We start from the raw sequence: 57,671 nt of genomic DNA, 5'->3' as shown, positions 1-57,671 counted from the left end.
GGCAATATTGGGATGCAGGTCGGGCACGTCTGTGGGCGCCACTGCCAGACGCGCCGTGATCTCAGCCTTCTGCCGCTCCAGGTCTTCCATCCTTGCTTTCATCGAAGGTTGGTAAAGGCCATCCTCGATCGCGGCCATGATGCCGGCGATAGCGCGCTCGACCTTGTCGAGCGCTTTGCGGTCCTGTTCCCCTTGCGCGCGACGCTCCTGGTTCAGGCGGTTGGTCTCCTGGGCAAAGGCTCTGATCGCCTCGGCCACCGCATCGGCCGACACCAGCCTTTCCTTTAGACCGGCGAGGACTCGCTGTTCGATCTTTTCGCGGGTGATGGTGCGGCCGTTGGCGCAGATGCCCCGGCGCTGGTGGTTGAGACAGGCATAGCGGTCGCGCGTGAACAGGCCGTAGCGCCCGCCGCAGCAGCCACAGATGAGCAGGCCGGAAAGGAGGGAGACCGGCCGCTTCATGGTGTGCAGCTTCCTGGCCCGGGCCTTGCGCGTGGCGATCGCCACCGCCTCGAACTGGTTGGCGATGGATTTCTGTCTCTCCTTCACGGCCTGCCACAGTTCGTCCTCGACGACCCTGAGATGCGGCACCTCGGTGCGAATCCATTTGATTGGCGGATTGGCCCGGGAGACGCGTTTGCCGGTAGCAGGATCCTTGACGAAATGCAGGCGGTTCCAGACCAGCACACCGGTATAGAGTTCATTGTTGATGACGCCGGTGCCCCGGATGAGATGCCCGCGCACGCTGGTGTCGCCCCAATGCCGGCCGAGCGGGCCAGGAACGCCCTCCTTGTTGAGATCGACTGCGATCGCCTTCGGGCTCTTCCCGGCGGCAAATTCGCGGAAGATGCGGCGCACGATGGTCGCTTCCTCCGGCACGATTTCTCGGTCGCCGCGAACAGGCTCACCTTCGGAATCGAGTTTCTTCACCACCCGGTAGCCGTAGCACAGTCCGCCTCCGGCCTTGCCCTTCTCCACCCTCCCGCGCAGGCCGCGATGGGTCTTGAGGGCAAGGTCCTTGAGGAAGAGCGCATTCATCGTGCCCTTGAGACCGACATGCAATTCGCTGATCTCGCCCTCGGCCAAAGTGACGATGGCAACGCCGGCGAATTTGAGATGTTTGAAAAGGGTTGCGACATCCGCCTGGTCGCGGCTGATGCGATCGAGCGCCTCGGCCAGCACCACCTCGAAGCAGCCGCGTTGGGCATCGCGGACCAAATGCTGGATGCCCGGCCGTAGCACGGTGCTGGCGCCGGAGATCGCCGCATCCTCAAAGGTTCCCGCCACGCTCCAGCCCTCGCGCGCCGCCTGCTCACGGCACAGCCTCAACTGGTCCTCGATGGAGGCATCCCTCTGGCTGTCGGAGGAATAGCGGGCATAGAGTGCGACACGGGTCATGGCGGCGGATCCTCTCTCTTGTTCCCAAGGGGTTTCCCATCCGGCCCCCTGCCCTCTCCCTCTTGGCGGCCTGGACGATTGTCGTTGGCCGCCAGAACCACCTCGAACGCCTCCCGTGCCAGTTGCCGGCCGATCAGCCGGGCGATGTCCAACACCACCCGATCCACCTTCGCCGCCGCCGTGAGTTCGGGGCGATCTTCCGGGCTGACGAGGTCGCCGTTGTCATTCGCCGGAACCAACGCCTGCGGCCCAGTCATGGTTTCCTCTGCCATCGCGGTCGCTCTCCCAATGGTGGATCGACCTGCCATCAGAGGCCTCCAGATGGCGAAGGAAAGTACGAAGTTCACGTCGTAGGGCCGCAGCGTGCAATAACTTGCGCCGTGCGGTTTCGTCTCCCAGCTAGTCGCTAAGACAGGCGATAGCGCTCAATCAAAGGGACACCGGTTGGCCGGCACTATTGTGCGTTCCAACTGTTTCGGTGAGAGCACTTGCAGACACTCGAACATAACCAGGGGATTCCCTTTGTCGTCTCCGCAATGGGCAGCCAGAGCACACCCACGCGATCGTCGTCATGGAGAAATCCCTGATCAGCCAGCGCTTCCTTTGCACTCCTGATGCCTTTCTCGCGCGCAGGAAGCGATGATGGTTGTCGGATCAATGTGATGGTAGCGGGCAAGGTCATCGAGCACCGACCGGATATGACGCCGGGGGAATTCGTCTGGATCCTCCCAATGTTCACCGTAGCGCAGGATTACCAAGAGCTTAGCCAATACACCTTCAACGGAGCATGCCGGAGTCAGCGGTAGGTCATCCAAAAGCGCCTGTTCCGCCGCTTCCGATCTCTGTATTAGTTCGTCAGTTCTCGAAAACCCGATCTCGGCATCGGTAGCGTCCCAGCGCGCCCGATGTGCAGCTAGATCCGCTAGCGCCCTATCCCATGCCACTTCGTTTTCGGGAGAATAGAGTTCCTCGAGACTCTCGACGGAATGGATCGTCTTTTCCCCGCCGCCGGGAAGCTGCATCTTGGCACAGGGAAAGCCAATCGCTTCGACAAGATATGTCTCCAATCGCTGCTGTTGCCGGCATAGAGCCGAGGTCGAGCGATGAACCTCGTGCCAGCTCTCACACAATCGAAGAGCTGGATCGTCCTGACGGCCCTTGATCGACATATTCTCTCGCGCCCGCGCGCCAAAAGGCCACAGTCCAGCCACCGCAACAAGCTGCGTCATCAGCAGCCGCCGAGTGACGAAAGACAAAGGCGTGGTATTGTCGGAATCAGCCATGATCCGAGCTCCTAGCAGCTAGGGTTGTGGTCAGGCCGGATCGGTGTTGCGTCACCGTTCCGGCCGTTTAGTGCACTCATGAATACAGTTAGAGCAGCATATGAGCAACAAAAATCACCATATTATGGTGATCTTATGACGCCGGTCCAATGTCGGATGGCCCGGGCCGCGCTGGATTGGGGTGTCCTCGATCTTGCTAGAGAAGCGGGTGTTTCAACACAGACGATTGTGCGCCTGGAACGAGGCGAGGCGCTTAAACAGCCTACGCTCGATCGAATACGCGAGGCCTTCGAAGCTGCCGGAGTGGAATTCATTGCAGAGAACGGCGGCGGCCTCGGTGTCCGCATAGCCAAGCGGTCTTAGCGACACCTCAATCGCGCATGCCATGTTTCGAAGCCAGCTAAGTTCGAAGGCATCCTTGGTCGCTTTGCTGACAATTCAGTCTGCAATGGTGCCGCTAGCCGTCGGTCCGGTTTGGCATGCTAAAGGCCCGTAGGCCGACATTCGCCTGGATTGCGCGGGCTGCTCGAGTTTGATCCATTCCGGACGTTCGGTCCCCTTTGTTCGACACCAGGCTCGAGCTTCGAATGGTATCTCATCATGAGTCTTGGTACGATGGCTTCCGAGCGATCGGTCGCAGCGACTTCGGCGCTAGAGCAAGGTCGGAACTAGGAGTCGATGGACATCAAGTTGCATGGCCCACACCATGTCAACAGGCATGCCGCTCAGTGAGACGGTCCGCAATTCGTCCGTCTTAGCCAAGCAATTGGGGAACGCGCTATGCGCGACGTCGCCAAATGGCTGGAGAAACAAGGTCTTGGCGAGTACGTGGAAGCGTTTGCCAAAAACAAGATCGATGGCGATGTGCTGCATAGCCTGACGGGCGATGATCTTAAAGAAATGGGGGTTGCCGCGGTAGGTGATCGGCGCAGACTTCTGAGGGCGATAGCCGGCCTTTCAGTACCTGACACCGGACGGAGCAACGAAGGAGCCACGGAACCGGTCACGTCGGCTGAGCCCTCGCAAGATTTGTCGCCCGAACGTCGGCAGCTTACGGTGATGTTCTGTGACCTGGTGGACTCGACGCGCCTCTCGGTCGAGTTCGATCCCGAGGATGTGGCCAACGCAATACGTGCTTATCACTTAAGTTGCACAAAGATCGTGGCGGGATGGGATGGGCATATCGCCAAGTTCATGGGCGATGGGGTGCTGGCCTATTTCGGCTGGCCGCGCGCCCACGAGGACGATGCTGAGCGCGCCGTCGAGGCGGGCCTTGAACTGACATTCGCAGTCTCAACGTTGGACACCGCGATCGGACGAGCTATCGCGGCTCGCGTCGGTATCGCGACAGGTCTTGTAATGGTCGGTGAAACGACCGGCACTGGAACGGCGCGAGAGCGCGCTGTGGTCGGCGAAACTCCGAATCTGGCTGCGCGGCTGCAGGGCATCGCGGAGTCCGGAACTGTCGTGGTCTCGGCCAGCACGCGGCAGCTTCTCGGCAATCTCTATGAGACTGCCGATCTTGGCGAACATCTCTTGAAGGGATTTCCGGAGCCCGTGCGCGCTTCGCGTATCTTGGGTAAGGCGGCCAGAGAGACACGCTTTGAAGCTCTGCACGGCCGGCTCCACACGCCGCTGATCGGGCGCGACGATGAAGTGGAACTGCTGACAAAGCGATTCCGGCAAGCAGAGGCGGGCGAAGGCCAAGTCGTTCTCGTTTCGGGCGAGCCAGGTATCGGCAAGTCACGCCTCTGTGAAGCTGTGCGAGCAAAGCTACTGGATCGGCCTCATGCGCGCCTGACCTATCAATGCTCGCCCTCACATGCGGACCGAGCGTTTTACCCTCTGGTCATGCAGCTAGAGCAAGCAGCCGACATTCACCCGGAGCTCAATCCGGGCGAAAAGTTGCGAAGGTTGGCGGCGATACTCCCCAAATCTGCCGAGGGAGACGACGCTTTGTTGGTTCTCGCAGCTTTTCTCTCGCTTCCAATGAACCGAGGAGAAGGCGGCTGGCCAAGCCTAGATGCGGTTCAACAGAAGGAACGCACTTTTGATGTGCTTGCGGGCCTTATAGAAGATATCTGCGCCAAAGGTCCATTGATTATCATCTTCGAGGATCTGCACTGGTGTGACCTGTCGACACGCGAGTTTCTCAACCGGCTCGTCGACGGGGTAGAGGCTCTGCCGGTCTTGCTAATCGTCACCTCGCGTCCCGGGATCAGCGTCGCATGGTCCGATCAGCCTCATGTCACGACGCTTGTGTTGAATCGCATAGCCAAGCGCGAGTGCGAGAAAATGATCGGTTCGCTGGCGGACTCTGACTTGCTGCCAGAAAGCATCGTTGAAGAGATTGTGAAGCGGAGCGATGGGATACCTCTCTTTCTCGAAGAGATGGCCAGGACCCTGATTGAGGCACAGAGTCAACCGAGCTCCGCCGGGGCTCTCGAGCGGGGCGTGCCCGCATCACTTCAAGACATGCTGATGGCGCGGCTCGATCGGCTCGCCAGTGGAAAGCGGGTCTATCAGACCGCGGCAGCAATAGGCCGGGAGTTCACGATCGAGCTTCTCGAGCGCGTATGCGATCCCGATGGAGCTGCCCTACAAACTGCTTTGGATGCCTTGGTCGACGCTGGGCTGCTGGTCTTCCGGCAAGCCGCTTCGGGAGCGACCTATGTCTTCAGGCACGCTCTGCTTCAGGATGCGGCCTATGGCAGCTTGCTACGTGACACGCGGAAAGAACTGCACAAGCGTATTGCCGGTGCGCTTACGCAGGCGCGGACCGACGATCCGGCATTGCTTGCGCACCACTACGAGAGAGCAAATGCCTGGGAAGAGGTCCTGAATTGCCGGCTCTTGGCTGCGGCGAAAGCCCAGAGTCGAGGGGCTCGCTGGGAGGCGGCCGAGCATTACCGGCGCGCCATCCACGCCCTCGAACACCTTCCGGACACGGCGGCACACCAAAAAACATACGTAGAGACGGTCCTGGCGCGGGTCAGGTGTGGCAGGCCATACGCGACCAAAGAGGAGCGTGGCGAAGCGCTTCACCAAGTCGACAGGGCAATCGCGTGTGCTGAGGGAGACATCGCGGCCTTGGCGGGGCTGCAGTCCTTCAAAGGCATGGATTGGTTGGAAGAGTCCTTGTTGGTCAGCGCAGAACTACATGCCAGTTTCACGGATACGGCGTGCCAGGCCGAAGTCGCGATGCGCTACGCCATCTTGCTCGGCAATACCGGACGGCTTGAGGAATCACTCGAGAAGATCGAACGGGCTGCGAATCTGTTGAAGGAAGTCGGGGATCTGGAAGAACTTGGGTCCTTCGCCGCAGGTCCCGGCCGCTGCTACAACGCCCGCGCCGGGAGGTTGAAGCGCTCCCTCCAATTTGCGCAGATGGTTCGAGAGATAGCAGCGTCAACCCAAGACGTCGAGGTGCGCTCGTGGGTGGTGATGGAAGCAGAATCTTGGTTTTACAAAGGATTGTGGCAGCGCACGGTGCAGGTCGTCGAGCAGAACCTTTCGACCGCGTGGGAAAACGGGAGATGGAGCGTTGTGTTGTGGTCGTCAGGCTGGGCAGCCATCGCCTGCCTGAAGCTGAACCGGATTTCCGACGCAAGGGCTTTCCTGGATCCGGTGATGAAGACAGTGGCACGGCGGCTGGATGACGATTTCTGCAAGATCTATCCGCACATCGCTTTGAGCCAATTGCACTTGGCAGAAGGGGACGCTGCAGCCGGGCTGCAAGCAGCGGAACGCGCATTGGAGCTCGCGGAGCGCGTAACGGCAAGGCTTGAGATTGGCGCTGCCCGTCGCGCGCTCGGCCAAGCCTACGAGGCCAGTGGCGACCGCCAATCGGCGGACGCGCAGTTCCGCAGAAGTGTCGATCTTCTCCAAACAATCCAGTCTCGTCCTGAACTCGCCCAAAGCCTGCTTGCCTTTGGCAGATTTGAACTTGCCACGAACAGAGGTAACGCGAAGAAATTGCTACACGGCGCACTTGAGCTTTTCAAAGAAATTCAAGCAGACGGATGGATGGCGGAAACCCAAAACGCGCTTCGTCATCGATCTTCTTCAAACTGAACCCAGCACACCACGTCCGCGAAATGATGACAAAGGTGCGACTGTTGACTTTAGAGAAGCGCGAGATACGGCTGCTCATCCGGGTCGAGGCCAGGGAGGTCGGCTTTTGGGGTTCAGCTTGAACGTGCGTACCGACCGAGATTGGGCGCAAAGTGGTCATTTCTGAACCGTCGCGAGCACGACTGGTATGGGTCAGGCCGGCCCTTTCGCACTGGCTTGAGGGCAGCAAGTAGCGCAGGTTAGACATAGGTTACATTAATATCAGGCGCTCATTTTTTTCGTCTACAGCTTTGCCGGAATGACTTCTAGGCTCGGGCGAGGGCAAAGATGGCCGCTGAGGCTGCCTGACGTCCGGCCTCAATGAGAAAACACTCATGGATTTCGCTTCTCCGCTTTCCAGCCGACATACTGCTGTTCCGCCCCCCTCAAGTCGAAGCAACCCCATCGGGGTGGTACCTGACAGGGTCCGGATCTCCTGCTAGTGCCGCTGAAGGGCAACGTCGATTGCGATTGCCTAGTGGTAGGCGGTGGCTGGATGCTGCACGCCGTTCGCCGCTATGCGGATTTAAATCCTGATGCTGCGATGGTTCTCGTTTACGCCGGCCGTGTCGGAAACAACGCCGCCGGACGTTGCATGGGCTTTGCCATCGACCTAGCCCACAATCCGCGCAAGTGCAATTTCGTGGACGACGTCAAACGCAATCTGGATGAACTGACCACTAATATAGACGGTAATGCCTATCTCCGCTCAGCAGTAGAGCAACTGGGCGTCGATTGCTTATTTTTGGAGGTGCCGCAGTGAAGATCAAGGAAATCCACATCTATTCGCACAGTCTGCCCGTCAAGAACGGCCCCTACAGGATTGCAAGCAGTACCGTCCAGGCGCTCGAGACGACCCTGGTGAAAATCGTCACCGACAACGGTCTCTTCGGCTGGGGCGAAACCTGTCCCATCGGCGCCACCTACCAGCCCCAGCACGCGAAAGGTGCCGTCGCCGCGTTGGAGGAAATGGTTCCGGGACTCATCGGTGTCGATCCGCTTCAGCCGCTGGTGTTTCGCCGCAGGATGGACGGCCTTCTCAACGGCCACCACTACGCCAAGGCAGCGTTGGATATCGCCGCATATGACATTCTGGGGAAACAGGTGAACATGCGGGTCGCCGACCTGCTAGGCGGCGTGATGACCGAACGCGTTCCGTCCTTCTACGCATCCGGTCTCGGAGAGCCTGACGAGGTCGCCCACATCGCCGAAGAACGCGCGAACGAAGGCTATCGACGCATGCAGATCAAGATCGGTGGCGCTCGCCCGATCGAAGCCAATATCGAGGTGGTCAGGAAGGTATGGGAGCGCGTAGGCACCCGCATGCGGCTTGCCGTCGACGGCAACCGGTCGTTGACAACGCGGGACACGCTGTGTCTCAGCCGGGAGTGCCTGGACATTCCTTTCATTATCGAACAGCCCTGCAACACGATCGAGGAACTTAAGTCGATCCGCAGTCAGCTTCACCACGCTCTTTACCTCGACGAGAACTGCGAGGATCTGAACACCGTGCTCCGCGCTGTCGGCGATGGCATCTGCGATGGCTTCGGTATGAAGATCACCCGTATCGGCGGCCTGCACGCGATGGCAACGTTCCGCGACATTTGCGAGACCCGTTCAATGCCGCATACCTGCGACGATGCGTGGGGCGGCGACATCATCGCCGCGGCCTGCACCCATATCGGCGCGACCGTACAGCCCAGGCTCCTTGAGGGTGTATGGATCGCCCAGCCTTACGTGGAAGGCAACTACGATCCGGAAAACGGGGTCAAGATCGAGGGCGGCCACATCAAGCTGCCCACCGGGCCGGGCCTCGGGGTGATCCCGGATGAGAGCCTGTTTGGAAAACCCGTGGCGTCTTTCGGCTGATATGATCTCTGACACCACGACCGGCCGCGGGGAGACGATGCCGCATGTCGTCGAGAAAGCGGCGGAAAAGGAAGAAGGTCGTTATCGCCGAAGCCGGGCCGGCGGAGGCTAGAGGCCACGCGAGTCGCCGGCTCTCACAGGCATAACTCAACCGATTGCCATCAAACTTCGCATTGCCTCCCGCGGCGGGGGATCGTCGCACGCTTCACTAGCCGGCCGATGTAAAGCGGCCCGCCCACATTGGGACCGGTGGCCGAAAGGCCCCTTCCGCCGAACGGCTGAATGCCAACCATGGCTCAATGATGATCCGGTCGATGTAAAGGTTAGAGGCAGACGCCGGTGCCTTCCTCCCAGAAAATCAGCTTGATCCGGTCCGTTCGTTTCGCCCGAAAGACATAGACTGCGCCGCTGAACCGATCGGCGCCCACCGTCTCGCGCACCAATGCGGCCAGCCGCTGAGTCAGTCTGCAGCGTCGAGAAATTCCGACATTAATGCGCGTTTCAGTTCATCGATCGAACGTCGCATCTTGTGCGAACCTGCTGCCAGTCCAGAAATTACCTTGCCGTGTCGGTCGAATATCGAAGTGTCGGACCGTCGAGGGGCCGAAAGAGACGGTCCAACCGAAGCCCTCCAACAACTGAGCGACCGCTTCGGGCCGAAGAGGAAGGTCGGTTATCCGAGTATGGTTGCGGCAGGTTATTTCCGCTTAGGTACCGTAGCCGATGATGCCCTTGATCTCCAGGAAATCGTGAATTGCCCAGTCGGCATACTCGCGGCCGTTGCCCGACTGCTTGTAGCCGCCGAAGGGCGCGAACGTGTCCCACTCGGGATAGTTGATGGAAACTTGGCCGGCGCGCAGCTTGGCAGCCACTCTCCGCGCGTGCTCTATGTCCCGTGATTGCACATAGGCGGCAAGGCCATAGACGGTGTCGTTGGCAATTTCCACCGCGTCCTCATCGTCGTTATAGGAAATGACCGAGAGCACCGGCCCGAAAATTTCTTCCTTCTCGATGGTCATGCCAGGCTTCACATGACCGAACACGGTCGGGCGAACATAGTAGCCGCGGCTAAGGTGCTCAGGGCGGCCAAGGCCGCCGGTGACCAGCGTTGCGCCTTCCTTAATGCCGATTTCGATTAGCCGCTGGATCTTATCGTACTGAATGTTGGAGACTACAGGGCCAAGTGTAGTCTTGGCCGAACGTGGATCGCCGACATTGTGCGCCTCGGCCGCTTCCTTGGCGATCGCCAGCGCCTCGTCATGGCGCGAGCCCGGGACAAGCATCCGGGTCGGCGCATCGCACGACTGGCCGCTATTTCCGAAGCAGCCTTCGACGCCCTTCTTCACCGCGGTTTCGAAATCCGCGTCGGGCAGCACGATGTTTGCCGATTTGCCGCCGAGCTCCTGCGCTACACGCTTTACCGTCTGCGCTGCCGTCTGCGCGACGATGATGCCGGCACGGGTCGAGCCGGTGAAGGAGACCATGTCGACGTCGGGGTGGCCGGCCATGATTTGGCCGACGTCCGGCCCGGTGCCGTTGATCATATTGTAGACACCCTTCGGCGTACCGGCAGCCTCCATCACCTCGGAGAATACGATCCCACTGATCGGCGCGATTTCCGAGGGCTTCAACACTACACTGCAGCCGGCGGCGATGGCAGGAGCAACTTTGCAGACGATCTGGTTGAGCGGCCAGTTCCACGGGGTGATCAGGGCGCAGACGCCGATCGGCTCTTTGACCACCATGGTCGAGCCACGTTTCTCGGAAAACTCATAATCTTGCAGTGCCTTGATAGTGGCTTCCATGTGAGTGCGGCCGGCCCAGGCCTGCGCCTCGCGCGCCCAAGTAATCGGCGCGCCCATCTCCTGGCTGATTGCTTGCGCGATGACCTCATAGCGCTCATTGTAGATCTCGAGGATGCGCTTCAGCAGCGTCAAGCGCTCGGCCTTGGTCGTCCGGGAGAAAGACGGAAACGCGGCCTTGGCGGCGGCGACCGCCTTGTCGACGTCGGCCTTCGAGCCGATCGATATCTTCGTATAGGCCTCCTCGGTAGACGGATCGATGACATGCAGCGTCGCCGGCACCACTGGCGCGACCCATTTGCCGTCGATGAAAAACTTCAGATGATTGCTCACTAAATTTCTACTCCGAGTTAGTCCAATGAAGCGGTCTGAAGGCAAAGCGTACCGGGAACGAGATCAGCCACGATAGGCCCGTGGATTGATGCCAAAGGCTTGACGAAAGCATTTCGAAAAATGCGAGGCGGATGCGAAACCGCAGGCGATCGCGATCTCCACCACTGGCAATTCCGTCTGTTCGATAAGACGTCTGGCGCGCCCGAGCCGCAAATCCAAGTAGTAGCGCATCGGTGAGGACGAAGCGGAACGCCTAAAAAGCCTTTCGATCTGGCGTTGGGACCGGCCAACGCATTTGGCTATGTCGCGCAGCGGCAACGGGTCCTCTATGTGCTCTTCCATGATGCGGATGACTTCGGCGAGCGGCTTACAAATGCCACCCTCATTGCCGTTCGCCGTGCATTGCGTCTCCGAGGCGGCGCGCCAATGGCCGGCGGTCGTATGCCTGCAGACGGCAAGCGCGGCCTCCCGTCCAAGGTGTTCGGTGATCAAATCCATGACCAGGTCAAAGGACGCAAACTCTCCCGCACAGGTAACGAAACTGGACTCGCGAACGAATAGTTGGTCGGTCACTCGGAGTCGGCCGAACATTTCAGAGAGAGCTGCCCGCTTATCCCAATGGATCGTGCATCTAGTATCATCAAGGATTCCGCTCTCTGCCAGCAGCCACGTTGCTGTGCCCAATGCGGCGATGGATACCCCATGCCTCCGGCATAGACGAAGAATATTGATGAGCGAGGCCGAGGAGCGCTTCTCGACCCTCTCGCCGGCGCAGACGACAACCATGTCTGGCCGATAGCTAGCTATGACGCGCCTTCCGGCACTCGCGAAGTCGCTGCTCGCAGACAAAGTGAAACCGCTGGCGCACTCGACGGGCTTCCCGTCCTCGCTCGTAATCGTCCATTGAAAAAAGGACCTACCGTAAACCAAGTTCGCATAGCGCAGAGGATCGACAAAGGCAGAGAGGCTGAGCTGCGAAAAACCGGGAAGTATTAGAATGACGAACCGGCATACGTCTTGATCTGATTCGATGACCTGCCTTTTCGGGTCCCAGGCTACGACCCGGGAGCGATTCTCCGCTGAAAATGGCGCGTTCATACGTTAATTCCTTTTTGGAGCCCCTATCGGGCCGTGTGCGGCATTTTGCTGAGCGGTTTCGTGCCGAGCATTCTAGCGTAGATGTGTCCTCAGCTGCGCGTATTGTGCTTGCGCTTCATGAAGTCCTTGGCGGTCTCCACGGCCACCGCCGCGTCGCGGCAATAGGCGTCGGCCCCGACGGCCTTGCCGAATTCCTCGTTGAGCGGTGCGCCACCAACCAGCACGACATAATCGTCGCGGATGCCCTTTTCCTTCATCGTATCGATGACGACCTTCATATAGGGCATGGTGGTGGTGAGCAGCGCCGACATGCCGATGATGTCGGGCTGGTGCTGCTCGATCGCATCCAGATATTTCTCGACCGCGTTGTTGATGCCGAGGTCGATGACGTCGAAGCCAGCACCCTCCATCATCATGCCGACGAGGTTCTTGCCGATGTCGTGGATGTCGCCTTTGACGGTGCCGATCACCATCTTGCCCTGCTTCGGCGCGCCGGTGGCGGCGAGCAGCGGACGCAGGATGGCCATGCCGGCCTTCATGGCGTTGGCCGAAAGCAGCACTTCCGGCACGAACAGGATGCCATCGCGAAAATCTTCGCCGACGATGCGCATGCCCTCGACCAGCGCTTCGGTCAGCACCTTGTAAGGCGCCCAATTGCGCTCGAGAAGGATATGCGTGCCTTCCTCGATTTCTTCCTTCAGCCCGTCATAGAGGTCGTCATGCATCTGCTGCACAAGTTCCTCGTCGGAAAGCTCGGAAAGGATGATATCACCTTCATCGGACATGATGCATTTCCGCTATTGCAGTTGGATTTTTTAGGCTGGCGAATCAGGCAGCTGGACGTATTTACCACCCGACGTCAGGTTGCAATTTCGCGCTTGCGGCGCTCGACAAAAGCGTCAAGCTCCTCGCGTGCCGCTTCATCAAGGGGGGGCTGTTCGTACTCCGCAAGGATCTGTCGCGCCCTTTCCCGGGCTCGCCGAGCCAAGTCCTTTTCGCCGTTCGCCTTCCATTGCGGATAAGAGTCATAGTCGAACAGTTGAGGCATCATGAAGCTGTCTTCGAACACCTCAAGCGTGAACGGATCGGCGAGATAGTGGCCTTGCGGTTCGGTTCGTCTAACTGCTTCCATGGCAGCATCGAGCCGATCCAGGGACACTCCCCGGGCCAGGCGGTGGTAGAGCATAGATTGTTCGGCCTCGACGACGAGTTTGCCGTAACACGTCACAAGTCCGCCTTCATCCCAGCCGCCCGCATGAAGCATGAGATTGGCGCCAGCTGTGATGCCCGTGAACATGGCCATAGCGCTTTCATATCCTGACTGCCCATCAAAAACTTTGGAACTGGCCTGCGCAGCGGTGGTGCGCCAGGGAAGGCCGTAGTGGCGGGCAATTTGACCGATGCCGTACTGGATCAGCGAAATCTCCGGTGTACCCGCCATTGGCGCACCGGATTTCATCGACGTCGAGACGGTGAACTGTCCGAGGACGCATTTGGTGCCCGGCTTGTAAATCTGCATGTAGGCAATACCAGCCAGAGCTTCTGCCGACATTTGTGCAAGTGTAGCGGCGATGTCAGCAGGCGCATTGGCGGCAGCGAGGACAAAGGGGGACATCAGGCAGACCTGCCCGGCATCGGCATAGTTGCGCGCACATTGCAGCAGCACGTCGTCCCACATACGCGGAGACACGCAATTAATGTGATTGATCGTGACCGCGTTGTTGGCAACGAACTCACGGCCGTGAACGATCCGTGTCATCTCAAGAGAGTCGAGAACATAGTCAGGAATGTTCGGTACGCCGAAGAACGGCATGTCGGTGTAGATCAGCGTGCTCCGTACCCATTCAAGATGCCGATGGGGAACGGCGATATCCATAGCTTCCGCATGGAAGCCGCTACTGATTTGATAACAGGGCGACATCTGCACGATCTTGTTCAATTCGTGAACGTCTGCGAGTGTCGAGCTCCGACGCACGCCATCGAGGTCGCGCACATAAGGCGCCCCCTGGGCCGGGCAGAACACAACGTCGCGTCCGCCGAATTTAACGCGACGCTCCGGATTGCGAGATGCAAATTCCCAGCGCTTTGGCGCCTTGGCGATTAGGTCTGCGATCATGTGTCGGTCTGGGAACACCAGATTGCCGCGCACTTTGGCTCCAGCGCGTTTCCAGTCTTCGATGGCTCGATCGCACCGGAACGCTATGCCGATTTCCTCGAGAACAGTCATCGCCGCGTTGTGAACGCGCGTGAAGTTCTTCTCGTCCAGGACTTCCGTAAATGGCAACGTGTTGGTCACATGCGGCAGGCGAATGGATGAGCGCTTCTCAATCCTGTCCGCCTTTCGCTTGTCGCGCCCTTGCCGACGCCGCACCGCTTCAGACATAGCTCACACTCTTTCCCCTTTCCTCCGAAACGGAGACCAACTGATCAAGGCTGGTGGCCGTTCCTATCACTCGGAGCACTCTCGGTATCGCCCAAAAGGCTCATCAGGGCTTGAGTTTCCGGCCGGGGCATTTGCGAGCCGCTGCGCTTTGCTCCCGCCCCAAGCGAGAGAAGAGGCCGATGATCGGGCCTGTTCGCGGACCCAGGCTTTAAGGGTTGCCGCGGCGTTCGAGAGCCCCTTCTTGCTATTCCATGCGAGACAGAAGCCGACCGGGTCCCGCATGGACAAATCCGTGAACCGAGCGAGCTTACCCGCCCCGATTTGATGACTCACCAGCGAGTCCCAACCCAGAGCCACCCCTTGATTTGCTTCAGCAGCGGTTAGGAGCAGAGCGTACTTCCCAAAACGCTTGCCACGTAGCCCTTCACAGGGCACCGAGACGGCCTGAAGGAAATCCTGCCACAAAGGCCAATCCGGATTGGTCCAATCCATGTGGAGGAGCGGCAATCGGGAAAGCTCCGATGCGGATACGCCTTGGTGTTCAAGAGCGAAATCTGCGCCGCACACTGGGTAGATCAAGTCTTCGAAGAGCGGTTCGACATTTTCGTTCGGCCAGGCGCCTGTCGCTGGACGGACGAACAGGTCGACTTCGGCATTGCGAAAATCGCGGCTCTGTTCCGATATCAGGTGGTTAACCGTGATGTTGGGATAGCGTGTCCAGAAATCCAGCATTCTCGGCATAAGCCAGAATGTTGCGAAGGCATCTGTGCACGCAAAGGTTACGCTCTCATCGCGCTTTCCCGCCTTAACCGCCTTTATTGCGTCGGAACACCGCGAAAAAGCGGCTGCGATTTCGGAAAACAGGTCTTGTCCTGCCGGCGTAAGGTGCACCCCGTTTACCTCACGAACGAACACCTTGACGCCGAGCTCGCCCTCTAGAGCCCTAATTTGACGGCTGATAGCCCCCGTCGTCACATTCATCTCGTCTGCCGCGCGTTTGAAACTTGCATGACGTGCGGTGGCTTCGAAGACGGCCAAAGTGTTCAGGGGCGGCAGCCCATAATATTTTCGAACTATCGTTTCCTCCCGTAACAACCAGGAAGCATAGGGCCTTGCGGCAGCCCTCCGCTGAACTTCCACCTGAGGCCAGGCAGCGTGCGCGGCGCCACCGTCCTCAGCGGAGCCACCGCAACCGCACGACAAACAAGAATCGTGCTGGACTCATGTCCACTCTTGGCCATCTATCGATGTCCCCCGTACCCCCCGTGGACTTAGCTCCCAATGGACATGTCGCCATCCGGAGCAGGCGCCCCGAATTTGTATGCTTTGCCAGCTATCGTTGGCTGGGAGGTTTCATCGTAATGTTCCTATTTGCAGCTCAAACTTAGCGAGACCGGCAGCGCGATCCCAGAGTGAAAAGCTCGTGGGCGCTATAGAACAGATTGATGGCAGGAACTCGTCGGGAAGCCCTATTCTTGCGAGTGCTGACCGCAACAAATGCTCTGCTGCGGTCGAAGTGGTGGCGCGCCGAATCTCACTCAGCAAGTACCCAGCCGGAACGCGCACTGACTGTCACCAACGTCAAAAAAACAGAAAGAGGTGGTCGTCTCGCCGCTCTACCGTGTAGCAAGCCAAGCGACCGCATCCAGCCGGCTCGTTGGAAGGATTGCCTGTCTGCAGATCGAACTCTGCAAAATGGACGGGGCAAACGATCTTATCTCGCTCGATGAATCCTTCGGACAATGAAGCCTCCGCGTGCGGGCATCGATCGTTCACCGCAAAGTACCGCTGGTCGATCTGAACGATCGCGACAGCTCCCAATTGATCGATCTCCAGCCGAGTTATTTCGCTCTCCGGGAAAGCATCAACGGGGCCAATGTCGACGCCTTCGGCTGGCCCTTTCCGCTGAGCTGAAGCCTTCGAGGACACTTGGACTCTGGTCGGAGCCTCAAGGTTGCCCAACGCCAGCTGGGATGCGAAACGATGGACCTCTTTCGATCGATTGATCCCAACGGCGAAACCGCCAAAGTCCCAAAAAGGCCAGCCATCGCCCTCGTGCCGGACCGCTTGGGCATTGGCATTGGGAAACCCTGCAATCTGGATCATCATGTCATACTGTGATGACCAGAACCTCGCTGGGGCTAATGGCTCAGCTGGAAGCGAAAGCATCGCTCGCGCGGCCGAATACGGTTGCTCATTTGCGTTATGCCAGCTTTCAACGCAGATACCTTTCGGATACCCGGGTCGCTGCTGCCGTGCTACGTCGCCGACGGCGAAGATATCGGGATCCGACGTGGCTCCACTCTCGTCGGTCACCACCCCGCCAGCCACGTTGAGACCAGCTGCGCGCGCTAGGTGGTCGTTAGGGCTAATGCCAATTGCCAGGACCAAATGTTCCGCTCTCTCGAGCCCGCTGGCCGTTGTCACGTCGATGTGATCAGGCCTTTCCTTAAAGGTAGGTACCTCTCCCAATCTGAGCTTCACCCCTTCGACGAGATGTCGGGCAGCCACATAGTCGGCCACTTCTCTGGGGATCATGCGTGCAAGCACTCTATCCTCCCGGCCGAAGAGCGTGACGTCGCACAGACGTTTGCGCGCTGCCGCCGCGATCTCAAGACCTAGCCAACCACTACCTAGAACACAGAGTGTGCAACCCGGCTGCAAAGATCGAGTCAGATTGGCCGCGTCTTCGATGGTGCGTATCACGTGGACCCGGCCGTGTCCTCGCTCGAGCCCGCGCAGCGTACGGGGGGATCCTCCCGTCGCGAGCACCAACCGGGCATATCGATGGCGCTCGCCATCTTGTGTTTCAATTTCGTGCGTCTGCCTGTGCACAGCAACAACCCGGCTGTTGAGGTTGAGATCGATATTCAATTCCTCGATCTGATCTGCCGTCAGAACATAGCTAGGGCCTATGGACCCGCCCTTTCCCTCATCGCCGCCCTTGGACAAAGGTGGCCGCTCATACGGAGCGTGTCGCTCTTCTCCAAAGATCCGTATTGATTGAGTCGAGCCCAGATCACGAAGGGCCTTGGCTGTCATAGCTCCGGCCTGCCCGGCGCCCACGATCACAATAGGGCGCTGCGGCTCCGGCGCGACCGACGTGCTGAGCGCATCGCCGACCGCTATCTCACCAGGTTCCAGCACCTCGCAATAGATGCCAAAGTTCTTTTCAAAATCTTTGATCAGCGCGCGAAGGACTGAACGATCTTCAGGCACCCCCTGCTGCGCAAGAGTCGTGAAAGCGCATCGCCCACAGCGGACTGTTCCACGGAGCCGCAACGCACCAATCGAGAAGTCCTTCCCGAGTAAGTTGTCTTCCGGGGATGCTCCCGCCAGGTCCGGCAAGTCTACCACGATATTAGGGCGGAAACGGCGGACGTCTATTTGGCTGTCGGGCAAACCAGCCTGGAGGTCGTCGAGAGACTGCCGGCTTAGCAAGTGGACGGGCTGCATTGCATACCGCGGTTTAGCTATGGCGTCTCCCACTTGAGTCCCGTAGCGCTTCAATTCCATCCGCGTACCGAAGATCGCTTCCAGTTCATCCAACATCGATGGATCATCAAAGGCGCGCCAAAGGCGACCGTCGCTCGAAATCTGGATGATCCCTGTATCGCCAACACGTGCTGCCAACCGCGGCGCCATATTCCACTTCTTCGACGTTGGCGGGCTTACGATGTTGCTGCTGTTTGCCTCGAACAGCGCGTGGGTCCGATCACCGGCAACCCCTGTTTTCATTATCATGGCGCGCACCAAGCTCTCCCCGGTGAGGGAGCTAACCGGATAACGCCAAATCTCTCGAACGGAACCGACTACAGTGATCATCGACCTTGGTATCTCCATGCGACGAATTGCTTACATCCTCACCCGTTCCGCCTTCGGATCGTACATCGGCTTCAGCGAAGCCTCCGCGGCAAACCGTTCTCCTGCGATCTCCACCTCATAGGATGAGCCAAGCACATCCGCCTCGCTTTCACCTCGGCACGGCACATAGCCGAGACCGATGGCGCCGCCGAGATGGTGGCCATAGTTGCCCGAGGTGATCGGGCCGACGATCTTGCCGTCGCGCAGGATCGCCTCGTTGTGGAAGAGCAGCGGCCGCGGGTCTTTCAGGCGGAACTGGACCAGCCGGCGGGACAGGCCGGCCTCCTTCTTTCGCAACACGGCATCGCGGCCGATGAAGCCGGCCTTGCTCGTCTTCACCGCGAAGCCGAGGCCAGCCTCCAGCACATTGTCCTCGTCGGTGATGTCGTGGCCGAAATGCCGAAAAGCCTTTTCGATACGGCAGGAATCCAGCGTGTGCAGGCCGCAGAGCTTCAGGTCGACATCGGCGCCGGCATCGGCGATCGCCTCGAAGACGTGCGCCGCCTGCTCAGTCGAGACGTAGAGCTCCCAGCCGAGCTCGCCGACATAGGTGACACGGTGGGCGCGGGCGAGGCCCATGCCGATCTCGATCTCCTGAAAAGTGCCGAACGGGTTGGCCTCGTTGGAGAAGTCGTTCGGGCTGACTTTCTGGATCAGGTTTCGTGACTCCGGACCCATCAAGCAGATGACCGCTTCGGCCGCGGTCACGTCGGTGATGACGACGAACTCCTCGGCGACATGCCGTCTCAGCCAGGCAAGGTCGCGCTGCAAAGTGGCGCCCGGCACGACGAGGAAATAGGCCGTCTCCGAAAGCCGCGTCACGGTGAGGTCGCTCTCGATGCCGCCCTTGGCGTTGAGCATCTGCGTGTAGACGATTTTTCCCGGCGCCACGTCCATGTCGTTGGCGCATAGCCGCTGCAGGAAGGCACAGGCATCGCGCCCCTCGACGCGGATCTTGCCGAAGGAGGTCATGTCGAACACGCCGACACCGTTGCGCACGGCGAGATGCTCCTCGCGCTGGTTGTCGAACCAGTTCTGCCGCTTCCAGGAATAGCGGTATTCGCGTTCCTGGCCGGGCCTAGCGAACCAGTTGGCGCGCTCCCACCCGGCGACTTCACCGAAGACGGCGCCGCGTGCCTTGAGATGCTCATGTAAGGGCGAGCGGCGCACGCCGCGCGAGGTCGCCATCTGGCGATAGGGGAAATGGTCGGCATAGAGCAGGCCGAGTGTTTCCGACACGCGCTCCTTGAGATAGCGGCGGTTCTTCTGGAAAGGCTGGGCGCGGCGGATATCGACCTCCCAGAGGTCGAAGGGCGCCTCGCCGTCGTTGATCCATTGCGCCAGCGCCATGCCGGCGCCGCCGGAGGAGACGATGCCGATCGAATTGTAGCCGGTCGCCATCCAGTAGCCGGCGAGTTCCGGTGCTTCGCCGAGATAGTAGCGGTCGTCCGGCGTGAAGCTTTCGGGTCCGTTGAAGAAGGTGTGGATGCCGGCCGTGCCCAGCATCGGCATGCGGTTGACGCCCATTTCGAGGATCGGCTCGAAATGATCCATGTCCTCCGGCAACTGGTCGAAGCAGAAATCCTCGCGAATGCCCTCCATGCCCCAAGGCTTAGCCAATGGCTCGAAGGCGCCGAGCATCATCTTGCCGGCGTCTTCCTTGTAGTAGGCGCACTCGTCCGGCACGCGCAGCACCGGCAGGCGGGAGAGTCCGGGGATAGGCTCGGTGACGAGATAGAAATGCTCGCAGGCATGCAGCGGGATGGTGACGCCGTTCTGGCGGCCGAGCTCGCGCGCCCACATGCCGGCGCAGTTGACCACGATATCGGTCTCGATCGTGCCCTGGTCTTCGCCCTGCGCCCAGGAGACGCCGGAGACGCGGCCTTTTTTTGTATGGACCTTGGTGACCTTCACGTTCTCGATGACGGCCGCGCCGCGCTGGCGCGCACCCTTGGCCAGCGCCATGGCGATGTTGGCCGGATCGCACTGGCCGTCGAGCGGCAGGTGCACGGCGCCGACCACGTCCGACACATTGAGATGCGGATACATCTCCTTGACTTCGCTCGGCGAAATCTCGCGCACGTCGACATCGAAGGCGCGGGCCAGCGAGGCCTGCCTATAAATTTCGTGCTTGCGCTCTTCGGTGAGCGCCACCGTGATCGAGCCGACCTGGCGCATGCCGGTGCCGACGCCGGTCTCGGGCTCGAGCTTGACGTAGAGGTCGGCCGAATATTTCGCCAGCCGCGTCATGTTCTGCGAGGCGCGCAGCTGGCCGATCAGGCCGGCCGCGTGCCATGTGGTGCCGCAGGTAAGCTGCTTGCGCTCGAGCAGAACGATGTCGGTCCAGCCGAGCTTTGCCAGGTGATAGGCGACCGAGCAGCCGGAAACGCCGCCGCCGATGATGACGGCGCGGGCCTTGCTGGGGACGGTCTTGGTCATGCGGTCATACTCCCGTGTGTGAGGGTAAGGAGCTCATCGGCTGGGTCAAACCGTCGATCAATCGTCCATGACTGACCGCGGGTTAGAGGCTCAATATTGGTCTCTGGACCACCCCATCCGGTAGATTCGCCCTGTCTGAGCCCCTTCGACGCTCTTCGCGTAACCAAGCGCAACGTCCCGCGCTGGAAGAGTCATCGTTCCAGGAAAGAATTCGCCGTACGCCGAGGCGGACTCTGCTACGAGGGATGGGCTAACGATATTGATCCGCAAACCGCGCCTCAGCTCGATAGCAGCGCTTCGAACAAAGCCCTCCAATCCGCCATTCACAAGAGCGGCTGAGGCTCCCTGCAGAATCGGGTCTTCATTGGTTAGGCCCGACGTCAACGTGAATGAGCCGTTATCACGGATCTGCCTGAGTCCACGCAGCACCAGATTGACCTGACCCATCAGTTTGCTCCGCAAACCAACCTCAAACTGCTCGTTGGAGAGCTGTTCGAGAGGAGCATAGCGAACGGCTCCAGCAGTGCAGACCAATGCATCGAATGGTCCGACTTTATCGAAGAAGCGATCAATCGATTCTACGCTCGCGATGTCGACGCTCAACTCAGCATTGCGCGCCCCCGGCACTACATCGTGCTTGTTTCCGAGCTCGGACGCCACCGCTGACCCAATGACGCCGGTCGCACCTACTAGAACAATTCTCATCCTGCTCACCGGCTACAGTGGGGCTTTCGGCTTTACGCCGACGGATCAAACAACGGCTTGAGCGCGTCGCGGAGGCCGGCTTCTTGCTCGGCCGACAATGGCTGCAGTGGCTTGCGGACGTTGCCAGTCCCGTAACCACGCCATTGCGCGGCCTTCAATACGGACTGTGTGTAAGGCGCACGCCAGATGTATAGGAGCGAGGGTAACATGCGCTGCCAAAGGGCGAGCGCCTCGCCAAATTTCTTCGCAGCCACCAGTTCATAGAGCTGTACCGCCTCGCCCGGCATATAGTTCGCCGCGCCCCAGATTACGCCGCGAGTGCCAGCCATGAGGGCGTAGACCGTCGTCGGGTCGGCACCGTTCAGCACCCCGCCTTTGGTCTGTAGATATTCCTGATGTACGGTGAGATCTCCGGCGCTATCCTTGATGTAGTTAAAATTCTTGAGACCGCTCAGTCGATCGAAGAGTCGCGGCGACACGGAAATTCCCGTTGCTTGCGGGATGTTGTAGCCGACGATGTCGATCCCAACCGCAGCGTCGATCTCAGCATAAAAGCTGAAAATGCCATCTTCATCGGAGGGCCCTTCCAGATACGGAGGGAGGATCATCAGCGCGTTCGCGCCAATGAATTCGGCATGCTGCGAGCGCCGGATGACCTCGTCCACGTTGAGCGCGGAGGTCTGACAGATCACATTGCATTTGTCACCGATCCGCTTCGCCCCCGTCTCGTAGAGCCGATTGCATTCCGCTTCAGTGAGGTATGGATGCTGGCCTGTGCCAGCCCCCAGGACGAGCCCATGAACACCGGCCGCGACGTATTTGTCGATCAATGCCTCGAATGTCGCGTAGTCGATCGCGCCGCTCGCGGTGAACGGCGTCTGCATCGCAAGATTTATGCCCTTAAGGTCCGCCATCGGTTTTCTCGCTTTCAAAAATTAAACTTCTGCGCCCGCCTGCTTGAAGCGCAGCGCTGTCGTGAAGCGCACGCCCATCGACGTGACAAACTTCGGATAGGTTCTGCTCGGGTTCGCGCGTGTCTTCAGGATGTCGATCACGGGGGACGAGCGCCCCACCGCCAATTCAGCCACGGCCTTCCCAAAGGCCGCGCCACGGGCTACGCCAGTGCCGTTGCAGAACGCCGCGCCGTAGACCCGGTCCGCAAGCTCGCCGAAGACCATGCCGCCGTTTTGAGCCAGAGTCAGGAGGCCACCCCAGCTGGCCTCGAAGCCGATCGATGACAGCTGCGGCCAGCGCCGATCGAATGCCACCTGTTGTTGCTCCCGCGCCCTCTTAACCTCGGAGATAGTGGTCTTGAAGTCGGTCGCGTAGGAATAAACGTTCCGCAGGAAGATGCGGTTGTCAGTCGTCCGTCGTATGGTTGTACCGAAGCTATCGGCCGGGATAAGTCCATACTCGGATTTGTTTCCGACCTGGGCAAGTTCGGATTCGGTAAGCACCCGCGTCATGCTTGCGAAGGTATAGAGCGGAATTGCTCTGTTTTCGAAGAAACCAAATTTCGTCAGATGTCCCGAAGCGCAGATGATCACCTTCGACGCTCGGATCGTCCCGCCAGGTGTCTCGAAAACGTGCTTGGGGCTTCCAAATTTCACCGCCAGGATTGGCGTGTTTTCGTGCACAGCCACGTTCGACGGCAAACGCCTTACCGCATTCTTCAGATACTTCGCCGGCTGTACGAGGATGGTTCCTGGATGGTGGAGCGCCTTGATGTAGTGACGGCTTCCCGTGATCGCCTGCATCTCGGGTGCCTCGACCCACCTGTAGTCTTGGCCCAACTTGTCCAGCGCAGTCGAAAAGCGCCGTAGGTCCTCGACACCATGCTTCGTCGCAGCGCTGTGGTATTTGCCCTGAGGGTCCCAATCGCACTCAACCCTGTTCTCTTCGACCGCGCTTTTGATGTAAGCTATGCCATCGAGATTGACGAAGAGTTCTTCTTTGTTTCCCTTGATGTCCTCAACGAAATCGCGCTTGCGGGGGTTATGGGCCAGATCGATGACAAAGCCCATGCATCGGCCCGAGGAATTGTTTCCGATACGTTCTGCATCGACCAACACGACGGATGCACCTGGATTGAGCTCCGCAAAGCGGCGTGCCGCATGCAGCCCCATCCAACCCCCGCCGATTACCAGGCACTCACAAGAGGTGTCACCATTTTGAGGCAACACGGATGACTCGGGACCCGCGGTGAGATACCAACCCGAAGCCGTTGGCTCCGTCGCCGGCGGCTCAATTGCAATGCGATCGGTAGGCAGGCTCTGCTTTGCAAGGACCACGGAAAGCTCGCTGGCATTAGGGCTGCCCGCAAAACAGGAGTGTTCTCCTGAAGCCGCTGCCTCGTTTTGTCTCCAAATGAATAGAGGATGGGAGCAGCGGCTTGTAGACGAAAAAGATCACCGCTGATATAGACTAGCTTCATGTCCAAACTTCGAAGCCTCGTTCCCTCCACCCATTCTTTGTTCGTTTTTGAAGCAGCCGCCAGAAATTTGAGCTTCAAGGGAGCAGCCGCCGAGCTGAACGTCACGCAACCGAGCGTATCGCACGCCATCAAGATGTTCGAAAAGCGCTGTGGAACGCATCTGTTCGTGCGAGACAATCGCGGAGTGCAGCTTACGGAGGCTGGAAGGCAGCTATATGAGGAAGTTCGCACCAGCTTCCGGCGAATGGAGCAGAAGCTTGAAGCGATTTCGGACCGCGGCACCAAGTACATCACCTTCGCGGCATCCTCGTCCATGGCTGCTCATTGGCTAGCCCCCCAGCTCTATCACTTCCAGGAAGACCATCCTGACATAAAGATAAAAGTCGTCTCGACCGACCGCGATATCGAACCGGATCAGGAAATCGATGTGACCGTATGGGTGCGGCCACGGGACTTTAAGCGACTTAACAGCTGGTTTGTGTGTGACGAAATCATTTTCCCAGTTTGCTCCCCGAGCTATCTCCAAGAGCACCCCACGCTAAAAACCATTGATGATCTCACCCGTCATCAACTGCTTCATTCTTCCGATGCATATCGCAAACGAATGAGTTGGAATGAATGGATAGAGCTTGCCGGCGGAGATGCTAGCGAAATCAAGCCCAACATCGTCTTTAACGACTACCAGCTTACGCTTCAGGCCGCTCTTGCTGGTGAGGGGATATCGCTAGGCTGGAATTTGACAGCCCAATATCTTCTCGCGAACCGACTTCTTGTGCGACCGATTGAGGCGAAGATCCAGACTGACAGGGCTTCCTTCATTTTGACGAGCGACGAGATAGGCAAAAATCAAGGTACCAAAATCCTCGTGGACTGGTTTTTGAATCAGGCCCAGCTTTTGGGTTTGTGAGCACTCGGCAAAATGGGCTCCGGAGAGCGGTGAGTGCGGATAAACTGAACTTAACACAGCATCGCTTTGAGGCCCACTGGCCACGTTGCCCAGATTGGCTCCTTTTAACGAACAGCCAGTTGCTCACCGTGTATAGCTGCGACCGTTCACGTCGAGCGTTGCACCGTTCAATGATACCTGCGACGAGCGCAGCACGAACACCACAATCTCAGCGATGCTCGTTGGATCAGCGATCTTGCCGATCGGAATGTCGGCCACAGCCGCACGTTCCCTGTATCCCGAAGCCATGCCTCTTGCCAAGCACGTGGCTCTGGATCGACAGAGAACTCAGTGCGGGGTTGTTCACCAGGGCGTCAAATTCGCCCAACGGTCCCAGGCGCGCGACTCCATAGGATGAATGCCCTTATGGTTCGGACAAGTCGGCCTTCGCTGTCCAAGCAGGCGTGCGGCCGAGGCACCATCACGACTATCAGCGCGGCGCGGGCCGTTCTATTTCCACGGCCCGACAGCGAGCGACCTATGTCTGCCAGCTCTTTACGATCTCCCAATCGACTTCCACTCCCAACCCGGGCTCTTCAGGCAACGATGCAAATCCTTCCTTGATCTCAACCCCTCTCGTAAACGGCGAGTGGCCGGCTACGTGCACCATCGAAAGGTGGCCCTCATCGACGGGGAAGACCGTTCGGCAAGAGGCGGCTGTGTGAAAAACAGCTGTATCGCCCAACAAGGTAAAGGGCGCCGTATCGACGCTGACGCCTATTCCGGCCGCCTCACAGATTGAGATGATTTTTCGCGCCTCGAACAACCCCCCGAGGCGGTTCAACTTGCAAACGATGCGATCGCATGCTTGCGCCTGAACAATTTGAACCATCGCCTCAGCTGACCAAACCGATTCGTCGAGAATGACGGGTATCCCCGCTGTCTTCCTGACGTGGGCCGACCCAGTGATGTCGTCGTAGCCCAAAGGCTGCTCAATCGAGAGATTGCGGTACTTACTCAGGGGACGGAGGGTGGAAATTGTGGCCCCTGCATTCCACCAGGCTTGGTTCGCATCCGCATCCACCATAATGTTGCTCGGAATGACCTCCAGCGCTGCCGCAAGCTTTTCTGCTTCGCTCACCAGATTTCCGTAACTCCACCCTGCGCTCAAGAGCTTGTCGCCAACTTTGACCTTTATCGCTTGATAACCCTCGTCGATCGCCTTCTTGCAATCTCTGGAAACAAGTTCTGCGCTATCTTGATAGGTACAGAACATCACGGGGATTCCACCCGAGTGTCCTCCGCCCATCAGTTTGTAGACCGGCATCCCGACAAGCTTTCCAGTTAAATCCCAGAGAGCCATGTCTACACCGGACCGGGCGCTCCGGGCCCCTGGTGCGCCTCCCGCATAACACTTGAGCATAAGCTCGTGGCAGACGAACAAATTGGTCGCATCGATACCACGGAGAGCGCTGTCGTATTGTCGAATCGCGCTGACGATTTGTTCCGGGGTCTCGTTCAGATACCACAACTGAGAGGAGACTTCGCCGACACCACACTCTCCCGACTCCAAAGTCACCTTGATCAGAAAATTTATCGGGATCGTTGGCCAAGGTGAACTTTCAGTATCCCATGTCTCCTTCACCGAAATGGTCGGAATTCGCCAAGCATCTATCGACGCTATTCTAAATTTCTGGAGCATCATATGTATGGCCTCTCGATGGTCGTAAGTAAGTTCTGAGAAATTAAAGGATCCGCATCAGCTTCGTCCCCAATCGGAAGTCGAACGCCCGGTTGTAGTCACCGGACCTGGTTTCCCACCGCCATGTAAGCGTCGGGAATTTCCAGGGACGGGATAGCCACACAAGCAGTTCGCGATTCGATGCAGATCCCCTCCGGCTCGATCAGATTCCTTGCAGCTTTAGACTCGAATATCGCCTCGAACGGGAGCTTCCGTCTCAACCGCCGACGAAAGCGCCGCCGTGATTTGCCGCAGGGAAACTACGCCGAGTGGCTGCCCGCCGTCGCCTGTGACGATACCGGCGTCGCACGAGGAGTTGGTAAGCTCTTTGGCGGCGATCTCTAGCGTCGAGCCAGACTTCAGCTTAGGCAGAGATCCGTTCTCCATCGCCGTGGTGGTGGGATCCATGACGGCATCGATCCTGATGAAGCGGCCGCGATTGACGTCCTTCACAAATCTTTGGATGTAGTCGTCGGCAGGACGCAAAAGAATGTCCTGGCTGTCGCCCTGCTGGATGATGGAGCCGTCCCGCAAGATCACGATCCGATCGCCAATTCTCAAGGCTTCGTCGAGATCGTGGGTGATGAAGACGATGGTCTTCTTGAGCTCCGCCTGCAATTCCAGAAGCATGGTCTGCATATCGGTTCTGATCAGCGGATCGAGAGCCGAGTAGGCCTCGTCCATCAGCAGGATCGAGGCGTCATTGCTAAGCGCGCGCGCAAGGCCTACCCGCTGCTGCATGCCACCTGACAATTCGTTCGGGTAGCGCAGCTCAAACCCCACCAAGCCTACCCGCTCGATCCAGCGCATGGCAATGGCACGGCACTTTGTCTTTTCGATCCCACGCACCTCCAGACCGAATGTGACGTTGTCGATGACGGTCCGGTGCGGCAGCAATCCAAATCGCTGGAACACCATCGCCGTATGATTGCGGCGGAATTCCCTCAGTTCCAACTCAGACATTTCGAGAATGTTGCGACCGTCGATTATGATAGAGCCCGAGGTTGGCTCGATCAGGCGATTGATGTGCCGGATTAGCGTCGACTTGCCGGAGCCGGACAATCCCATGACGACCTGGATCTTGCCGGCCGGCATGGAGATATTGATGTTGTTCAGGCCAAGGATATGGCCATGCAACTTGCCGAGTTCAGATTTCGACATCCCATCGCGGACAGCTTGGACGTACTGCCGCGGAGCGCCGCCGAAGATCTTGTAGAGGTCACGGATCTGGATCGACGCGTCGCCCTTACTCATGCGTTGCACCCCGATGCTTCTGCAGCCGGTGTCCGTACGCCTGACTGATGCGGTCGAAAATGATTGCGATGCCGACGATGGCAAAGCCGTTGAAGATGCCTTGCGTGAAATACTGGTTGGCGATAGCCTGCAGGACGTTCAGGCCAAGCCCTTGCACGCCGATCATCGAGGCGATGACCACCATGCCGAGCGCCATCATGATGGTCTGGTTGATGCCGGCCATGATCGTCGGCATGGCGAGCGGGATCTGCACCTTCCAGAGCTTTTGCGAGCGTGAGCAGCCATAGGCGTCGGCGGCTTCCAGCACCTCCTTGTCGACCAGCCGGATGCCGAGGTCGGTGAGGCGGATGATCGGCGGGATGGCGTAGATCACCACCGCGATGAAGCCCGGCACCCGGCCGATGCCGAGCAGCATGACGACCGGAATGAGATAGACGAAGGGCGGCATCGTCTGCATGACGTCGAGCACCGTCTGCATGACCCCGCCCACGCGCTTGTAGCGGTTCATCAGGATGCCGAGTGGCATACCAATCGCAATAGAGAAAATAGTTGCCGTAAGGACGAGAGAGATCGTCTTCATTGCATCCTGCCACAGGCCAAGAAGACCAATGGCAATCAGCGTTCCAACGACGGCCAAAACCACCGTCCACCTGCGCGCTGCGAACCATGCAATCGTTGCCAACGCGATGATCACAAGGGCCCAAGGTGCGTTCGAAATGGCTCCTTCGAAAAAAATCAGGATGCGCTGCAGCGGGTAGAAGAAACTTTCGATTGCATCTCCATATGAGCGCGTCAGGCCACGGAGAAAACCGTCGACAGCCCGTTTGATGGCTAGCAGAACCTCAGGATCCAATTGGGGAAATTTGAACAGCCAATCCATATCGCGATGTCCAGCTAAGTTTCGCCGCGGAGACAGTAAGTAGCAGCAACACAATGTCAACGACAGCAGTAATTCGTGCCAGATGTCGCTCTTGCCAGCAACGCTACAGCATATATTCAGAGGAGACTTCGGAGTAAAATCCGAAGCCTCCATGTTGGACAAACGCTAATTCGATGCAGCCTTGACCTTTTCGGCCACGTCAGCCGGGACCCATTTCGTCCAGACTTCCGGCATGTTCTTGATAAACCACTTGGCACCATCCTCGCCGTTGGCCTGGTTTTCGGTCATCCACAGCATCACCTTGCCGACTTCGGCTTGGCTCCAACTGCGTTTGGCAAAATAGTCTTTTGCCGGGGCCACGTCGTCACGCTTCAAGAACTTGTCGGAGGCCAAAGTGATTTCTTCCGAGGCCTTCCAGTAATTCGGCTTCGGATCCGGGCAATCCTGCTTCGCAGTGCAGCGTGCCCACTCCGCATCATCGTGCGCAGGTCCGTCCAGGCGTACCATGGGATATTTCACCAGCAATGACGTCGGAGCCCAGTAGGCCGCAATGAAGCCGTGCTTCTGCTCGTAGGCTTTCGCGATCGCACCGTCGAGCGCGGCCGCAGATCCGCTCGGCACGAGTACGAACCCCTTCTTGTCGGCTTCAAATGCCTTGAACAACTGCGATGTTATCACCGTATCGCCCCAGCCTTGCGGGCCTTGGATGATGCCGCCCTTCGATGGGTCTTCGGGGGACGGGAACAGATCTGGATGCTTCAAGGCATCATCTACAGTTTTGATATCGGGATGAGCGTCGATGACATATTTCGGAATCCACCAGCCTGAAACCGATCCGTCGCTGATTCCGGTTCCAATCCGCTTGACCCGTCCCTCATCGGCGCCTTTGGCGTAGAAATCACCCAACAGGGTAACAACCACAGACGGAGCGATATCCGGCTGGCCCTTTTCAATCATCGAAGTTACCGTCGGAACCGTGTCCCCTGCGACAGTGGTCGCATTGCATCCGTAGCCATTGTTGAGGATGAGCTGATCAACGTAGGCGTTCGCCTCGGCCGACTGCCAGCTGAAGAGCGCCAACGTAACGTCACCACACGCAGCGTGCGAAACTCCGCCGCTCAGGAAAGCGCAAATTGCACCGGCGGATAAGGTAATCAGTAGACGTCTCACATGTTCCTCCCTTTGCTGGCTTATTGTTCCCAGCCGTTTGATCCAGGCGTGCATACGCTTCAGGCCAGCGGCAAGCATCATGCATAAAGGATGTGATTGGGATCTCGTAGTTCGAAAAAATGCCGGCGGATATAGATACAAATAATACCGGCCGTCGAGTGGAGTTTGTGGTGACTGCCTCAAGCGGGGCATTCGCAATCATCGCCGACGTCTTCCGGCCGGCCGTCTTCGAGCCGAAAGATCGCCTTTTGAAGCGCCCCGAATAGGGCTCATAAACGTGCCTGTAGGCTTGATGGCTTCAGCTGACCGGGACACAGATATTGTACAGTTTTATGCGACGGTTATGTCTCGACGAGAGTCGCACAGCCGTCGAGCGCTCCCCCAAGAATGTCAGTTTTCACGAATGGGAAGAGCGGGCTTCAACGGCGACTTTGAGGCGCAAAGCGGACATCGTAAAAGCGCCAACGCGCTTTTGCTAGCCGGCGGCCTTCGGTCGATTTGACGGAGGCGACTGGCGCAGTCGGTCATATCTCCGAAATTGTCGAACGTAGAAGAGCCTGAATGTGTTCTGGTAGGTCGAGCTCGCCACGCGCCTCGATCTCCAAAAGATATCGGGCCTTGGCCAAGCGATCCCCTCGGCTGACCGCAGGATAGGCGCAAATGGCCAGTAACGTCCCTTCCTCTTGCCGGCTGGCTCTGTCGTGGTCGCCACTGCTGCCACCCACTTCATGCATCGCCTTGCCGAACGCGGCGTATGCCGTCATGTGCGCTTCAAGCAACGCCTGCAATTTGTTCGTTATTGCTGGGTCTCGACGCACTCCCCTTGCGGTATAAGCCGTCGCCGTCAGTGTCGAACCCAAAACGGCGGCGCCAGAGTGGGCGAGCAAGGCGCGGCGGTTGATGCCGGTCGTGGTGATCTCTCCTCTTCGTTTCAGCCCTAGGGCATATCCGAAATCGCGAACTTGACCACCGTAACACGATGGCTCGCGCATTCATGTCAGGATGGATGGCCTCCGGGGCCGAACCAGGCGCCGGCACTCCGAACTCGCCCCTTCCAGGCTCCAACCTGTCGTTGCCCGCGCACCGCACATTGCGTTAAGCCACCGAAAACATTCAGAAATCGTCATCGCCACAAGGTGGGGTGAATATTCAAACATTGTGAAATTTCCACATAACTCATTGAAAACAAACGACCGCTAGAGCACGCACCCTGCGGGCTTTTATCTTGCCGTCTTAATCGGTCGTACTTTCCGTGACTTGCTTTCCATCGTCGTTATTCCTCCAATCTACGATAATACACTATTCTATTCTCTATTCCACGATTCCGTGCTCTTGCGTCGAGTTCCGATGCGCCGTGCAGTCTTCCGCGCTCTGCGACGGGGTAGCAGCGCTGCTTATTTGCAGCACGGGAACCGTCGTGGTGCACTTTTCCATCGGAGTGACGGAGCATTGTCACAGGCAATGCGGCGCGGTCCGGCCGTCTCGCGATGGGCGCGGCCGCAGGCAAGATAACGTGCGTTCCGTCGTTCCTGGTCTGCATCAGTCCTCATCCGCCGGGGCGGATTCCTTGTGTCAGATGGCGCCCGTCAGCGTGCGGACGCCATGCGTTTCAACTGTCGACCTTCTGCTCATCGATGCGCTCCCAGCAGCTTGCGGGCCTTCTCATTGGCACGCCGGCCGGTATCCGCTTGGCTTGCCGCGGAATCGCCGACATAGAACGTGCCGTCGCTCCACATGGCGTGCATGATCACCGCCAGCTTGCGCGCCACCGCGACACAGGCCTTGCGGTGGCAGGAGCGTTTGGCGATCGCCTGGCCCCAGTTCTTGACCTTGTCGGAGCCCTTGAAGCGCGTCATCAGCCCCGACGCCGCCTCGTAGAGCGAGCGTCGAACATCGGCGTCGCCGGCTTTCGATATGCGACCCTGAACGTCGATCGAGGTGCCCGACTGCCATCGCCGCGAAGTCAGCCCGAAGTAGGCCGCGACGTCGCGTGAGCGGCGGAAGCGCGACGGATCATCGATCGCCGTCATGAACGAAAGTGCCGTCACCGGGCCGACGCCGGGGATTGCCATGAAGCGTCGGCATAGTTCGCTGCGGGCCACCATTTTGACGACGAGATCGTGCAGCCGGCAATACTGCCTCCACAGCGCTGCGCGTGCCGACAGCATGGCGTCCATCAGCTCGCTCGACAGCGGATCCTCCGCCACCGCGGTGCGCACCGCCTGCTCGAAAGCCCGTCGCCCGACCTTGCTGAGCCGGATGCCGAATGCCTTCAGCGAGTGGCGTATGGCGTTCTCCAAGTCGAGGAACTTGGCCTTCAAATTACGCCCGTGCGTCAGCAGTAGCTTGGTCCGATAGCAGCTTTCCGACTTGATATGGGCCTGTCGGAACCAGCCGTGCGCATGATGTGGGCGATACCGAGCGCATCGGCCTTGTCGGTTTTTGTTGCGCTGCGCCGACAGTGCGGCGCGCACCTGCTGCGTCTCCAGGCAGACGGCCGGCAGGCCGAGTTTCTTGAGCTCGGGATGCAGCCAGGGCAACAGCGATCCCGCCTCATGGCCGACGCGGCGACGCCGCTCAAGCTCGCAGACAGCTTCGAACTGGTGCAGGATGCATGCCGAGCGGATGCCTTCTCGTCCAGGTCGATCTCGTGCGGATCATTCGCCATATTGACGGCACAGCCTATTGGCTCGCTTTTCCTGGTCTCCTGGCGCTTCATGCTCAGCAACTTCGCCAGCAGCCCGCCTTCGCTAACAGTGACGAAATAGCAGCCGGTCGGCTGGCCGTCCGTGCCAAGCTCCGGCTCCACAACGAGGTTCTGGAACATGCCCTTGGCGGCAATGCTGGCCGCGTAGGCTTCGATTTCAGCCTCACGGTGCTGGGTCTTCCGCGCATTGCGCGGTGACTGCTTGAGTTTGTCGAGCGGTACAAAAACCTCCGTCGCACTGACCGGGATCGTCGCCGCTTCCACGTTCGCGGACGCGCTCGCCGTTTCCGTCTGATCCGCCACTGGCACGGCGGCGGCCTTCTTATTCGATGTCCTTGCCGTTGTCCTGATCTTTCTCTCTTAAATGCCGAAGGCATGTCCCCCGACATGCCTCCCGGGGGCGCGTGAGCGCGCAGAAGAGAGGGGCGCCAATGCAGGCGAGCAGGGCTGCGCTGCGCACCGAGCGAGGCGGATCGGATCAAAAGGGGGAAGGTGACGGCTATGTGTCGCCTTGCGAGCGGACTGCCCCGCACTCGCGCAGGCGGCATTGGCGGGGGAGAGAGGGCCAAGACCATCACTCCCCAAATAGGCGCTGCCCAGTGGCAAATGCGCGAATGCGGCAGAAGCGGCTATCGCCCGAGCGTGTGGTTGAGCAACCGAAACTGCCCGTTTGCAGCTCCTCGGCTTTTGGGGATAAAAAGCGGTTGTTACATCGGCATTCTGTGCGTTGGTCAGCAATGCCGTGCCGATAAAGGAGAATGGGATGCCGACATTAACCGACGGCGAGATACGTGCTGAAATCGACGCCGATCGGCTGATTCACAATGCGGAGGTTAAGGGGCTCGCTGGCGCCTGCTACGAACTCCGAATGGGTAACGTCTATTATGACCTCAGCGAGAATGCAAAACGATTCGAGCTTGAGCCCGACGAGAAGATTCTGATCAAGCCGGGCCATAGAGTGGTGCTGATCACGGCCGAAGATGTCGACATCCCAAATGACATACTTATGCGCATTGTCTCGAAAGGTTCACTGTTCAGCATCGGGCTCAGCCCGGTCGCCACCTATGCGGATCCCGGTTTCAGCGGCAACCTCGGAATTGTGACTGAGAATGTTAGCGACAAATATATCGAGCTGCCGCAGGGACAGACGATCGCCAAGGCCGATTTCACTCGACTTTCGGGGACGGTTATAAAATCCTATGACGGCCAGCACGGTTTTCGCACCGGGATTTGGCCAATAAAGACGCATCTTTTAAAAACCTACGCCGACGTCAAAAACGATAAGCGCGTCGGAAAAGAACGTGACGAGGCGTTGGCGCTGCTCCCTGCCGCTACCCGAACAATCATTCGGCGGCTGGAACGAACCCAGCTCTGGATCACCTTCGGCCTTGGGTTGGCGATATTCCTTAATGCTGGCGCGCTCTTTGCGATACGGAATAATTGGATGAACAACATCGATGCTATCACTACCAACCTAGTGGCGAGCGCCATAATCGGGATTGGTACGCTTTTCGTGACTTATATTCGAAAGACGTGAGCATGGATCTGTCGGCCCTCATCCGCGAGCAGATTGAACGCGACCGCCGTCGCGGCTTTAAGGTTGATTTCGAGAGCGATGCGACGCGCGAGGAGCAACTGATGCGTGATCTCGTTGGGCTGTTCGGCGAGGTGGGAGAATTTTCGAACTTGCTCAAAAAAGTTATGCTTGCCCGAACAACGGCCGGCTATGCTGGACCGACGCTCGGCAACGCCGCTCCAGCCCTTCGTGAAGAGCTTGCAGATGCGGCCATTTACATCTTCCGGCTCGTGACGATCCTCGGCGGCGACCTCGAGCAGGAGATTCTTGCGAAGATCGGACGCAATGACGAGCGCTACCGCAGCCTCGATAGATAGGCGAACATTTTTCCTGGGCGTCAACACGGGCTATGTTACGAATGGGTTGCCCGACGACCGTTATGTCGATTTCTATCGACACCGTGCATCCTCCGGGTTGCATTGCGCGATCGTGGGCAATGTTGTGGTGCCTGGCGGTTATAGCAGCAATACCACAACGCCGACGCTGACCAGCGACGGCATTTGGGCGGCGGTCGCGAATGCTATTGCTGAGAAAGGTAGCCTGCCGGGTATCCAGCTCGCAACGGCATGGGAAGGCTACGTCGGGATGAGAAAGTTCGTTAGAGCCGATCCCGCCCAGGTCATCGCCGCCGCTCGAGTACTCGTTAGGGATATTAGTGCCTCCGGAATCGACCGTACCCTCAGCGCGTTCGACGGGGCAGCGCAGATGGCAATCGAACACGGGTTTCGCCATATCCAATGCCATGCCGCGCATGGTTATCTTCTGAGTCTGCTTATCGACGACCGCATCAACGGCGATGCCGAAAGAGTGCTCGACCGGCTGGCGGGCCTCGCCGCCAGACTTGCATCTTCGCAAGTCGAAAGTTCGATCCGGATATCGCTACGAACCGGCGATGCCGACTTCGATGCTACAGGCGCCGACCGTTTTCATAACCGCGTCGCGGCGTTGCCGTTCGATTACATCGATCTCTCTTCGGGCTTCTACAACATCGACAAGCGATTAATCTATCCGTCTCGGTACGAAGTTCGGGTAGATCGTATTGCTGACAGTCGCGCCGTCGCCGAGCGCAATCCCAGAAAAGCTTTCATTTTGTCGGGCCAAGCGGGGCAACCGAGGACAGATAAGCTTCCTACCAATATGCATATCGGGTTGTGCCGAGACTTGATCGCAAATCCCAATTTTCTCGATAATCCCGAGAGTGGCTGCCGCAATCGGAACAAATGCCATTATTTCTCGAGAGGACATGGACATCTGAGATGCGCGCTTTGGGATGAGGGTTAGAATTCGCACCTCACAGGCCGCAAATTGAGGGCAGCGGCACATCCTCTGTGACTGAGCGGGTGGTAAACGCGCGACGGCCAATGGAACCCCGTTTGGTCAACCTTATCCGCGAAACACGTCGGCTTTTTCGCTTCATCAAACGCGCCTTGGACGTTATGTTCGAGTTCTCGAAAATCCTTCAGATCAAATACGTCGGAGGATGCGAGGGTCCCTATCACTAACCGCTTCTCGATGAAGTCCTCGGCGGACACGCCGATGCCGTCATCGAAGATCGTCGCCGCTGTCATAGGGTTCCGTCGAAGATTTTGAGCGGCACCTATTCGCACAGGCATCCGGGGCGTGCGCGTGCGGAACGATACGCTGTCAGCGTCGACCCAGTTCGATTTCGGTTCTTTTCAGTGATAGCGGAGTAGTCACTCATTGCTATATTCGCGCGATGGTGGATCGTCTAAGAGGGGAACAGCGCTCGCGCATAATGGCGCGTGTTGGCCAAAAAAATACGGCGCCCGAATTATTCGTGCGTCACGCTTTGCACGCAGCTGGTCTTCGCTTTCGCCTTCACCGTCGGGATTTGCCCGGATCACCCGATCTCGTTCTACCCAAACACCGAATGGTCGTGCTCGTTCACGGTTGCTTCTGGCATGGACATAATTGCCCCCGCGGGCGTCGACCTCGGTCAAACGTTGAGTTTTGGACACCGAAGCTTAAACGCAATATGGAACGCGATCAGGTGGTTCGAACGAAGCTGGAGGCTCTCGGATGGCGGGTCGTGATCGTGTGGGAATGCGCCCTGGAGGAAGGTGTGCAACTCGTTCTGTCGCAGCTTCATGTATCGGCTGGAGCGATCGAGCCAGAGAGATAACGTGAAAAATATTCCGCAAGCCGTGGTGGCACCGCGTTACCGATCATTCGGGCGATCGGCTCGATCATGTCAGTCGGGTAAAAAACGTAGTCTTGCGGAAACGACTGTAAGATCGCGGCTTCGCGTAAAGAAATGCCCCGTAACTGTCTCGTGTCAAAATGTCCGAAGCGACCATTCGAGATGCTGTGGCATTTGGTCGTAATCGTCGGCGATGGTCTGTCGGGATCCATACGTGTGTATACATCGGTGAAACACCGGACATTGAGCTTTGCATTCACTTTCCGGTGGCACGCAAGCGAAAGGTCCCCGTCAGGCGTAACTTCGAGATAGGCATTTGACTGACCGGGTTTCGCAGCCGCCAGCCGTTTCAGATTGAGGTCGCTCAATGTCCGGGTTTTGTGGTTGGGGATCGCTGAATGCTGAACCCCAGCCGCGAGCGCCGGTAAATGTCCAATCGCCGATCTCACCGTTTGGACGGCCGCCTGAGAATCCTCCTTCGGTACGACGAGATCGGCATCGACTTCATCCGAAACTAGCAATTCGGCCCGCGCCATCTCCCTGGGTACTGCGATCAGGATCGATCGTTTACGGTATTGGGGCACGCCGAAGTTGGACGTACAAATGACGTTGCTGCCGGTAGCATAGCCAAGTTTCCGAAGCTGACGACGGAAATCCTCCCAGACGCCTCCATACTTCGGCTCACCGATTCCTTGGACGTTCTCAGACAGGATCATCTCTGGGCGAAAGCGCGCAACGAATTTTGCAGCTTCTCTCAAGAGATTGCTATCACGCTCCCGACCCAACTTTCGAGCATCGCTTAGTTCCTTCCGAGAGAGCTTCGTGAACGGTTGGCAAGGCGCGCAGATCGCGAACATCAGCGGAGTATCCGGAGCTTCACGACGATACTTGTCGATCAACTCCTCCAACTCCTCGAACAACTCCGTCTGTTCTCCGTCCGGATAGGCTTTCGTCGCAGGAAAAATATCGCGCCGGATGAACCGTGGCGCTGCGAAATCGATCGTGGTGTTCGGATTATTCTTGACGTAGGTCTGCTTGCAGCGACTATCCTTATCGACCCCAGCGATGACATAGCCGCCCGCGTCGATTAGACCACGAGTGGTGCCGCCGGCGCCGCAGAAGAAATCCACGGCAAGGAAGGCTGGATGCTGGCGCGGCGCTTCGCTGGACGATGGAGCCGTCATGCTTTTGTTGCCGGTCTGGTGGACGCTGCGCGCGCCTTGATCTGCTCTACCTCGTCCGGCGAAAAGATGCGCCAACCGTTTCGGTCGCGCTGGCGAGCGTCATGAACCTTCCCGTCTTTGATCCATCGAAGCAACGTCGGCTTCGAGATTCCGGCAGCCGCTGCAGCCTCGGCAATATATAGATCGCCGTCACTACTCATAGGCTGACCGCCCCCCTTTACCCCTATTGACTATACTCAATCGTAGTCACGGGTCAACCTTCCGCTATCCGTTGTGTTTCGCTATCCGTTGTCGCGAAGGGGGCATGGCCAATGCTGGACGATCCCGTAGCCGACACGATAGCGTTGGCGGACGAAGAGCGTTACATCGTTTGACTCTAGCAGTACACGAGAGGGAGATCGGTGTCGGAGATCGGAAAATTCTGTTGTTTCACCTGCCCCGACTATGATCAGCGGGAGAAACGGCTCGACGAGTTGTGTCCCCATTGCGGCCGAGAATACGGTTTCCCGTTAGCATGGACGCCCACTGAAATCGGCGATTTCGACGTTCTGCGTTCGCTGGGTCGCGGCTTCTATGCGGCGACCTTCGTCGCGAAACCGCGGACGGGTCTCAATCGCGCTCTTAGGGTTCTGAAAGTAAGCCCTGTCGAGCTTTATCGAAAGTTCGGGAAGGATTTCGCAAAAGAGACTGAACTTCACGCCGAAGTTGCTGACGGCGCGGATCACGTCGTCGCAGTCGAGCAGATGTTCGACTGCCACATCGCCTTCAGAGACATCACGCTGAGCTGTCATGTCGCCGTACTTCAATTCGTCGAGGGCGACACGTTGGCGAGGTATCTGTCCGGCGCACGCTCACTTTCGGCGGCGCGGGCAGCACAGATCGCATGTGACCTCTTCAGGATGAAAGAAGAGTTCGAGCGCCTAAAGGTCCATCACAATGACTTGCACGCGGCCAACATCATCGTTCGGGATCTGCCGACGGGACACAAACGGGCAGACGCGATCGAACCGGCGATCCGCGCCGTCGCAATCGATCTCGGCTCAGTTGCAGGAGATCGCCGCTCGGGTGGCATTCATCTTGGTGATCTGCACTGGATCGGTCGCCATATCCACGCGATGGCCGACCGACTGTTGTCGGATGGGGACGCAGCCCCTGATCTGGATAAGCGCATCGGACTAAAGCTCCACGGCATCGCACAGGGGCTCGCCGCAGCAACGGAGCACCAACGTACGCCGTCCGCCGACGACACTATCGCGGGTATCCGCGAGCAATATCATCGCACTGCCGAGCCGTGGCGCCCTTGGCGCAATCAGACCGTGCTGCGCACATTTGCAGAGTCCTACAACGCGCAGACCCTCGATGCATGGTACGTGCCGCAGCTCATAGTCGATCCGGAGGGTGCATGGCTCAAAAAGGTCAGTGCGCCCGGACCACTCGTCATGACGGGAATGCGGGGTTGCGGAAAAACAATGCTTCTCCATTCGCTGCAGTTTCACGCCCGTGCGGCTGTATTGCCAAAGGAAACGGACAAGGACGCGCTGCGCCGGGTGACGGACGATGGATATGTCGGACTGTTCGTATCAGCGCAGCGCCTTATCCCTGTTGATCCGCGCGCTGACCGGCCTTCGACCGAGGAACTATTCGCCAGGCTTCTCGTCGCTTATGCGGCGCAAGGAGCACGGGCAATGGCGCACCTCCAAGATCTTAACGGCGGAGTACTCTCCTTCGACGCTGGTGTCGGATTGATTCGGGCGGTTACTGATTCGCTGATGCCCCCTCCGGCAATCGAGTCTGTGACGACGGTAGAACAACTGGAACGGGCGATGAGCGACCTGCTCGTTCGAGTCAGCCGCAGCGATTCCGGCCTGCGTCTCGCAACAAATCCCAACACTGCCTTCCCGCAGCTTGCAGAAGCCCTGCGACGAGCGGCGCCGATCTGGAACGATGCACAGATTCTGTTTCTTCTAGACGATGTTTCGACGCGCTACCTCGATCCCGATCGGGTCGAGGATCTACTTTCCGCCCTGCTGTTCCAACACGCGCATTGCGCGTTCAAGCTGACCTCGGAGGCGCAGACCATCTTCCTCAGTTTGAAGTCTCCCGGCCAAGTCCATCCAGCAGCGGCCGGCCGTGACTTTAATACGTTCGACTTAGGAGCGGAGGTTCAGACACGCCTCAAAGATCGCAGTGGGAAAACGTTCGTTACAAAGATTCTCGACGCGCGAGCTCGCCTTTTTCCCGGTCACCCCAGCCAAAGTTCCGTGGATGTCCTGGGCGACGTCGATCTCGAGTCAATTGCTCGCGTGATCGCTGAGACGCAGATGCGGTCGCGGGAACGCAAGCGGCTGTATCACGGCCTGCGTGCTCTTGCAGGTGTGTGTGTAGGTGATATCGGGGCCGTCATTCAGATCTATCAGGAAATCCTGACGGGTAACCGATCGGGCTTGCCCGTCTCGCCCGAACGACAGCATGAAGTATTCCAGGATTTTTGCGCCCGACATCTCTACAGCCTCGATCGGCGGGGCAGCGACCTCAAGACGGTAGCGTTGCAGTTTGCCGAAGCATCACACCAGCTTCTTATGGAGTCCGGCAAAGGCAAGCCGACAGGACGGATTCGGCAATATACGTCGCTCTACGTCCGTGTGACTTCCGGTGAACTGCAGACACAGATGAACAGGCTTCGTGAACTGGTTGATGCGGGGGTGTTCGTATTCACTGGCGGAACCGCACGGACGAAAACGCATGATTCGGATCCGGTACACCAATTCAAGCTTAGTTTTCGTAAGTTATACGGTTTAGCCAACTACATCGGACTGTCTGACCGCGATCGCTTCGAGCTTTCAGGAGAAGATCTTGAGCGCTGGCTTGCGGAACCAGAGGCAGGTCGCGAGGTCTTGCTGCGTAATTTGTCGACGGGCCAATACGAGGAGTACAGCGAAGACCTTCCGGAAGCGGATTCGGAGGATGAGCCGCGCCGATTCGAACCTGCTCCGCGTGCCGCGGGCATTCAGATGGACCTTCTCGCGCAACTAAAGCCGGACCTACAAGTCCGCCTCGACGAAGGGCTGCCTTTGGTGTTTCCACCAGCGCCTTCAATCGAAGAGCTGAAAGCCGATGCTCTTAGCGATATCGTGGTCGACGATCTCGTAGTGGGATTGGGCTTTGAAGAGCGCACCTTTGAGTCGACTCTGCGGTTGTTGTCGCTAATCAAAGCCCGCCGCGTCCTTGCATTGCGATATGAGAACGACGGGCATGCTGACGCGATGTGCCGTGCCGTCCGAGAGCGGGGTATTCCGCTTGAAGAAATCTCCTATGGCTCGCTTTCGGATGGAAAGTCTCCTCAACTCGGCGGCCGAGCGGTGGTCGACGTCACCGGACTGGTCAAGCCCGCTCTGTTCTCCTTTGTCCGGGCGGGGATGCGCACTAACGAGGAACTTCTCATCGCCTACACCAGCGCAGCCCAATATTATCCCCTTGAAACCGACCTGAAGACCGTCTTGGACGCATATAGCGCATCCGATCATCATCTTCTATTGACTGCGTTGCGCGATGTGCTGACTGGCGAGACTGGGCCATATCAATCGATACCGCTGCTTGCCGCCGAGTCGGACAGAACACGGCTGCGGGCCCTGTCCGCCTTCGCCTCGCCCAGGCACGAGCGGCTTCTCCATATCACCGGTGCACGCGAGTATGATGCGGTCCAGGTCATAACCGACGTGGCGGAAACCTCGCGGGCGCGCGTTGGAGGTATCGCCGCTCGGGTCGCGCTTGAAGATACGCCGGGCGGGGTTGTTGCGTCAGCGGATGCGGGTAACCTCTCTGAATTGGTTGGGATCCTGCTTCGCCAACATGAGGGTTGGTTCGTGCGCGGAGGGCTCGATTATGAAATCGGGCTGACTGGAAATAAGATGCAGGCGACTGCGGCGGCCATCGCCTCAGCCGTGCGGCCGATCAGCCAAGTTTGGTATGTGAAGCCGCAGGCCTTCGATCAACCGCGTTTTACCAAAGGCGTGGGCACGTCGCGTTACTTTCGGGTGAGCCGCCAAAACGGATGAGCTAGATCATCACGCTTCCGAAATAGCCGAGTCCGGAGTTCTCCGGGGTGCCGATTGCGACGACCCGATCAAGCAGCAGATTGCCCTCTTCGCAGCTCGTTTCGGGGAGCAGCGCGCAGGCGTGGCAAGCGGCGCGGTTGAGCGCGTTGGTGCCTTGGCCTTCGCTCTCGATGCATAAGGGATCGGACGAGCAAATCGCAGCGTTGGCAAGCGCCGCTCTGACGGTCGCGTCGAGACGGCCCGCCTCCCCCTGGCGCACCAAGCCGCCGAGCGTTCCTTCGGAATCGCCGCTCGCGGTATAGACGAGCAGGCCCGCCATCGGATGGGCAGAATCGTCGGACACGTAGAGGCGCTCACGAAGACTTGAGGAATCATAGCCGCACTCGAAGGCCAGTTGGCGGATAAGAAGATGGGCGAAGCTGTGAATAAGGAGGTACGCGGGCGTGATCACACGAACGGGTCGCCCGCGCTCCACGGCGAGCCGCGTCAGCTGCGTCTGAAGCCCGCCGACGCGCGCCTCGATCTCCGGCAAAGCCCGCCACGCGGCGAGGCGCTCGCGCGAGAACTGGAGGAAGATGCCTTCTCCCCGCACCGAAAAGCCGGGCAGCCAACGTTTGGGAGCGAGCGAGAGCGCAGCAAGCGCGCCGCCTGCGGCGTCAGGCGGTACCAGCCGCGTGAAACCGGTCAGCACACGTGTTTCGCGCAGCCGTCGAACTAGCACGACGGCCTCGAAGGCTTGCGCGAACCAAGGCTCGTAGCCGCGGACGTCGCATGCCTTCGTGTCGAAGTCGTGCCGCTCGAGCTCCGGGGGGCGAGCGCCCGTGTAGGCCTTGTACTCGTCAAAGCGGTAGCGGGTCTCGTCGGTGTAGGTGTCGGCCGCGGCCGTTCCGTCGCCGCTCAGCCGCTGGAGGACTGCGGCGATAAACGCGTCCTCGTCAAGTCCTAGGTTCCGAGCCTTTGTCTTGAGGAACGGCAGGTGAGGCTTCCCCTCCACCGTGAACGACGTGATCTCGTCCCAAATGTCGGGGCGGTCTAGGACCTGCTGGACCTTGGCGGAATAGGGAGGGATCAGGATCGAACTCGTCAGCTTGGCGAAGTATGAGTTTGAAGCACCACGCTGGATCGTCTGCGGAACCAATGACGGGCAGTCGACAGTGCCGTCGGGACCAAGCCAGGGGCGTTCGCCGCAGCATGAGGGCGTCGCCATGCCCCGCAGCGCGTCTCGCTGAAACGCGCCTGCCATTGAGCGTGACGAGCCGCAGCTCGTGCATTTGACGACGACGCCAGCGAGGCCGGCCGCTGTGGTCGAATAGAGGTACAGCTGCGCCGTCTCGGGCGCGCAAGCGGGTATGTCGCCGGAGTGCGCCCATTCGTGCCACGGAAAGTCCATCATGTGGCCCGCCTCGCAGGCAGTGACGAAGCGAACGGGCGACAGGCGCGGACGGCGCTTGGCCGGCAGCTCCGAGCATGGCTTCGCTTCGCCTTCGGCGCGCCTGCCGGGGTTATGGCAACGCAGGCCTTCGGAACGCCACGGCGTGTTCCACGGCACATGCTTGAGATGCCGGCAACGCGGGCAGAAATGCCAATTGGGGAAACGGACGAATGGCATGTCGGCGCGGTCGAGGTGCGGCGTGCCGCGCGGGGCGATGTCAGGAGCCTCGGTTGGGCTCAGGAAAAAATCGATAGGACGACCGAGCTCGGCGCTCAACCGGCGCGCCAATCGGCCGTCGACCACTTGGCTCGATTTGAGAATCTCCGGTTTCACCGAGGGGTCAGCGAGCTCATATGGCCACGCATCCAGTCCAGCGGACATCAGCGATTCGTCGAGAAAGTCGATGATCGCTCCGACGCCGAACGGTACAACCCCTTGTGAAGTGCGAAATTCCGCGCGTTCCTTCATGCTTCTTCCTCGGCGGGTGTCGGATAGATGGTGATCACACGGCCGCTTGAGGTGCCGTCGACGTTTCGCATCGACGTGGGCACGGGCCAAGCGTGACGCTGGAACGTATCGTCGGGCACAGAGCCGAACGGATACATTAGGGTGAGATCGGTCGGCGTACCGCCCATCCGTCCCCATTCCGGGGGCTTATAAGCACGCCATTCGGCAAGCGCCGCCTCGAGCTCGACACGCGTGTCATCGGCTTCGTCGCGGTCGATTCGCTCGACGCGCGCCAGGATCGCCTCGATCTGGTCTTCCACGTCGTTGACGAACGAGGCGACGGCATCAGGACTTTCAACCTCGGCGATGAGGCGAGACAAAGCGACGAATACGCCCATCAGGCCACGCTCGCGCGCTTGCGGCGAGAATGGAGTCACGCTGGTGGGCTCGACATTGCGATAGAGGCTTTGATGATAAGCGACGAAACGCTCGTAGTGCGATCGGTCGCGACTCTTGGTTTGGGTGTACACGGTGAGCACGAGGCCGGGCACCTGACGCCCCACACGGCTACTCGCCTGTATGTATTCGGACGTGCCCTTCGGCTGCCCACTCATAACTATGACGCCAAGCCTTGCCACGTCGACTCCGACGGCGATCATGTTGGTGGCAAGTAGGACGTCGACCGGCGGCGGCCCGGCCGGCCTAAGTCGCCACCTAATCTCGAGTTGCTGCAGAATCGATGGGATCTCCTCGGCGCCGCGGCGGCTTGTCAGCTCGACGATCTCGCGAATATAGCGACGGGCTTCAGGGCGAATACCCTGGCGGTGGCAATAGCCTTTGAGAAATTCCGGGATGTCGCCGACGCACAAGGTCGCGGCGTGTCCCAGTTCGCGTAGCGAATTGAAGTACCAGACCAGCGTTCCGTATGGGTCTACGATCGACCGCTCGCGCTCTTGCTCTTCGGTGAGTGGGTAGCAGACGTTCTGGAGGAGCGGCGAACAGGCGCGGACCAACGCCGTCTGGTGAGATTTGACCGCGTTCCCCATGAACCCGACGTAGCGACGGCCCGGCGCATCGGTGTCCTCAAAGGCGAAATAAGAATCGCCCGAGCGGATCGCCTGCGGCGGGAATTCAAAGCAGTCGCGAGCATACAGGTCTCGACATTGCTCAGCTGCGCGACGAATCGTTGCCGTCGAGGCCACCACCTTGTGAACATAACCGTCGCGCGAGCAAAGCCGATCTATCGCGGTTTCGTAGAGGCCCACGACTGTGCCGAGAGGCCCGGAGATGAGATGAAGCTCGTCTTGGATCACGAGCGCGGGCGGTGGCGCGTCGGTTCCGATTCCGAATAAGCGGCCAGTCCTGTTGTCCCAGGCGACCTGGGCGAATTTGTCGACAGTGCCGATTAGGATGGTCGGCGGCGCTGCATAGATATCCTCGTCGACGACGAGAATCGGCAGGCCGCCTTTCGCTCTCGAAAAGTCGCAATGCTCGTCGGGGCAGACGAACGCCACGGTGCGAGCACCGCCGTCTCGGGGGCGCGCCTCTTCGTAGCCGAGCTTTGCTCGATCCGTGAAGTCGGCGCCGCACCAGGGGCATTGCAACACCTGGAACGGATTGACTGCAAACCGGTCCTGCTGAAGCTGGCGAAGGCGGTTGCGGGCATCGTCACGCGTATTGGGCGAGAGGCTGCGGCCGACCCAAAGCCCGATCGAGATCGGCTCGTTGCCCAAGTCGGAATCAAGATCGCGGTCGCGTCGCAGCGTCTCGATGGCGAGCGTGAGCGCCGAGGCGCGTTGGAACTGCTGAGCAGTCAAAAGGCGCAGCGTGTAGCGCATCAGAACCGTACAGCCTGCGGCTTCGCCACGTAGCCTGTTGAGGATGATTGTGAACGCGCTCAAGCCGAGATAGGCTTCCGTCTTGCCGCCGCCGGTTGGAAACCAGATCAGGTCGACGATCTTGCGTTCATCGTCTGCCGGATCGAACGCCGAGGCGAGATTCATCAAGATGAAGCCGAGTTGGAAGGGACGCCAGCTCTTATCGCGGCCGTCGCCTGCGCGGTCTGGAAGCGGATCTTCGCGACCGCGACGCGGCAGTCGCGAGTGATGCTGCTGGACGAACATCGCCTTGTTCATCAGGCGAAACGCCGTGAGCGCATCGGCCTCTTGCTCGATAAGGGCGATGCCTCGGAGCATGCGGATGTGGCAAACGCGGCAATTAGCGAGGTTTTTTCTTGCAGCGTTAAGCAGTTGGCCGTTCAGATCGTGGATCTTGGTTTCCTGTTCGACGATCCAGCTTTCGTAGTCACGAGTAAGGTCTCGCAGCGCTTCGAGGATCGCCGCGCGTGGATCGTCTCCGCCTGGGTGATACAGGAAGCCCATCGACAGCTTGAGCGCGCGCGCCCTATCGAACGGCGTTGTGCGCGGAAGTATAGGCTTGAGCTCGTAATCGGGAACCGCGACCGCAGCGACCCAATCGACCGCACCGTCTTCCGACAACGCCTCGTCGCGATTCCAATCGCCAGCGGTGCCATGACCGAGCGCAAATGCGCGACGGTGGCGAAATAGCAGATCCATCGTGGCGAGCTCAGGATCGTCGACCGCTTCGCCGACGCTGCGGTCGATCGGCAGGAACACCGCTTCACCGTCCCGATGCAGGATCTTTAAGCCGACCTGAAAGTAGACGTCCCCGCAGGACGGCGCAGCAGTTCCTTGGGCCCGGCGCTCGTTGACGAGCATGCATGAGTAAACTAGTCGACCATCGGCGCGGCGACGAACGGTGGTGCGCAGCGCCAGCATGCCGTCAGCGTCGAGCCGAATCGGCGGCTGCGGGCCAAGCGTCGTCGCTCTCGGCAACACGATCTCGCGCGCACCGGGCACGCGGCGCCAAGCTTGAACCCGCCTTGTCGCAGGATGGAGGCGTCCATCCAGTTTGGTTTGACCGGCGAACGGATGTACTTCCTCGACCGAGTCGGGCGAATAGGTCGCCCATGTTGCCCGGACGACGAGCGAAACCGCTTGACCGATGGCAAAGGAAATACCTGCTGCCGAAGGGCTGAACTCGTTGGCAAGATTCAGCGGCTCCCTGTCGTCCGATCCGTCACCGTCCTGGCGCGCGGCGCGCGTTTCGACGACGGGGATATCCTTAGGCAACGCTTCCAGAGTTTCCGCTTCGTCCTCGGTCGGGGCGTCACTGCTGTCCTCGAGAACTTGTTGGCTCATCTTTTGCGGGAAGAGCACGCCCGTCGCGTAGAGCTGCAGCGGGGAAATTGTTAGCAGCTCGTCTTGCTCCTCGGCCGGATCATCGGGACGGGGCCCGAACAGCTGGCGGATCGTCGACGCCACGAGGTTGTCGCGGAACACACGCGAGCTTGCGAACGGGTCGACTGGCGCGTTCATTGCACGGCCCTCGCTTGGAGCCAGTCCTCTCCGACGAGAGCGTAGAGCTTGGTACGCGCACGGGTAATGCCGACGTAGAGAGCGGAGCGCACTAGCTCATCGTCGAGACGGTCGGGAAGATCGGTTAGGATCACGATATCATTCTCCAATCCCTTGAAACCGGCGATCGTGCCGTAAGTGAAGGCCTCTGGATCCGCCGTGCGGTGCTGCTCGATGCGTCGGAACGGCTTGCCGACATCAGGCGGATGCAGCGCAAGGCTCGATGCAGTTGTCTTGACCCAGGAGAGAATCGAGACACTTCCCGGCGAAACGCCTTCCTTGAGCAAGTCGACGAGCAATGCACGTAGGCGCTTCGCTTGATCCTTGGGATCGGCGACGAGGCGATAATCGACAGGCGAGCGCAACGTACGCCTGCAGACGGGCTCGACAATTCCGGCGATGCGGCTAGCTTCGATGGCGACCTCCTTGGGATTGCGGAAGTTCTCGCGGAGCTCGACCGCAAAGGCGCCGAACCCGCGCAGCGTGTCGAGAAGAACGGGATCGACGCGACCGTACAGCCTCGATTGCGGCCCGGAATCGTGAAAGATCAGCCAGCGGCCACCGCGGAAACCGTTCGTGAGAACGAGATTTAGGCAATCGAGGAAAGGAAATGTGAGGATGTCCTGCGCTTCGTCGACAACAATCACATCGAATTGAGGAAGCGCGCCGTCGTCGAGCAAGATCGAGCAGGCATTCTCGAAGAGCTGGGGATAGAGCTTGTCGAACGTCTCAACCGACGCGCCGATGTCGCCGCCGCGCAGCCGATCGCCGAGCCCGGCGGCGCGGATCGTCTCTCCGAAGAAGCCGTGAAGCGTCGCCATACGCACGCCCGGTGCCGTCCGAGCCATGTCGATCTTGAGGAAATGAGCAAGATTATCGTTGTAACAAAGCAAGAGCACCGAACGTCCCGCTGCGGCCAAACGGCGCGCGGCCTCGAGCGCGATCAACGTCTTGCCGCTGCCTGCGGGGCCGTCGCACAAGAGGCGCGGATTGCTCTCGTTTAGGGCATAATCGAGTACGCGGTGTTGGTCCGCGCTCAAGGCCACAAGCTCGCGCTCGCTCTCGGCGAGCAGGCCCGACAAGCTTTGCACGACCTCGAAGTCGCCGCGCAGCACCTGTAGATAGCTTTCGCGCCGCGCGGCGCTTAGCCGGGCTGGCGCTACGCGGCCCATCTCGTCCGCACGCGCACGAAAATAGCGCGCCAGGCGAGAGACGTAATTAGTGAATGGCTGCGTCGTGTCGCGGACGTCGTAGATGACGTCCTGGTCCCATTCGGGGTCTGACCGATCGAAGCAGATATCGGGTAAGACCACGCCCCACCCGACGAGGCTGTCCTTGCGTACGGAGCGCCCGAGACGCCTATCCAGATAGCCGATCAGGCCCCAGCGGGCCGACTGAGCCTGTTTGAACGGACCTTCGCTCGAGGTGTAGGATTTTGCGCCGTGCCCAACCCGCCACATGCCATCCTTGCGCTCAACGTCGCCGCCTTTCACTTCCAGGCAGAAGATACCTTCAGGACCAATCAGCACGAAATCGGCTTCGGCATAGTCCTTGCGTAGATGCCGGGCGATCCCAAGTGAGTGGAGGCACACGAGGTCGTCGCTCCCCGGGCAATCCCGGATCAGCCCAAACATGCGCGCCTCGCCCCGCGAGATCTCGGAAGGGCAAACTGGCGGGAGCATTCGCGTCATGCCACTGCTCCGTCATGCGTCGCTAGATCGGCAAGATGCAATCGTCGGCCGACCAGCTCGCTGGGAACCTCCTGGATGCCTCCTAACCGCTCGACACGCGCCAGCGCGTAGACGACACGCCTGCCTTCGACCTCGAATGCAATGGTTGGTTGCGACAGATCAAACGTGCCGGAGAAGATCTCACGTACAATCGCGTCGGACGCTTCGGCACGGGCACGGTAGACTCCGTCGATCGCAGTCACCGCGTCGCCAAGGCCCGCGCGCAACTCTGTGTCGTTCGTCAGATCGGCGATCAACGGCAAGACACGACGGTAGCTACGCGGCGCGATGCTGCGAGTGTCGTTCGCCCATGATCGGATCGTCAGCGCATCACGGCGCTCACCGGCTTTGCCCATTCGGCCAGCGAAGCGTGCATAGCTTTCACGGGTCGCCGCAAAATGCCGCTTGAGCGCAACCTTCCAGAGATCGGCCCGAGCCCGGAGCGCGCCGCCGTCGGCTAGCATGCGGTCGGCCCACGCATCGACCAGATCACGGTCAGTCTCGAGTGGGAGCGCAGTCAACATGCCAGGCACGAGCGCCGCGACAGACGTGAGTAGCCGAGTTTCGTCGCCATCCGCGGTGGGTGTGTCATGGCCTTCAGGCAGGACGATAACATGGCCCGCCGGCGGCAGAAGCGCAAACGCGCCGGGATCCGTGAACAGGACCAGCTGAGCCTTAGCCGTCTCGTTGCGGCAGGCCGCGGACGGAAGCACCCTGCGGATGCCTTCGATCGCCCGCGTCTCAGCTTGAGCGGTGTCGGGCGTATCGTCGATCGGCTCGACGTCGTTGGCCGCCTGGAGCTCGACGCGAAGAGAGGCTTGCTCGTGCCAGCGGTGCTCGGCGGCCCCCAGTCCATCGTCTACGATCCGCTTTAGGAGCTGAGCAGTGGAGCGCTCGAGCCGCTGTTCCCAGCGGCGGCCAGCGGAAATCGTCCTATCGTACCATCTCCGCTCGTATGGTAGGAGCAGCATGTCGGTCCGAGCACCGAAGCCGACGTTGGAGAGCTCACGCATGACTTGGCGGCCGAGCCAGCCGGGAACGACCACACGGTCGTATGGCGCGGAGGCGCGGAGCGCTTCGATGGTCATCCATTCGAATCGACGAAGGGCATCGGTCGCTTCGGCCGCCGCCCGGCAGCGATCGGCCGTCACGCTCGATCGGCAAACTACGGCGACAGCTTCATCGGCACCGAACGAGGCGGCCAGATCGAGCAACGCATTGCGTCGGTCGCCGCCCGATGCGTCAGAGGCAAAGCCCGAGAACAGCGCGCGAACCTCGGCCGCATGGGGCTCGTATACGGCAAGCATCGAAGCTTGGCTGACTATTGCAGCAGCCAAGGCTTCGAGCGCGCGACGGTCGTTCTCATCCGGAAGCGGCTGCGCCGTCGCGCGACGCAGGAAGGCAGCAACGGTCAAGTCGAGCGCGTCCAAGGCCAAATCGCCGCTCTGGCGAGCGTTGCCGCGACCCAAGCAATCGGCTACGGCGTCCAGAAACGAATTTTCGCTCACGCGAATCGAATACGCTGCAGGCCAGTGCGCTGAGCGGCGAGCGAAGAAGCGGGCGAGCGGGTCGCTTTCCGTCGACTTGCCGGGATGAGTCACCGGCGGCACCTCGACATCCTGGTCCTCGAGATACCAAAGGTCCTCAAGCCCTTGATCGACGAGCGCGCTCACGCGTTCACGCTCATGAAGGTGGGCGAGCACACAAAGCCGACTGTTCTTGAGACGGCCGGACGCGGCGAGAGCGGCATGAAGCGTCCGTCCAAGAGCGGCGCCGTCGACCAGAACCCGCCAGCCATCGATGCACTCGGGTGGATCGAACAAGAGGTCGGTGGCGGCTCCGATGTCACCGCATGCATAGAGAAGCGGACGGTCGGTGGCGCTGCCGGGTAGAGCGTGCGAATGGCCCTGATTGTCGATCCAGTAGGCTCCGAGCAGCGCCGCTGGCGTGACGCCCTGGAGCCTGAGCGCGGGAAGGTAGCTGTCCAGCTTAGTTCGCGGCGTCAGCAGAAGGACCGCCTCATAGCGCGAGGGTCGTCTGCGCCCTTCCCCCGTCAGACCGATCAGTCCGTCGACATTGCGGTCCTTGAGCCAAGTGAGAATGTGTGTGCCGTTCGTGAGTCGCTTCCACTCGCGCGGCGCGCGAGCGAGGTAGGGTAGCACCTCCTCGCCGACCGAGATACTACCAGCGTCCGCGACATGGAGCCGGTAGCGCGGCCGCGCCGTGCCTTTGATCGGACCGCCCCAGCGAGCGTGGAAGGTGACCGTGCCATCGCCGATCGTCACCGGGCACCCGGGCCGCCAAAGCTCCATTTCCTCTTCGAAGGCATGAGCCTGAGCCCTCACAGCCTCGACCGCAGCGGCTACCGCCGCGATGACTGGATACGGTCCGGTCTCGCGCAGCACCAGCGCACCTCCGCCGGGAGTCGCCAGAGTCTTGAGCGCGGCGCAGACAACGTAGCGTCCGAACCGATCGAGCTGCGCGCCGCGGGCGCCAAGGCCCAGCGTCGCCACGAACGGCCATCGTCCCGACATGGCCTCGAGAATCGGCAAACACATCGTTTGATGCTCGACGGCGGCATAAGCCCATTCAAGAACATAGATGTCGTCGATAAGGCCGAGAACACCTGCGTCGTCGGTGACCACGTCGTGACGCTCGGCGAGATAGCGCAAAGCAGCGCGCGCGGGAGCATTTTCGGTCCCGGGGCGCCTTGCGGCGGTTAGCAGCGCGTCCGTCTTGGTCGATAGGCTGGCCCAATCGCCCAATCCGCCGAACTTCTCGAGGATTGCGAGTTGGCGTCGAACGGCAAGCACGACTGAGTCGAAGTCGAAAATTTCGGAGTCGTCGTAGGACGAGATGCGCTCGTCGATGTGTCGCAACTCCTCGCTGCTCAAGCAACCCTTTAGATGCGCAGGGCCGACCTGAGCGGCGAGGCGTCCGACGACAGTCTCCAGTATCCAATTGAGCTCCCGACGATGGTCGTCATCCAGCGAGCGGCGATCGAGTGCCTCTTCGAGGAAAACGAGCGCACTAGCGGCAAGCGCGGCCACTCTCGGCTCGGTTTCCGCGTGGAGACGATATTGCGAGGCGACCCAAATCCAACGGCCGATCTGACTGCTCGGAAAATCCGAACGTCCGAGCGCTTGCGCCAATCGCTCGGAGAGATGGGCAAGCCGATCGAACGCAGCGTCCAGACCATCCGAGAAGGCTTCCTCCAGGCGCTGCAGGCGCCGGGTCAGCTCATCCGCTCGCGACGTCTTGGGATACCACCAGCTCACGTGCGCCGATGCCCCAGGAATTCATAGGCGTTTGTCTTCAATGCGCCCCCCAAAGCGCGGTGCTCCTTCGTTATTTCTCGCCCGCTCCTCAAAAGACACTATGAACGGATTTGAAAAAATAGAAAGTTAAGCGCAGTTTTTTCACAGACGTGCGATTTCAATCCGAAATGGATGGTCCTCACGCGCAAAGTATGAATATGATATGCGTCCGGGCTAATTGCCTATGTCGCCCGCGACTTAAGCGGACGATGATCGAGCGGTATCGGCGGTCAGGTCTGCTTTTCGATTGCTCCCAACAATCACGTGGCGGCTTCCGTCATGGCAGAAAGCTCGCTCGATAGACGCTCGCCATCAAACTCACATGAGCCTCAAGCGGTGGCCGCAGTTCGAATACCCGGGGTTCGCGAGTGAAGTTCCACAGCCTCATCAGCAGCCAGTCGTTGCGATGACGGTCGGAGGCCGCCAGTTCGTTTCGCGTAATGTGGAACGGTGTGCGCTCCCAGCCATTTGTCGTCTTCACCTCAATCAGACGATCGCTGCCATCTAGGTCGAAGCTCCGAACATCATAGCCTCCCCCATCGCCATCGACGTGCGACACCCAGCGAATCCGATTGGCAAGCTCGGTCCGTCCCGCAGCAAGCAGCCTAGCGCGCTCATGGGCGAGAATACGCTCCTCTCCCGCGCGGCCGAGCGCCCGGTTCTGGGCGTCACGCTGGGCGACGTCGTACTTGCGGGCCATAGCGGCCATCTGCTCGGTCTCGTCGGGTGGCGGGGCATTGCTGTGCGTCGGCGGCGGCCCGATCCACAGCATCGGCTCCTCTTGCAAGGCTGACTGCGGGCGAAGCGCAGAAGGCACAAGCCACTCCGGGTGACGATCGAGCCATCTCACCACGGCATCGACGAGCGACGCCTGGAAATTAAAGGCCGGCTTGTAGCCGAGGATCCAAGTTTCTCCGAGTCCCTTGAGGACCGCGCTAATATTCTGGTGCTTGTACTCTATCGAGCCGCGCGGACGGCCGATCGCCGCCTGAAGTAGGCGATTGTGCCGGGCCTTGTTGTAGGCCTGCCCCGTGAGGTCTTGACCCAGCATGGCGAAATAATCCGCCACGATCGCGTCATTCTGTTCCTCCGACCAGTCAACAGGCATTGAAAACGTAGTCCCAACTAACGAGGAAGTGGCAAAGCTCAATCTCAGCAGCAGCTGCCGCAGAACGACCTGTGCACGACAGCAGGCGAGTTTCCTTGCTGGATATGCAAGGCCGTCTACACGTCATTTGCAAAGTACAGCCTGATCGCGTCCTGCTGCTTGCCGAGCGTGCCGTCCTTCCGGAAGCGAGTTCCGTCGACCACAAAGATGATGCCTTTCTCGCTGGAGTAGACCGCCGTGCTCGTTACAGAAATGCGGACAATGCGGCCTTGAACCTGCCCGGTTACGATATCACCGATATCGATCCCGAGGATTGATTTTGCCACCGCGGAGCGTTCGAAATCGAGCTCCACTTCCCATTGATCCAGCTCTTCTTCAATCCGCGTCCAGGCATCGCGGGCCGACCGAAACGGACGGTCGGCGCCGAACCAGATTCTGTCGGCTAGCGCGAGGGTATCGTTGGGCACGTTTCGCTCCATCGCGCGCGCCGCTCCAGACATCATTTCGCAGACCTGCTCCGCGTCCATCAGTGCTTGGAGCCGACCCCGGTAGGGCGCAACGGTCGCTCTCGTGATGGAAGGAGCCAGGGGTACTTCACGAGTGGGCATGTAGTCGATTGGCATGATTTCGCGCAGCGCCAATCTTGCGGTACCGATGCGCTCAGGCGGATCTTCCTCTCTCCAGGCGCGTCGCGTGCTTTCCACCCAAATTTCTGAGGCGGAGATGCAGAGGGTGCTATCCAGAAACATGCGCGAATCCGGAGTGTGGATGTAGCGGGTAGACCAGGAATGGTCAGCTGAAGTCAGCGGCATCACCACATGGTGGAGCTGGTGTTCTCGGACCATGCGCACGAGGGAGGCAATCCGCTCCTGTAAGGGAACGGTGAGGCGGACAAGAACAGCGGGACCGTTCCCGCTCGACCACCGGTTTCTTTGCTCACTCTCAAACATGAGAAGCTGGGGCCGGGCGAATGGAAGCAGCTTTCCGACGAGACTGGCAGCGCTCCCCTGCAGCGAGTGGCTCCAGCGGGCGTCGATCTTTCCCTGCTTGATCCACTCGTGAGCGCGGTTCTGGATCAGCAGCAGAAGTTGCGCCGCGAGGTCCGGAGCGAGGTTCGGGAGCCTGTTTCCGGTTACCGCAGCAGCGTCGACGCCTTGCGCCTTCAGGTCAGCTAACGCGGCGTTGTAGAATTTCCGTTGAAGATCAGAGAGCGTTCCGGCTGCTTGGATGCGCGCGGTTTCACGCCGGCGCCTATCGATCTCTTCGCGGAAGGCGCTCAACGGTGGGCGCCGGGGACTACCTCCTGCCTGGACCTTGGCCCAATAGCCTCGAGGTGGCTTGGGGACCTGCAGGCGTCTGCAAAGCTTGCTGAGTGCCACATCGGAGATGCCGAGTCCCTTTGCGATCTCGCTGGTCGGCTTTTCCCATACCAGCGCGAAGAGTTCCTCGCGGGAGAATTCTCGTCGTGTCATGTATGTGCCTCCTACCGGTCGTTCCATATGTCACTCATTGGTATCGCTTTCAAAAAGCGATGGAGCGACCGTGCTATTGAGCGAGCAGGAGAACGGTGGAGAGAAACGAAGAGTTCGCCGACTTAGCTACAGAAGTCTCGGTGCATTCATTGCGGCCAGCGGCTATCGGTCTCCAAACGACCGAAGATCACGTGCCGACGAAGAGCTTGCTGGCAAATCTCGCGAAACCAAGCGAGGGAAGACCATTGGTGTTGATGGACTTTGCTGTTAAGGGTCCGGCTGATCATCAACGACGGCGATTGCGTGCCTTTCTAAGGCAAAAACCGCCCCGGTCAGACCGAGGCGGTTATTGATTTATGATAAAATTGGTTGCGGGGACAGGATTTGAACCTGTGACCTTCAGGTTATGAGCCTGACGAGCTACCGGGCTGCTCCACCCCGCGTCAACCATAGAGGTAAGCTTGCGCTTACCGGATTCAAGAGCCACCAAACGAAAGGGCCGCTCGCGCGGCCCAGGATCCCGTTTGGCGGGCCTTATGCATGTCGCCCAAAAGTGCCTAGCGGTTTTGGGACAACGACATGCATCATACAATCGTAAGGAGAAGATTAGTCTCCATCCAGATCTTTTGATCCGGATGTGAGATGAACGTGCGCTTGGCAGACCTGGCAGCGACCTACTCTCCCGCGTCTTGAGACGAAGTACCATCAGCGCTGGAGCGTTTCACGGCCGAGTTCGGAATGGGATCGGGTGCAGCCGCTCCGCCATAACCACCAGGTCGGCAAAACGCACGTTGTTCGAGAAGCTGTTCAAGCGCGATCCAAGGATCGTCGCAGCGCGATCCAAGGATCGTCGCCTTTGTGCCTTGGATGTTCTTTTAGCCTGGCGCCTTTCGAAGCGAAGCTTCGCAAGGTCGACCGACCGTCGGCGCCGATGCGCCGCACCCACGTAGCGCCGCCCGAAGGGCGGAACAAGCGTGAGTGAGAACAAGATGGGCATTAGGAATGAGAACGATCAAGCCGATCGAACTATTAGTACCGGTAAGCTTCAAGCGTTGCCGCTCTTCCACACCCGGCCTATCAACGTGGTCGTCTTCCACGGTTCTCAGGGAATACTCGTTTCAAGGTGGGTTTCCCGCTTAGATGCCTTCAGCGGTTATCCCGTCCGGATATAGCTACCCTGCAATGCGGCTGGCGCCACAACAGGTCCACCAGAGATCCGTCCATCCCGGTCCTCTCGTACTAGGGACAGATCCTTTCAATATTCCTACACCCACGGCAGATAGGGACCGAACTGTCTCACGACGTTCTGAACCCAACTCACGTACCGCTTTAAATGGCGAACAGCCATACCCTTGGGACCTGCTCCAGCCCCAGGATGCGATGAGTCGACATCGAGGTGCCAAACAACCCCGTCGATATGGACTCTTGGGGGTCATCAGCCTGTTATCCCCGGCGTACCTTTTATCCGTTGAGCGATGGCCCTTCCACGCGGGACCACCGGATCACTATGACCGACTTTCGTCTCTGCTCGACTTGTCAGTCTCGCAGTCAGGCAGGCTTATGCCATTGCACTCAGCGAACGATTTCCGACCGTTCTGAGCCCACCATCGCGCGCCTCCGTTACTCTTTAGGAGGCGACCGCCCCAGTCAAACTACCCACCATACATTGTCCCGGACCCGGATAACGGGCCGCGGTTAGACATCCATAGTAATAAGGGTGGTATTTCAAGGGTGGCTCCACCTGAGCTGGCGCCCAAGCTTCAAAGCCTACCACCTATCCTACACATGCCACTACGAATGCCAATGTAAAGCTATAGTAAAGGTGCACGGGGTCTTTCCGTCTAACCGCAGGAACCCCGCATCTTCACGGGGAATTCAATTTCACTGAGTCTATGCTGGAGACAGCGGGGAAGTCGTTACGCCATTCGTGCAGGTCGGAACTTACCCGACAAGGAATTTCGCTACCTTAGGACCGTTATAGTTACGGCCGCCGTTTACTGGGGCTTCGATTCAGAGCTTGCACCCCTCCTCTTAACCTTCCAGCACCGGGCAGGCGTCAGACCCTATACGTCGCCTTGCGGCTTCGCAGAGCCCTGTGTTTTTGATAAACAGTCGCTACCCCCTGGTCTGTGCCACCCTCCTCTGCTTGCGCAGAAAAGGGTCACGCTTCTTCCGAAGTTACGCGTGCAATTTGCCGAGTTCCTTCAGCATAGTTCTCTCAAGCGCCTTGGTATACTCTACCTGACCACCAGTGTCGGTTTCGGGTACGGTCTATAAGGAGGAGCTATTTCCTGGAACCACTCCGCTGCCCTTTCAATCCGATAAGATTGGACAACTTGTGTGATCCGTCACTACCTCCAGGCCCACGAATATTAACGTGGTTCCCATCGACTACGCGTTTCCGCCTCGTCTTAGGGGCCGGCTAACCCTGCTCAGATTAACTTTAAGCAGGAACCCTTGGTCTTTCGGCGGGGGAGTCTCTCACTCCCCTTACGTTACTCATGTCAGCATTCGCACTTCTGATACCTCCACCGCCCCTCACGGGTACGGCTTCATCAGCTTACAGAACGCTCCGCTACCGCTCGTGATTGCTCACGAACCCTAAGCTTCGGTGTATGGCTTTAGCCCCGTTACATTTTCGGCGCAAAGACCCTTATTTAGACCAGTGAGCTGTTACGCTTTCTTTAAATGATGGCTGCTTCTAAGCCAACATCCTGGTTGTTTTGGGATCCTCACATCCTTTCCCACTTAGCCATAACTTGGGGACCTTAGCTGTAGGTCAGGGTTGTTTCCCTTTTCACGACGGACGTTAGCACCCGCCGTGTGTCTGCCGACTAGTACTCCCAGGTATTCGGAGTTTGGTTAGGTTTGGTAATCCGGTGAGGACCCCTAGCCCATCCAGTGCTCTACCCCCTGGGGTATTCGGTCGACGCTCTACCTAAATAGATTTCGCGGAGAACCAGCTATTTCCGAGTTTGATTGGCCTTTCACCCCTAGCCACAAGTCATCCCGAACTATTGCAACAGTTATGGGTTCGGCCCTCCAGTAAGTGTTACCTTACCTTCAGCCTGCTCATGGCTAGATCACTCGGTTTCGGGTCTAATGCGACGAACTGAACGCCCTGTTCAGACTCGCTTTCGCTGCGCCTACACCTACCGGTTTAAGCTTGCTCGTCACACTAAGTCGCTGACCCATTATACAAAAGGTACGTGGTCACCCTTGCGGGCTCCCACTGTTTGTAGGCAATCGGTTTCAGGTACTCTTTCACTCCCCTTGTCGGGGTGCTTTTCACCTTTCCCTCACGGTACTAGTTCGCTATCGGTCATGCACGAGTACTTAGGCTTGGAAGGTGGTCCTCCCAATTTCAGACAGGATTTCACGTGTCCCGCCTTA

Annotated in this window: 38 protein-coding genes, 1 tRNA gene, 2 rRNA genes and 1 pseudogene (2 of these 42 cut by a window edge); 12 read left to right on the top strand and 30 right to left on the bottom strand. The window is 59.2% G+C overall.

Annotated features, from left to right (window positions below):
- Positions 1-288, top strand: partial view of a hypothetical protein gene (locus EJ070_RS37035; RefSeq protein WP_245464873.1) — the 3' portion only. 138 nt of this gene lie to the left of the window's left edge; only the last 288 of its 426 coding nucleotides appear in the window; the start codon falls outside the window, past its left edge; its stop codon occupies positions 286-288.
- 57 nt (positions 289-345) lie between these two features.
- Here EJ070_RS37035 and EJ070_RS37030 read toward each other — a convergent pair.
- The 3 genes and pseudogenes from EJ070_RS37030 to EJ070_RS13520 form a co-directional block, all read right to left on the bottom strand.
- A pseudogene (locus tag EJ070_RS37030) lies at positions 346-1,398 on the bottom strand (recombinase family protein); the annotation flags it as partial.
- Positions 1,395-1,670, bottom strand: coding sequence for a hypothetical protein (locus tag EJ070_RS13525; protein WP_126091801.1), 276 nt, complete (start codon positions 1,668-1,670; stop codon positions 1,395-1,397). The gene EJ070_RS13525 and the pseudogene EJ070_RS37030, both read right to left, overlap by 4 nt.
- A 315-nt stretch (positions 1,671-1,985) precedes the next feature.
- Complete coding sequence (locus EJ070_RS13520) at positions 1,986-2,681, bottom strand: hypothetical protein (protein WP_126091800.1); 696 nt, start codon at positions 2,679-2,681, stop codon at positions 1,986-1,988.
- Between the two features lie 135 nt (positions 2,682-2,816).
- Here EJ070_RS13520 and EJ070_RS13515 point away from each other — a divergent pair, with 135 nt between their 5' ends.
- The 4 genes from EJ070_RS13515 (at position 2,817) to EJ070_RS13500 (ending at position 8,663) form a co-directional block, all read left to right on the top strand.
- Positions 2,817-3,044, top strand: coding sequence for a helix-turn-helix transcriptional regulator (locus tag EJ070_RS13515; RefSeq protein WP_210211986.1), 228 nt, complete (start codon positions 2,817-2,819; stop codon positions 3,042-3,044).
- Between the two features lie 417 nt (positions 3,045-3,461).
- Complete coding sequence (locus tag EJ070_RS13510) at positions 3,462-6,755, top strand: AAA family ATPase (protein WP_126091799.1); 3,294 nt, start codon at positions 3,462-3,464, stop codon at positions 6,753-6,755.
- A gap of 535 nt (positions 6,756-7,290) precedes the next feature.
- Positions 7,291-7,557, top strand: a complete 267-nt coding sequence (locus EJ070_RS13505; protein WP_126091798.1) for a hypothetical protein — start codon at positions 7,291-7,293, stop codon at positions 7,555-7,557.
- Positions 7,554-8,663 carry a mandelate racemase/muconate lactonizing enzyme family protein gene (locus tag EJ070_RS13500; RefSeq protein WP_126091797.1) on the top strand — a complete coding sequence of 370 codons (1,110 nt, stop codon included), beginning with the start codon at positions 7,554-7,556 and terminating at the stop codon, positions 8,661-8,663. Before EJ070_RS13505 ends, EJ070_RS13500 begins: the two co-directional genes overlap by 4 nt.
- Before the next feature lie 707 nt (positions 8,664-9,370).
- On the opposite strand, the gene EJ070_RS13490 is transcribed toward EJ070_RS13500, so the two are convergent.
- The 10 genes from EJ070_RS13490 to EJ070_RS13445 all read right to left on the bottom strand — a co-directional run bounded on the left by EJ070_RS13490 (position 9,371) and on the right by EJ070_RS13445 (position 23,578).
- Complete coding sequence (locus tag EJ070_RS13490; RefSeq protein ID WP_126091796.1) at positions 9,371-10,798, bottom strand: aldehyde dehydrogenase family protein; 1,428 nt, start codon at positions 10,796-10,798, stop codon at positions 9,371-9,373.
- A gap of 63 nt (positions 10,799-10,861) precedes the next feature.
- A complete protein-coding gene (locus EJ070_RS13485; protein ID WP_126091795.1) occupies positions 10,862-11,896 on the bottom strand; it encodes a GlxA family transcriptional regulator in 1,035 nt (344 codons plus the stop codon).
- Positions 11,897-11,985: 89 nt separating this feature from the next.
- Positions 11,986-12,681 (bottom strand): B12-binding domain-containing protein, encoded by a 696-nt coding sequence (locus EJ070_RS13480; protein ID WP_126091794.1) that lies wholly within the window; start codon positions 12,679-12,681, stop codon positions 11,986-11,988.
- A gap of 74 nt (positions 12,682-12,755) precedes the next feature.
- The gene (locus tag EJ070_RS13475) at positions 12,756-14,279 is read right to left on the bottom strand and encodes a trimethylamine methyltransferase family protein (protein WP_126091793.1); all 1,524 of its coding nucleotides are present in this window, start codon (positions 14,277-14,279) and stop codon (positions 12,756-12,758) included.
- Positions 14,280-14,345: 66 nt separating this feature from the next.
- Positions 14,346-15,317 (bottom strand): LysR substrate-binding domain-containing protein, encoded by a 972-nt coding sequence (locus tag EJ070_RS13470; RefSeq protein ID WP_245464872.1) that lies wholly within the window; start codon positions 15,315-15,317, stop codon positions 14,346-14,348.
- Positions 15,318-15,860: 543 nt separating this feature from the next.
- Positions 15,861-18,104 carry an FAD-dependent oxidoreductase gene (locus EJ070_RS13465; protein ID WP_189350521.1) on the bottom strand — a complete coding sequence of 748 codons (2,244 nt, stop codon included), beginning with the start codon at positions 18,102-18,104 and terminating at the stop codon, positions 15,861-15,863.
- 30 nt (positions 18,105-18,134) lie between these two features.
- Positions 18,135-20,582: an FAD-dependent oxidoreductase gene (locus EJ070_RS13460; protein ID WP_126091791.1), complete on the bottom strand. Its 2,448-nt coding sequence runs from the start codon at positions 20,580-20,582 to the stop codon at positions 18,135-18,137.
- Between the two features lie 90 nt (positions 20,583-20,672).
- Complete coding sequence (locus tag EJ070_RS13455; protein ID WP_126091790.1) at positions 20,673-21,287, bottom strand: short chain dehydrogenase; 615 nt, start codon at positions 21,285-21,287, stop codon at positions 20,673-20,675.
- 32 nt (positions 21,288-21,319) lie between these two features.
- Positions 21,320-22,201, bottom strand: coding sequence for a dihydrodipicolinate synthase family protein (locus EJ070_RS13450; RefSeq protein ID WP_126091789.1), 882 nt, complete (start codon positions 22,199-22,201; stop codon positions 21,320-21,322).
- 21 nt (positions 22,202-22,222) lie between these two features.
- Positions 22,223-23,578 carry an FAD-binding oxidoreductase gene (locus EJ070_RS13445; RefSeq protein ID WP_281059650.1) on the bottom strand — a complete coding sequence of 452 codons (1,356 nt, stop codon included), beginning with the start codon at positions 23,576-23,578 and terminating at the stop codon, positions 22,223-22,225.
- 141 nt (positions 23,579-23,719) lie between these two features.
- Between EJ070_RS13445 and EJ070_RS13440 the strand changes: the two genes are divergently transcribed.
- Positions 23,720-24,628: a LysR substrate-binding domain-containing protein gene (locus EJ070_RS13440; RefSeq protein WP_126091788.1), complete on the top strand. Its 909-nt coding sequence runs from the start codon at positions 23,720-23,722 to the stop codon at positions 24,626-24,628.
- Positions 24,629-24,751: 123 nt separating this feature from the next.
- Here EJ070_RS13440 and EJ070_RS37445 read toward each other — a convergent pair whose 3' ends face one another.
- The 7 genes from EJ070_RS37445 to EJ070_RS13410 all read right to left on the bottom strand — a co-directional run bounded on the left by EJ070_RS37445 (position 24,752) and on the right by EJ070_RS13410 (position 32,192).
- Complete coding sequence (locus tag EJ070_RS37445; protein WP_281059649.1) at positions 24,752-24,886, bottom strand: hypothetical protein; 135 nt, start codon at positions 24,884-24,886, stop codon at positions 24,752-24,754.
- A gap of 259 nt (positions 24,887-25,145) precedes the next feature.
- Complete coding sequence (locus EJ070_RS13435; protein ID WP_126091787.1) at positions 25,146-26,312, bottom strand: mandelate racemase/muconate lactonizing enzyme family protein; 1,167 nt, start codon at positions 26,310-26,312, stop codon at positions 25,146-25,148.
- A gap of 216 nt (positions 26,313-26,528) precedes the next feature.
- Positions 26,529-27,602 carry a betaine/proline/choline family ABC transporter ATP-binding protein gene (locus EJ070_RS13430; protein ID WP_126091786.1) on the bottom strand — a complete coding sequence of 358 codons (1,074 nt, stop codon included), beginning with the start codon at positions 27,600-27,602 and terminating at the stop codon, positions 26,529-26,531.
- Positions 27,595-28,482 carry a proline/glycine betaine ABC transporter permease gene (locus tag EJ070_RS13425; RefSeq protein WP_126095739.1) on the bottom strand — a complete coding sequence of 296 codons (888 nt, stop codon included), beginning with the start codon at positions 28,480-28,482 and terminating at the stop codon, positions 27,595-27,597. Before EJ070_RS13425 ends, EJ070_RS13430 begins: the two co-directional genes overlap by 8 nt.
- 165 nt (positions 28,483-28,647) lie before the next feature.
- Positions 28,648-29,640, bottom strand: coding sequence for a glycine betaine ABC transporter substrate-binding protein (locus EJ070_RS13420; RefSeq protein ID WP_245464943.1), 993 nt, complete (start codon positions 29,638-29,640; stop codon positions 28,648-28,650).
- A gap of 536 nt (positions 29,641-30,176) precedes the next feature.
- Complete coding sequence (locus EJ070_RS13415; RefSeq protein WP_245464870.1) at positions 30,177-30,644, bottom strand: hypothetical protein; 468 nt, start codon at positions 30,642-30,644, stop codon at positions 30,177-30,179.
- Between the two features lie 636 nt (positions 30,645-31,280).
- A complete protein-coding gene (locus tag EJ070_RS13410) occupies positions 31,281-32,192 on the bottom strand; it encodes an IS110 family transposase (protein ID WP_245464869.1) in 912 nt (303 codons plus the stop codon).
- Positions 32,193-32,266: 74 nt separating this feature from the next.
- Here EJ070_RS13410 and EJ070_RS37025 point away from each other — a divergent pair, with 74 nt between their 5' ends.
- From EJ070_RS37025 to EJ070_RS13380, 5 genes are all read left to right on the top strand, one after another.
- A complete protein-coding gene (locus EJ070_RS37025) occupies positions 32,267-32,557 on the top strand; it encodes a hypothetical protein (protein ID WP_245464868.1) in 291 nt (96 codons plus the stop codon).
- 565 nt (positions 32,558-33,122) lie between these two features.
- A complete protein-coding gene (locus EJ070_RS13400; RefSeq protein ID WP_126091785.1) occupies positions 33,123-33,896 on the top strand; it encodes a hypothetical protein in 774 nt (257 codons plus the stop codon).
- A gap of 2 nt (positions 33,897-33,898) precedes the next feature.
- Positions 33,899-34,252, top strand: coding sequence for a hypothetical protein (locus tag EJ070_RS13395; RefSeq protein WP_126091784.1), 354 nt, complete (start codon positions 33,899-33,901; stop codon positions 34,250-34,252).
- On the top strand, positions 34,221-35,216 hold the full coding sequence (locus EJ070_RS13390; RefSeq protein WP_126091783.1) for a hypothetical protein: 996 nt from the start codon (positions 34,221-34,223) through the stop codon (positions 35,214-35,216). Before EJ070_RS13395 ends, EJ070_RS13390 begins: the two co-directional genes overlap by 32 nt.
- A 436-nt stretch (positions 35,217-35,652) precedes the next feature.
- Complete coding sequence (locus EJ070_RS13380; protein ID WP_126091781.1) at positions 35,653-36,078, top strand: very short patch repair endonuclease; 426 nt, start codon at positions 35,653-35,655, stop codon at positions 36,076-36,078.
- On the opposite strand, the gene EJ070_RS13375 is transcribed toward EJ070_RS13380, so the two are convergent.
- Positions 36,042-37,280, bottom strand: a complete 1,239-nt coding sequence (locus tag EJ070_RS13375; protein ID WP_126091780.1) for a DNA cytosine methyltransferase — start codon at positions 37,278-37,280, stop codon at positions 36,042-36,044. The genes EJ070_RS13380 and EJ070_RS13375 overlap by 37 nt on opposite strands.
- 401 nt (positions 37,281-37,681) lie before the next feature.
- On the opposite strand from EJ070_RS13375, the gene EJ070_RS13365 reads away from it, so the two are divergent.
- Positions 37,682-41,335: a hypothetical protein gene (locus EJ070_RS13365; RefSeq protein ID WP_126091778.1), complete on the top strand. Its 3,654-nt coding sequence runs from the start codon at positions 37,682-37,684 to the stop codon at positions 41,333-41,335.
- Position 41,336: 1 nt separating this feature from the next.
- On the opposite strand, the gene EJ070_RS13360 is transcribed toward EJ070_RS13365, so the two are convergent.
- The 9 genes from EJ070_RS13360 to EJ070_RS13320 form a co-directional block, all read right to left on the bottom strand.
- Entirely contained in the window at positions 41,337-43,235 is a 1,899-nt protein-coding gene (locus tag EJ070_RS13360; protein ID WP_189350519.1) for a DUF1998 domain-containing protein, read from the bottom strand.
- Positions 43,232-46,612 carry a helicase-related protein gene (locus EJ070_RS13355; RefSeq protein WP_126091776.1) on the bottom strand — a complete coding sequence of 1,127 codons (3,381 nt, stop codon included), beginning with the start codon at positions 46,610-46,612 and terminating at the stop codon, positions 43,232-43,234. The genes EJ070_RS13360 and EJ070_RS13355 overlap by 4 nt, the downstream gene beginning before the upstream one ends.
- Complete coding sequence (locus EJ070_RS13350; protein WP_126091775.1) at positions 46,609-48,342, bottom strand: ATP-binding domain-containing protein; 1,734 nt, start codon at positions 48,340-48,342, stop codon at positions 46,609-46,611. Before EJ070_RS13350 ends, EJ070_RS13355 begins: the two co-directional genes overlap by 4 nt.
- The gene (locus EJ070_RS13345; protein WP_126091774.1) at positions 48,339-51,659 is read right to left on the bottom strand and encodes a hypothetical protein; all 3,321 of its coding nucleotides are present in this window, start codon (positions 51,657-51,659) and stop codon (positions 48,339-48,341) included. Before EJ070_RS13345 ends, EJ070_RS13350 begins: the two co-directional genes overlap by 4 nt.
- A gap of 316 nt (positions 51,660-51,975) precedes the next feature.
- The gene (locus EJ070_RS13340) at positions 51,976-52,806 is read right to left on the bottom strand and encodes a DUF3883 domain-containing protein (RefSeq protein ID WP_126091773.1); all 831 of its coding nucleotides are present in this window, start codon (positions 52,804-52,806) and stop codon (positions 51,976-51,978) included.
- A gap of 116 nt (positions 52,807-52,922) precedes the next feature.
- The gene (locus EJ070_RS13335) at positions 52,923-54,278 is read right to left on the bottom strand and encodes a hypothetical protein (RefSeq protein ID WP_126091772.1); all 1,356 of its coding nucleotides are present in this window, start codon (positions 54,276-54,278) and stop codon (positions 52,923-52,925) included.
- 366 nt (positions 54,279-54,644) lie between these two features.
- A tRNA-Met gene (locus tag EJ070_RS13330) sits at positions 54,645-54,721 on the bottom strand.
- Between the two features lie 218 nt (positions 54,722-54,939).
- Positions 54,940-55,054, bottom strand: a 5S ribosomal RNA gene (rrf, locus tag EJ070_RS13325).
- 232 nt (positions 55,055-55,286) lie between these two features.
- Positions 55,287-57,671: ribosomal RNA gene (locus tag EJ070_RS13320) — 23S ribosomal RNA — on the bottom strand; it runs 441 nt beyond the window's last position.

This window comes from Mesorhizobium sp. M1E.F.Ca.ET.045.02.1.1, assembly GCF_003952485.1.
Taxonomy (GTDB): domain Bacteria; phylum Pseudomonadota; class Alphaproteobacteria; order Rhizobiales; family Rhizobiaceae; genus Mesorhizobium.
Note: the sequence above shows the minus strand (reverse complement) of the source record. Positions and strands in the feature narration are given on the sequence as shown.

Bases quoted from the DNA above. Each gene is read 5' to 3' on its own strand.
- EJ070_RS13525 (WP_126091801.1), bottom strand. From the start codon at position 1,670: ATGGCAGAGGAAACCATGACTGGGCCGCAGGCGTTGGTTCCGGCGAAT.
- EJ070_RS13520 (WP_126091800.1), bottom strand. From the start codon at position 2,681: ATGGCTGATTCCGACAATACCACGCCTTTGTCTTTCGTCACTCGGCGG.
- EJ070_RS13515 (WP_210211986.1), top strand. From the start codon at position 2,817: ATGACGCCGGTCCAATGTCGGATGGCCCGGGCCGCGCTGGATTGGGGT.
- EJ070_RS13510 (WP_126091799.1), top strand. From the start codon at position 3,462: ATGCGCGACGTCGCCAAATGGCTGGAGAAACAAGGTCTTGGCGAGTAC.
- EJ070_RS13505 (WP_126091798.1), top strand. From the start codon at position 7,291: ATGCTGCACGCCGTTCGCCGCTATGCGGATTTAAATCCTGATGCTGCG.
- EJ070_RS13485 (WP_126091795.1), bottom strand. From the start codon at position 11,896: ATGAACGCGCCATTTTCAGCGGAGAATCGCTCCCGGGTCGTAGCCTGG.
- EJ070_RS13480 (WP_126091794.1), bottom strand. From the start codon at position 12,681: ATGTCCGATGAAGGTGATATCATCCTTTCCGAGCTTTCCGACGAGGAA.
- EJ070_RS13475 (WP_126091793.1), bottom strand. From the start codon at position 14,279: ATGTCTGAAGCGGTGCGGCGTCGGCAAGGGCGCGACAAGCGAAAGGCG.
- EJ070_RS13465 (WP_189350521.1), bottom strand. From the start codon at position 18,104: ATGATCACTGTAGTCGGTTCCGTTCGAGAGATTTGGCGTTATCCGGTT.
- EJ070_RS13460 (WP_126091791.1), bottom strand. From the start codon at position 20,582: ATGACCAAGACCGTCCCCAGCAAGGCCCGCGCCGTCATCATCGGCGGC.
- EJ070_RS13455 (WP_126091790.1), bottom strand. From the start codon at position 21,287: ATGAGAATTGTTCTAGTAGGTGCGACCGGCGTCATTGGGTCAGCGGTG.
- EJ070_RS13450 (WP_126091789.1), bottom strand. From the start codon at position 22,201: ATGGCGGACCTTAAGGGCATAAATCTTGCGATGCAGACGCCGTTCACC.
- EJ070_RS13440 (WP_126091788.1), top strand. From the start codon at position 23,720: ATGTCCAAACTTCGAAGCCTCGTTCCCTCCACCCATTCTTTGTTCGTT.
- EJ070_RS13435 (WP_126091787.1), bottom strand. From the start codon at position 26,312: ATGATGCTCCAGAAATTTAGAATAGCGTCGATAGATGCTTGGCGAATT.
- EJ070_RS13430 (WP_126091786.1), bottom strand. From the start codon at position 27,602: ATGAGTAAGGGCGACGCGTCGATCCAGATCCGTGACCTCTACAAGATC.
- EJ070_RS13425 (WP_126095739.1), bottom strand. From the start codon at position 28,482: ATGGATTGGCTGTTCAAATTTCCCCAATTGGATCCTGAGGTTCTGCTA.
- EJ070_RS13415 (WP_245464870.1), bottom strand. From the start codon at position 30,644: ATGCGCGAGCCATCGTGTTACGGTGGTCAAGTTCGCGATTTCGGATAT.
- EJ070_RS37025 (WP_245464868.1), top strand. From the start codon at position 32,267: ATGCCGAGCGGATGCCTTCTCGTCCAGGTCGATCTCGTGCGGATCATT.
- EJ070_RS13400 (WP_126091785.1), top strand. From the start codon at position 33,123: ATGCCGACATTAACCGACGGCGAGATACGTGCTGAAATCGACGCCGAT.
- EJ070_RS13395 (WP_126091784.1), top strand. From the start codon at position 33,899: ATGGATCTGTCGGCCCTCATCCGCGAGCAGATTGAACGCGACCGCCGT.
- EJ070_RS13390 (WP_126091783.1), top strand. From the start codon at position 34,221: ATGACGAGCGCTACCGCAGCCTCGATAGATAGGCGAACATTTTTCCTG.
- EJ070_RS13380 (WP_126091781.1), top strand. From the start codon at position 35,653: ATGGTGGATCGTCTAAGAGGGGAACAGCGCTCGCGCATAATGGCGCGT.
- EJ070_RS13375 (WP_126091780.1), bottom strand. From the start codon at position 37,280: ATGACGGCTCCATCGTCCAGCGAAGCGCCGCGCCAGCATCCAGCCTTC.
- EJ070_RS13360 (WP_189350519.1), bottom strand. From the start codon at position 43,235: ATGAAGGAACGCGCGGAATTTCGCACTTCACAAGGGGTTGTACCGTTC.
- EJ070_RS13355 (WP_126091776.1), bottom strand. From the start codon at position 46,612: ATGAACGCGCCAGTCGACCCGTTCGCAAGCTCGCGTGTGTTCCGCGAC.
- EJ070_RS13350 (WP_126091775.1), bottom strand. From the start codon at position 48,342: ATGACGCGAATGCTCCCGCCAGTTTGCCCTTCCGAGATCTCGCGGGGC.
- EJ070_RS13340 (WP_126091773.1), bottom strand. From the start codon at position 52,806: ATGCCTGTTGACTGGTCGGAGGAACAGAATGACGCGATCGTGGCGGAT.
- EJ070_RS13335 (WP_126091772.1), bottom strand. From the start codon at position 54,278: ATGACACGACGAGAATTCTCCCGCGAGGAACTCTTCGCGCTGGTATGG.